55 protein-coding genes (1 of these 55 running past the window's edge) are annotated in these 57,671 nt (G+C 35.3%); 40 read left to right on the top strand and 15 right to left on the bottom strand.

Annotated elements, in window-relative coordinates:
* Positions 1 to 158: 158 nt before the first annotated feature.
* The 6 genes from DZ858_RS08235 to DZ858_RS08255 form a co-directional block, all read right to left on the bottom strand.
* Complete coding sequence (locus tag DZ858_RS08235; protein WP_013070580.1) at positions 159 to 380, bottom strand: DUF2795 domain-containing protein; 222 nt, start codon at positions 378 to 380, stop codon at positions 159 to 161.
* A 139-nt stretch (positions 381 to 519) separates the two neighbouring features.
* The gene (locus DZ858_RS08240) at positions 520 to 1,092 is read right to left on the bottom strand and encodes a cob(I)yrinic acid a,c-diamide adenosyltransferase (protein ID WP_117159082.1); all 573 of its coding nucleotides are present in this window, start codon (positions 1,090 to 1,092) and stop codon (positions 520 to 522) included.
* A 32-nt stretch (positions 1,093 to 1,124) separates the two neighbouring features.
* A complete protein-coding gene (locus DZ858_RS15165) occupies positions 1,125 to 1,298 on the bottom strand; it encodes a hypothetical protein (protein ID WP_158548359.1) in 174 nt (57 codons plus the stop codon).
* Positions 1,299 to 1,591: 293 nt separating this feature from the next.
* Entirely contained in the window at positions 1,592 to 2,293 is a 702-nt protein-coding gene (locus DZ858_RS08245; protein WP_117159083.1) for an ABC transporter ATP-binding protein, read from the bottom strand.
* A gap of 56 nt (positions 2,294 to 2,349) precedes the next feature.
* Positions 2,350 to 3,123 (bottom strand): O-methyltransferase, encoded by a 774-nt coding sequence (locus DZ858_RS08250; protein ID WP_117159084.1) that lies wholly within the window; start codon positions 3,121 to 3,123, stop codon positions 2,350 to 2,352.
* 213 nt (positions 3,124 to 3,336) lie between these two features.
* Positions 3,337 to 5,205 (bottom strand): ABC-F family ATP-binding cassette domain-containing protein, encoded by a 1,869-nt coding sequence (locus DZ858_RS08255; protein WP_117159085.1) that lies wholly within the window; start codon positions 5,203 to 5,205, stop codon positions 3,337 to 3,339.
* A 105-nt stretch (positions 5,206 to 5,310) separates the two neighbouring features.
* Here DZ858_RS08255 and DZ858_RS08260 point away from each other — a divergent pair, with 105 nt between their 5' ends.
* The 21 genes from DZ858_RS08260 (at position 5,311) to DZ858_RS08360 (ending at position 26,054) form a co-directional block, all read left to right on the top strand.
* Entirely contained in the window at positions 5,311 to 6,105 is a 795-nt protein-coding gene (locus tag DZ858_RS08260) for a polysaccharide biosynthesis/export family protein (protein WP_117159086.1), read from the top strand.
* On the top strand, positions 6,105 to 8,555 hold the full coding sequence (locus tag DZ858_RS08265) for a polysaccharide biosynthesis tyrosine autokinase (protein ID WP_117159087.1): 2,451 nt from the start codon (positions 6,105 to 6,107) through the stop codon (positions 8,553 to 8,555). Before DZ858_RS08260 ends, DZ858_RS08265 begins: the two co-directional genes overlap by 1 nt.
* Before the next feature lie 64 nt (positions 8,556 to 8,619).
* Entirely contained in the window at positions 8,620 to 9,906 is a 1,287-nt protein-coding gene (locus DZ858_RS08270; protein WP_117159088.1) for a nucleotide sugar dehydrogenase, read from the top strand.
* A 63-nt stretch (positions 9,907 to 9,969) separates the two neighbouring features.
* Positions 9,970 to 10,947 carry an SDR family oxidoreductase gene (locus tag DZ858_RS08275; protein ID WP_117159089.1) on the top strand — a complete coding sequence of 326 codons (978 nt, stop codon included), beginning with the start codon at positions 9,970 to 9,972 and terminating at the stop codon, positions 10,945 to 10,947.
* A 118-nt stretch (positions 10,948 to 11,065) separates the two neighbouring features.
* Positions 11,066 to 11,929: an ABC transporter permease gene (locus tag DZ858_RS08280; RefSeq protein WP_117159090.1), complete on the top strand. Its 864-nt coding sequence runs from the start codon at positions 11,066 to 11,068 to the stop codon at positions 11,927 to 11,929.
* Positions 11,930 to 12,076: 147 nt separating this feature from the next.
* Positions 12,077 to 13,336 carry an ABC transporter ATP-binding protein gene (locus DZ858_RS08285; protein WP_117159091.1) on the top strand — a complete coding sequence of 420 codons (1,260 nt, stop codon included), beginning with the start codon at positions 12,077 to 12,079 and terminating at the stop codon, positions 13,334 to 13,336.
* Positions 13,333 to 14,121, top strand: a complete 789-nt coding sequence (locus DZ858_RS08290; RefSeq protein ID WP_117159092.1) for a hypothetical protein — start codon at positions 13,333 to 13,335, stop codon at positions 14,119 to 14,121. The genes DZ858_RS08285 and DZ858_RS08290 overlap by 4 nt, the downstream gene beginning before the upstream one ends.
* Positions 14,122 to 14,137: 16 nt before the next feature.
* Positions 14,138 to 14,959 carry a sulfotransferase domain-containing protein gene (locus DZ858_RS08295; RefSeq protein ID WP_117159093.1) on the top strand — a complete coding sequence of 274 codons (822 nt, stop codon included), beginning with the start codon at positions 14,138 to 14,140 and terminating at the stop codon, positions 14,957 to 14,959.
* A 4-nt stretch (positions 14,960 to 14,963) separates the two neighbouring features.
* Positions 14,964 to 15,602, top strand: coding sequence for a sulfotransferase (locus tag DZ858_RS08300; RefSeq protein ID WP_117159094.1), 639 nt, complete (start codon positions 14,964 to 14,966; stop codon positions 15,600 to 15,602).
* 5 nt (positions 15,603 to 15,607) lie between these two features.
* A complete protein-coding gene (locus DZ858_RS08305; protein ID WP_117159095.1) occupies positions 15,608 to 16,675 on the top strand; it encodes a DegT/DnrJ/EryC1/StrS family aminotransferase in 1,068 nt (355 codons plus the stop codon).
* Entirely contained in the window at positions 16,672 to 17,376 is a 705-nt protein-coding gene (locus tag DZ858_RS08310; RefSeq protein WP_117159096.1) for a WbqC family protein, read from the top strand. Before DZ858_RS08305 ends, DZ858_RS08310 begins: the two co-directional genes overlap by 4 nt.
* Positions 17,373 to 18,011 (top strand): class I SAM-dependent methyltransferase, encoded by a 639-nt coding sequence (locus DZ858_RS08315; RefSeq protein ID WP_117159097.1) that lies wholly within the window; start codon positions 17,373 to 17,375, stop codon positions 18,009 to 18,011. Before DZ858_RS08310 ends, DZ858_RS08315 begins: the two co-directional genes overlap by 4 nt.
* A 22-nt stretch (positions 18,012 to 18,033) precedes the next feature.
* On the top strand, positions 18,034 to 18,987 hold the full coding sequence (locus DZ858_RS08320; RefSeq protein WP_117159098.1) for a glycosyltransferase: 954 nt from the start codon (positions 18,034 to 18,036) through the stop codon (positions 18,985 to 18,987).
* 25 nt (positions 18,988 to 19,012) lie between these two features.
* Positions 19,013 to 19,675: an acetyltransferase gene (locus DZ858_RS08325; protein ID WP_117159099.1), complete on the top strand. Its 663-nt coding sequence runs from the start codon at positions 19,013 to 19,015 to the stop codon at positions 19,673 to 19,675.
* Positions 19,675 to 20,601 carry a glycoside hydrolase family protein gene (locus DZ858_RS08330; protein WP_117159100.1) on the top strand — a complete coding sequence of 309 codons (927 nt, stop codon included), beginning with the start codon at positions 19,675 to 19,677 and terminating at the stop codon, positions 20,599 to 20,601. The genes DZ858_RS08325 and DZ858_RS08330 overlap by 1 nt, the downstream gene beginning before the upstream one ends.
* 15 nt (positions 20,602 to 20,616) lie before the next feature.
* On the top strand, positions 20,617 to 21,312 hold the full coding sequence (locus tag DZ858_RS08335) for a sulfotransferase family protein (protein WP_117159101.1): 696 nt from the start codon (positions 20,617 to 20,619) through the stop codon (positions 21,310 to 21,312).
* 269 nt (positions 21,313 to 21,581) lie between these two features.
* A complete protein-coding gene (locus tag DZ858_RS08340; protein ID WP_117159102.1) occupies positions 21,582 to 22,412 on the top strand; it encodes a phytanoyl-CoA dioxygenase family protein in 831 nt (276 codons plus the stop codon).
* A complete protein-coding gene (locus DZ858_RS08345; protein ID WP_117159103.1) occupies positions 22,409 to 23,137 on the top strand; it encodes an FkbM family methyltransferase in 729 nt (242 codons plus the stop codon). Before DZ858_RS08340 ends, DZ858_RS08345 begins: the two co-directional genes overlap by 4 nt.
* Before the next feature lie 110 nt (positions 23,138 to 23,247).
* On the top strand, positions 23,248 to 24,225 hold the full coding sequence (locus DZ858_RS08350; RefSeq protein WP_117159104.1) for a glycosyltransferase: 978 nt from the start codon (positions 23,248 to 23,250) through the stop codon (positions 24,223 to 24,225).
* Positions 24,226 to 24,244: 19 nt separating this feature from the next.
* On the top strand, positions 24,245 to 25,192 hold the full coding sequence (locus DZ858_RS08355) for a glycosyltransferase family 2 protein (protein ID WP_117159105.1): 948 nt from the start codon (positions 24,245 to 24,247) through the stop codon (positions 25,190 to 25,192).
* Between the two features lie 31 nt (positions 25,193 to 25,223).
* Positions 25,224 to 26,054, top strand: coding sequence for a sulfotransferase family 2 domain-containing protein (locus DZ858_RS08360; protein ID WP_117159106.1), 831 nt, complete (start codon positions 25,224 to 25,226; stop codon positions 26,052 to 26,054).
* Here the strand turns inward: DZ858_RS08360 and DZ858_RS08365 are convergent.
* Positions 26,051 to 27,244 (bottom strand): glycosyltransferase family 4 protein, encoded by a 1,194-nt coding sequence (locus tag DZ858_RS08365; RefSeq protein ID WP_117159107.1) that lies wholly within the window; start codon positions 27,242 to 27,244, stop codon positions 26,051 to 26,053. The genes DZ858_RS08360 and DZ858_RS08365 overlap by 4 nt on opposite strands.
* Positions 27,245 to 27,348: 104 nt before the next feature.
* Between DZ858_RS08365 and DZ858_RS08370 the strand changes: the two genes are divergently transcribed.
* The 17 genes from DZ858_RS08370 (at position 27,349) to DZ858_RS08450 (ending at position 47,256) form a co-directional block, all read left to right on the top strand.
* The gene (locus tag DZ858_RS08370) at positions 27,349 to 28,356 is read left to right on the top strand and encodes a glycosyltransferase family 2 protein (RefSeq protein WP_158548360.1); all 1,008 of its coding nucleotides are present in this window, start codon (positions 27,349 to 27,351) and stop codon (positions 28,354 to 28,356) included.
* A gap of 110 nt (positions 28,357 to 28,466) precedes the next feature.
* On the top strand, positions 28,467 to 29,849 hold the full coding sequence (locus DZ858_RS08375; protein ID WP_117159563.1) for an asparagine synthase-related protein: 1,383 nt from the start codon (positions 28,467 to 28,469) through the stop codon (positions 29,847 to 29,849).
* On the top strand, positions 29,842 to 30,900 hold the full coding sequence (locus DZ858_RS08380; RefSeq protein WP_117159109.1) for a glycosyltransferase family 4 protein: 1,059 nt from the start codon (positions 29,842 to 29,844) through the stop codon (positions 30,898 to 30,900). Before DZ858_RS08375 ends, DZ858_RS08380 begins: the two co-directional genes overlap by 8 nt.
* The gene (locus DZ858_RS08385; protein ID WP_117159110.1) at positions 30,897 to 31,748 is read left to right on the top strand and encodes a sulfotransferase domain-containing protein; all 852 of its coding nucleotides are present in this window, start codon (positions 30,897 to 30,899) and stop codon (positions 31,746 to 31,748) included. The genes DZ858_RS08380 and DZ858_RS08385 overlap by 4 nt, the downstream gene beginning before the upstream one ends.
* Before the next feature lie 20 nt (positions 31,749 to 31,768).
* Complete coding sequence (locus tag DZ858_RS08390; protein ID WP_117159111.1) at positions 31,769 to 32,767, top strand: sulfotransferase family protein; 999 nt, start codon at positions 31,769 to 31,771, stop codon at positions 32,765 to 32,767.
* Positions 32,767 to 33,945 carry a glycosyltransferase family 4 protein gene (locus tag DZ858_RS08395; protein WP_117159112.1) on the top strand — a complete coding sequence of 393 codons (1,179 nt, stop codon included), beginning with the start codon at positions 32,767 to 32,769 and terminating at the stop codon, positions 33,943 to 33,945. Before DZ858_RS08390 ends, DZ858_RS08395 begins: the two co-directional genes overlap by 1 nt.
* 77 nt (positions 33,946 to 34,022) lie before the next feature.
* Positions 34,023 to 35,450, top strand: a complete 1,428-nt coding sequence (locus DZ858_RS08400) for an MBOAT family O-acyltransferase (protein WP_117159113.1) — start codon at positions 34,023 to 34,025, stop codon at positions 35,448 to 35,450.
* Positions 35,450 to 36,346 carry a hypothetical protein gene (locus tag DZ858_RS08405; protein WP_117159114.1) on the top strand — a complete coding sequence of 299 codons (897 nt, stop codon included), beginning with the start codon at positions 35,450 to 35,452 and terminating at the stop codon, positions 36,344 to 36,346. Before DZ858_RS08400 ends, DZ858_RS08405 begins: the two co-directional genes overlap by 1 nt.
* Before the next feature lie 48 nt (positions 36,347 to 36,394).
* Positions 36,395 to 37,336, top strand: coding sequence for a sulfotransferase domain-containing protein (locus tag DZ858_RS08410; RefSeq protein WP_117159115.1), 942 nt, complete (start codon positions 36,395 to 36,397; stop codon positions 37,334 to 37,336).
* Between the two features lie 39 nt (positions 37,337 to 37,375).
* Positions 37,376 to 38,704, top strand: a complete 1,329-nt coding sequence (locus DZ858_RS08415; RefSeq protein WP_117159116.1) for a glycosyltransferase family 2 protein — start codon at positions 37,376 to 37,378, stop codon at positions 38,702 to 38,704.
* Positions 38,691 to 39,815 carry a glycosyltransferase family 4 protein gene (locus DZ858_RS08420; protein ID WP_117159117.1) on the top strand — a complete coding sequence of 375 codons (1,125 nt, stop codon included), beginning with the start codon at positions 38,691 to 38,693 and terminating at the stop codon, positions 39,813 to 39,815. The genes DZ858_RS08415 and DZ858_RS08420 overlap by 14 nt, the downstream gene beginning before the upstream one ends.
* A gap of 29 nt (positions 39,816 to 39,844) precedes the next feature.
* Positions 39,845 to 40,972: a glycosyltransferase gene (locus tag DZ858_RS08425; protein WP_117159118.1), complete on the top strand. Its 1,128-nt coding sequence runs from the start codon at positions 39,845 to 39,847 to the stop codon at positions 40,970 to 40,972.
* Positions 40,969 to 42,276 (top strand): O-antigen ligase family protein, encoded by a 1,308-nt coding sequence (locus DZ858_RS08430; protein WP_117159119.1) that lies wholly within the window; start codon positions 40,969 to 40,971, stop codon positions 42,274 to 42,276. Before DZ858_RS08425 ends, DZ858_RS08430 begins: the two co-directional genes overlap by 4 nt.
* A complete protein-coding gene (locus DZ858_RS08435) occupies positions 42,277 to 43,230 on the top strand; it encodes a glycosyltransferase family 2 protein (RefSeq protein ID WP_117159120.1) in 954 nt (317 codons plus the stop codon).
* Positions 43,223 to 44,815, top strand: a complete 1,593-nt coding sequence (locus DZ858_RS08440; protein ID WP_117159121.1) for a hypothetical protein — start codon at positions 43,223 to 43,225, stop codon at positions 44,813 to 44,815. The genes DZ858_RS08435 and DZ858_RS08440 overlap by 8 nt, the downstream gene beginning before the upstream one ends.
* Before the next feature lie 4 nt (positions 44,816 to 44,819).
* Positions 44,820 to 45,836, top strand: a complete 1,017-nt coding sequence (locus tag DZ858_RS08445) for a glycosyltransferase family 4 protein (protein WP_239990743.1) — start codon at positions 44,820 to 44,822, stop codon at positions 45,834 to 45,836.
* Positions 45,837 to 45,870: 34 nt separating this feature from the next.
* Entirely contained in the window at positions 45,871 to 47,256 is a 1,386-nt protein-coding gene (locus DZ858_RS08450) for a sugar transferase (protein ID WP_117159123.1), read from the top strand.
* 388 nt (positions 47,257 to 47,644) lie between these two features.
* Here DZ858_RS08450 and DZ858_RS08455 read toward each other — a convergent pair whose 3' ends face one another.
* Both DZ858_RS08455 and DZ858_RS08460 read right to left on the bottom strand, forming a co-directional pair.
* Entirely contained in the window at positions 47,645 to 48,799 is a 1,155-nt protein-coding gene (locus DZ858_RS08455) for a lipoprotein N-acyltransferase Lnb domain-containing protein (RefSeq protein WP_239990744.1), read from the bottom strand.
* Positions 48,800 to 48,931: 132 nt separating this feature from the next.
* Positions 48,932 to 49,999: a putative type IX sorting system protein PorV2 gene (locus DZ858_RS08460; protein WP_117159124.1), complete on the bottom strand. Its 1,068-nt coding sequence runs from the start codon at positions 49,997 to 49,999 to the stop codon at positions 48,932 to 48,934.
* Between the two features lie 126 nt (positions 50,000 to 50,125).
* Here DZ858_RS08460 and DZ858_RS08465 point away from each other — a divergent pair, with 126 nt between their 5' ends.
* Positions 50,126 to 50,866, top strand: coding sequence for a CDP-alcohol phosphatidyltransferase family protein (locus tag DZ858_RS08465; RefSeq protein WP_117159125.1), 741 nt, complete (start codon positions 50,126 to 50,128; stop codon positions 50,864 to 50,866).
* Between the two features lie 125 nt (positions 50,867 to 50,991).
* Complete coding sequence (locus tag DZ858_RS08470; RefSeq protein ID WP_117159126.1) at positions 50,992 to 52,041, top strand: NAD(P)-dependent alcohol dehydrogenase; 1,050 nt, start codon at positions 50,992 to 50,994, stop codon at positions 52,039 to 52,041.
* A gap of 137 nt (positions 52,042 to 52,178) precedes the next feature.
* Here DZ858_RS08470 and lptB read toward each other — a convergent pair whose 3' ends face one another.
* The 6 genes from lptB to DZ858_RS08500 form a co-directional block, all read right to left on the bottom strand.
* On the bottom strand, positions 52,179 to 52,922 hold the full coding sequence (lptB, locus tag DZ858_RS08475) for an LPS export ABC transporter ATP-binding protein (RefSeq protein ID WP_117159127.1): 744 nt from the start codon (positions 52,920 to 52,922) through the stop codon (positions 52,179 to 52,181).
* A gap of 949 nt (positions 52,923 to 53,871) precedes the next feature.
* The gene (gene rplS, locus DZ858_RS08480) at positions 53,872 to 54,222 is read right to left on the bottom strand and encodes a 50S ribosomal protein L19 (RefSeq protein WP_117159128.1); all 351 of its coding nucleotides are present in this window, start codon (positions 54,220 to 54,222) and stop codon (positions 53,872 to 53,874) included.
* Positions 54,223 to 54,432: 210 nt separating this feature from the next.
* On the bottom strand, positions 54,433 to 55,008 hold the full coding sequence (locus DZ858_RS08485; protein WP_117159129.1) for a Pycsar system effector family protein: 576 nt from the start codon (positions 55,006 to 55,008) through the stop codon (positions 54,433 to 54,435).
* A 67-nt stretch (positions 55,009 to 55,075) separates the two neighbouring features.
* Positions 55,076 to 56,116 carry an adenylate/guanylate cyclase domain-containing response regulator gene (locus DZ858_RS08490; RefSeq protein ID WP_117159130.1) on the bottom strand — a complete coding sequence of 347 codons (1,041 nt, stop codon included), beginning with the start codon at positions 56,114 to 56,116 and terminating at the stop codon, positions 55,076 to 55,078.
* Between the two features lie 47 nt (positions 56,117 to 56,163).
* On the bottom strand, positions 56,164 to 56,535 hold the full coding sequence (locus DZ858_RS08495) for a response regulator (RefSeq protein ID WP_117159131.1): 372 nt from the start codon (positions 56,533 to 56,535) through the stop codon (positions 56,164 to 56,166).
* A gap of 12 nt (positions 56,536 to 56,547) precedes the next feature.
* A protein-coding gene (locus DZ858_RS08500) for a GAF domain-containing sensor histidine kinase (RefSeq protein WP_117159132.1) crosses the window boundary here: on the bottom strand, positions 56,548 to 57,671 show its end. It continues 1,825 nt past the right edge of the window; only the last 1,124 of its 2,949 coding nucleotides appear in the window; its start codon lies off the right edge, out of view; the stop codon is at positions 56,548 to 56,550.

Genomic DNA, 57,671 nt, shown 5'->3' on the forward strand with positions numbered 1-57,671 from the left:
ACAAAAAAACTGCAAAAAAATAAGGTAACCAAGAAGATGGTTTGTTTTATTTATTGTCATATTTTTTTGTTTTGAGCAAAAAAAAAGCCTCTATGAGTATAGAGACTTTTTAATTAGTATTTCAGTTATTGTTGTAACGTAGCATTGATATGCCGTTATTAATATTCATCTTCATTCCACAGATAATCATCATCTGTAGGATAGTCTGGCCAAATTTCTTCAATAGAATCGTAAGAGTCGCCTTCATCTTCAATAGCCTGTAGGTTTTCCACTACTTCTAGTGGAGCTCCCGTTCTAATGGCGTAATCTATTAATTCATCTTTTGTTGCCGGCCAAGGTGCATCACTTAAATAGGATGCTAATTCTAAAGTCCAATACATAGCACTTTGTGTTTTATAATTTCTGCAAAAATAATTTTTTCGATTAAAAAGTCAAGAAAAATCGCAATTATTTATGCTATATTTTAAAGAACGTTTTTAAATCGCTGATTTATAATATATTAAATTTTATGAGAAAACCTTATATTTTCTCTGGAATCCATTTAACTTCTTCAGCTTGCAGGTCATGAGTCAATTTCCGTGCCAGCACAAATAGATAGTCAGATAGGCGGTTTAAATATTTTAAAACACGCTCATCAATAGGTTCTTCATGGTGCAATAACGTAGCTAAACGTTCCGCCCGACGACAGACACAACGGGCTATGTGACAATATGACACAGTAGGATGTCCGCCAGGGAGTACAAAGTGTGTCATAGGAGCGAGGTTATCGTTCATCGTGTCCATTTCGGTTTCTAGTCGTTCGATATCTTCTTCTTCAATTTTTGGGATGTTTAAGCGTTCTTTGCCGCTTTTTAGCATCGCCTTTTCAGGATCGGTGGCTAAAATAGCACCTAATGTAAAAAGTCGATCCTGTACGTGAATTAAAATTTCCTTGGAACGCGGATCAATTTTTTGATCACGAATAAGGCCAATATATGAGTTTAATTCGTCAACTGTTCCGTAACTATCAATGCGGATATGGTATTTAGGGACACGCGTACCGCCAAATAGAGCTGTAGTGCCTTTGTCACCGGTTTTAGTATATATTTTCATGGTATTATATTTCTGAAGGAAGCTAATACTATTTACTCCCTAGTTTCTTTTTCTTTTTTCTTTTCAAAATAATCATTTCTAAAATTTCTACGCCTTCTTTTGCTTAAGGCTTTGGTGTTTCTTTTGTTCCATAAATAGAGGAGTAGCAGTAATAAAATACCACCCACGGCGAGTACAATAGGGTTTGAAAAGAAAGATGTATCCATAGTGTGTGAAGATACAGAGGCAAGGAGCAAATTCCAAATTCCAAATAAGAAATTACAGATCGGCTGATTTTAGCTTTAAATTTTAGACAATAGACAATAGGCAGTTTGAAGGTGGTTTCGATACAAATTTGTAATTCCTGCGGACTTACACATTTACTCAACCGACAGTTGGCAGTTTTTGGTTACTGCTTTTTTCAGAAAGAAAAGAGATAAAATTTCATAGAGGATTGAGGCTTATTTTGTCATATTTAAAAAAACAATCACTTTTTTCACTACTCACTACTCACTACTCACTACTCACTACTCACTACTTCTTTTCTTGTGTCGCTCTCTATTATTCCGTCTCGAAGGCGAATAATACGATGCGCTTTTTCAGCTATATCTTCTTCGTGGGTTACTAAAATAACAGTGTTCCCAGATTTATGAATGGCATCGAAGAGGTTCATGATTTCCTCCGAGGTTTTGGAGTCTAGGTTTCCGGTAGGCTCATCGGCTAAAATAATAGACGGCTTATTAACCAAAGCACGACCCACGGCCACACGTTGACGTTGCCCTCCTGAAAGTTGATTGGGTTTGTGATCCATACGATCTACCAAACCTACATCGGTCAATACCTCTGCAGCTCGTTCTGCACGGGCAGTTTTCGATGCTCCGGCATATACCATAGGCAAGGCAACATTGTCTAAGGCAGTGGTTCTAGGTAATAAATTAAAAGTTTGAAATACAAAACCAATTTCTTTGTTTCGTATTTCGGCGAGTTCGTCATCGGTAAGGTTGCTTACATCGATGCCGTTTAATTCGTAGCTTCCAGAAGTGGGCGTATCTAAACAGCCCAATAAATTCATTAAGGTTGACTTTCCGGAGCCTGATGGTCCCATTAAGGCGACGTATTCCCCTTTATCGATATCTAGGTCTATTCCTTTTAAAACTTTTACGATTTCTTGCCCTAAAGGGAAGTCTCGCCTTATATCTCGTATTTTAATGAGTGAACCCATGCTTGTGTTTTAATTAGCTTGCTCTGTCTCCATAAGACGCAAAGGTAACACAGATGTTACAAACGAATGGAAAAATGTTGCTTTCGCTGTTCTTTTCTGAAGAAAACCAAGCCCCATTGAAAGGTGTCAACGCTTACAGTAACTTTTGGGTGTTTTAGGATTTCCTGCCACGCTTCGGTCATTTCTTTATTCCAATATATATCGTCAAATATTAAAACTGAATCATTGTTGATATGGTTCAGTAACCATTTAAAATACTTTAGCGTATTTTCTTTATTGTGGTTCCCATCTATAAATACCAAATCGAATATTTCTGAAGGATGTTTATCAAAAAAACTTTCAAAAGACTGTTGATGGGTTTTTATGGTTGAAATATTGTGGTTTGCAAAGTAGTCGGTTGCCTTTTGTAAGGTATTTGGACAGCCTTCCACCGTTTTTATGGTTGCACTGGAGTTTCCTAAAGCCATTGCGGTCGTTGCCATCCCTAAGGAAGTACCCAATTCCAAGATGTTTGTAGGTTGATAATAATGAACCAATCGAAATAATAGTTTTTGACTTTTAGAAGTGATACCCGCGTGTTTCGCAATATCAGCAACTTTTCTATTATTGGTTTTAAAAACCCTAGAACCAGCACCAAAATCAGTTACTTCTATTTTTTCTGAATCAGCTAGTAGGGATTCTCTGTGATTTTTCAATGTTTTATAGACATTGTATTTTTTCTTATCATAAAAACATTGGGTAAGCAATTGATATACAAATGGCGAGTGCACTCCATGTTGGTTGGTCGCTCGAAGCAAAAAAGAAAGGTATGAGAGTATCTGGTGTTTCACGTTTTAGATATGAGACATTAGATTTTAGATATGAGATTATAGTAATAATGGCTTTTATACAAATTTACGCAACCACCTTTTATTTTGTTGTTTTAATAGGTTGTTTCGATACAAATTTACAATCACTATCGTGCTTGCAAATTCACTCAACCACCTTAAATATATCTTTTCGGAGACGGAGTGCTCCTATGGTAGGAGGGCTATATTGAAGGTCTATGCCTTCTCCGACAACTCAAACCAACGCATTTCCTTTTCTTCAATGGCATCGATTAATTCTTGCAGCTTTAAAGATTGTTTGTCTATTTCTTCGCCGTCCCAATCTTCTGTTGCGAATTTGTTTTGTAATGCTTCTTTTTCTTTTTCTAGTTTGGCAATTTCTTTCTCTAGGTTTCTATGTTCTTTTTGTTCATGATAACTTAATTTGGCTTTGGTAGCGTCTTTCTTCGAATCGGTTTTTGGGGGTTCTACTATTTCGGTTTTAGCTTTAGGTGCTTTTTTGGGTTTACTGTCTTCATAGGTTCGGTAATCACTGTAATTGCCAGGGAAATCTTGTATTTCACCTTTTCCTTTAAAAACAAATAAGTGGTCCACAATCTTATCCATAAAATATCGGTCGTGTGATACTACGATTAAACAACCTGGGAAATCTAATAGGAAACTTTCCAAAACATTTAGGGTTACAATATCCAGATCGTTTGTAGGTTCATCAAGTATTAAAAAGTTTGGGTTCTTAATAAGCACGGTACATAAATACAATCGTTTGCGCTCGCCACCGCTCAGTTTCTCTACATAATCGTATTGCTTTTTACGATCAAACATAAACCGTTCTAATAGTTGTTGTGCCGAAATTTGTCTTCCTTTTTTAAGCGGAATGTAATCCCCAAATTCCCGAACTACATCGATTACCTTTTGTTTTTCCTTTATTTTAATTCCTTTTTGGGTGTAATAGCCAAACTTAACTGTTTCACCAATCACCACTTTACCAGTATCTGGTTCTTGTTTGCCGGTAAGGATGTTTAAAAAAGTAGATTTTCCCGTACCGTTTTTACCAATAATACCCACGCGTTCCCCACGAAGGAAGTTATACTCAAAATTGGTAAAAAGTTCTTTGTCATCATACGCTTTCGAAATATTATGCAATTCCACCACCTTCGTACCCAAGCGCTCCATGTTGAGTTCTAATTGTATTTCGTGATCGTTACGACGTTTGCTAGCACGTGATTTTATTTCGTGAAAATCTTCAATACGTGATTTGCTTTTGGTGGTTCGGGCTTTGGGCTGCCGGCGCATCCAGTCCAATTCTTTTTTGTAGAGTTGTTTGGCTTTTTCGGTTTCGGTGGCTTGGTTTTCTATTCGGGCATCCCGTTTTTCTAGGTAATAACTGTAATTTCCCTTATAGCTATAGAGGTTGCCCTGATCCAGTTCTATCATTTCATTACACACGCGTTCTAAAAAATAACGGTCGTGCGTTACCATGAATAGGGTGAAATTCTCCTTAGCAAACAACTCTTCTAGCCATTCGATCATTTCAAGGTCCAAATGGTTGGTTGGCTCATCCATCACCAATAGATCGGGACCGGTTAAAAGTGCAATCGCTAGCGCTAATCGCTTTTTTTGTCCGCCACTTAACGAAGCAACCTTTTGGTTGAGGTCGTCCAGTTTTAGCTTAGAAAGTATTTGCTTGTATTTGGTTTCAAAATCCCAAGCGTTTTGAGCGTCCATTGCATCGAAAGCTTTTTGATAAGCTTCGGTGTCTTCTGGGTTTTCCAGGGCACGTTCATACTTAGCAATTGTTTTTAAAATAGGGTTTTCTGAAGCTAAAATGGTTTCTTCAATGGTAAGCTTGGGGTCTAGATTAGGCTCTTGCGACAGAAAGGATACTTTCAAGTTTTTACGATACACCACTTCTCCGGTATCGGGAATGTCGGCTCCTGAAAGAATGTTCAACAAAGAGGTTTTTCCTGTTCCATTTTTAGCGACAAAACCAATTTTTTGGCCTTGATTGATTCCGAAGGAAATATCCGTAAAAAGAATGCGTTCTCCGTATGACTTTGATATGTTTTCTACTGAAAGGTAATTCACGTGATAGCTTTTTGCAAAATAAAGGGATTTTAATCACTTACAATGAAATATATTTTATTATTACAATCGTTGCGTTATATTTGTTGTGCAACAAGCCGGCAATCTATGAAATCTACACACCTGATCCTTTTATTGATCCTTACCATATGTGTGTCTTCCTGTGTAACTACCAAACAATTGACATATTTACAAGAAGATGGCGTAGTGGAAGACAGTTTAATCCCTATTCAAAAAGAACAAGAACCGTATCGATTGCATGTAAATGATTTATTAAGTATCCGGGTAAAAGCGATTGATCAGGAAACCGTGGGAATTTTTAACCCAATAAATGATGCTAATCCCAATGCCACGGGTGAAGAAAAATTGTATTATGATGGTTTTGTGGTGGACAGGCACGGCAACATTCGTGTACCTAGTTTAGGCGAAGTAAATGTATTGGGCCTAACGGTGGAGGAAGTTCGAGAAAAAATAGAAAAAACGTTATTGGAAGATTTCTTTAAAGCCGAGGCTAATATTTTTGTAACGGTAAAATTAGCTGGAATACGTTATACTATTAATGGTGAAATTGGAAACCCTGGATCAAATATAATTTATAGAGACGAAGTGAGCATTATGGAAGCCATTGCCAATAGTGGTGATATTGAAATTACTGGCGACCGTAAAAATGTAGTAATCATTAGGCAGTATCCATTAGGTCAAAAAGTACATCATATAGATTTAACCAGTATCAATGCCATGAATTCACCTTACTATTATGTAAAGCCAAACGACCTAATCTTGATTAACCCATTGCCTCAAAAATCATTAGGTACTGGAAAAACCGGTTTTGAAACATTTAGGACTATCATAACTGTTGTAACAGCTTTTTCAACCATTCTTCTATTATCAACCAGACTATAATGAGTGAAGAATTTGACATAAAAGAGATTAGTGCCTCTTTCGATATTAAAAGCCTGTTGTTAAAAATATTGGCTTATTGGCCGTTGTTTTTAATCTCACTTGCCATAGGTTTTACTATTGCTTACTACATAAATGTAAGAAAGTTGCCAGTATATAGTATGGATACCTTGATTTCCATAAAAGACGATCAAAACCCTTTTTTTACGAGTAATACAAGTCTCACCTTTAATTGGGGTGGAACAACAGATAAAGTTAATACCGCCATAATAAATTTAACATCCCGTTCGCACAATGAGAAAGTGGTGGAGCGACTCCAATATTATATGGATTATTTAAAAGACGGGGAATATCAACAAGTAAATGCTTATAAAAAAACACCCTTTTTGGTAGAGGTGGATACCAGTGGAGTGCAAATAGTAGGAAAGCAGTTTAAGATTGTGTTTAAAGATTCTGTTACCTATACACTATCTTCTGTCTTTGAAGGCAACAGCGAATCTCTTCAAAATTACCATACCAAAGAGAAAACAACTCAATTTATTGAAGCACAAAAATTTTCCCGTGAATATAAATTGGGTGAAAAGGTAAAACTTCCTTTCTTAAGGGTTACTCTTGTGCCTTTTGAAGAAGTTGAAGTGGTTCCTGGCGTTCCATATTATATTTCATTTTATAATTTTGATGGCATAGTGGGGCGGTATTCCAAGGTAGATGTAAGTCCTGAATCAAGAGGAGGATCCGTTTTAAAATTATTGTTAAGCGGTGCCAATAAAGCGCAATTGGTAGATTACTTAAATGCCTCGGTTGCAGTGCTGAGCGAGGATATGTTGGAGCGTAAAAATCTATTTGCTACCAAGACCATCCGTTTTATTGACAGTAGCCTAACAGAAAAATCTCGAGAATTGGGTAATGTGGAAGATGAGCTGAATGCATTCAGAAGCAAAAATGAAATATTCAACCTAGAGACTGAAGGACAAGAAATAAGCGCTAAATTAAATGCATTAGACCTTCGGAAAGAAGATATAGAAAGGGAAACAAATTATTATAATACACTTGAAGATTATTTAGTAAACCGCACCGATTACCGAAATGTGCCAGCACCTTCCGTAGCAGGTATTCAAGAGGGTAGTATTATTGGTGGGGTTGGTCGGATTGTTTCACTGGCAGAAGAACGCAACAAATTACAGTACTCTTATAGAGAAGGGGCTCCAGTATTTGCGGATATTGACCGTAGGATTGATGCTGTAAAAAGAGTATTATTAGAAAATATTCGTTCTTCAAAAGAGCTTAAAAATCAGGAGTTGTCCAGTATAAACAGTAACATCGGGCAATACGAATCTGAAATACGGGGACTACCTAAAGAACAACAAGAGTTGTTGAAGATTCAACGTCGTTACAACTTGAGCGAGGGTACCTACAACCTGTTTTTGTCAAAACGCAGTGAAGCAGGGCTGGTAAAAGCAGCGAATGTAAGTGATGTGTTGGTTATAGATTCTGCAAAAGATACAGGTGGTGGACAAATAGGCCCCAATACCCAAATGAATTACATAATAGCATTATTGCTTGGAATTCTTATTCCTTTAATGTTTATCATCTTGAGAATGTTTTTCAGTACGAAAGTAACAACTATAAAAGATGTAGAGCAAAATACAAAAATTCCTATTCTAGGCGTAATTGGCAAAAGCTATTTGGAAAACAACTTAGCGGTGGTTACCAAACCTAAATCGGCCGTTGCCGAAGGCTTCCGGGCGTTGCGTTCCAGTTTGCAATTTATGTATAAAAAACAAGGGGTCACTGGCGCCAAAACAGTATTGGTAACGTCTTCTGTAAGTGGTGAAGGGAAAACCTTTACCTCCATTAACATTGCATCGGTCTTTGCATTAAGTGAAAAGAAAACAGTGTTGCTAGGATTAGATTTACGCAGGCCAAAGATTTTTGACGATTTTGAGATAAACAATAAAGTTGGGGTTGTCAATTACTTGATTGAAGATGCTTCGATTGATGAAATCATACAAAAAACAAAAGTCGGTCACTTGGATGTTATTACGTCGGGACCGGTGCCTCCTAACCCATCAGAACTGCTTATGGGCGAAAACATGTCCCGATTAATAGATGAACTTAAAGAGCAGTATGACTATATTATCCTAGATACACCACCATTGGGTTTAGTAGCCGATGCTCTCGAGCTTCTTAAATATGCCGATGCAACCATTTATATGGTGCGGCAAAATTATACCAAAAAGGGCATGTTTGATATCGTTAATGAAAAATACCGAACAGGTGAAATAACTAACATCAGTATTGTAATGAACTTTTTTGAAGAAAAGGCAAAATATGGTTATGGCTATGGTTACGGGTATGGCGGTTATGGCTATGGTAAATATGGAAACGGCTACCATCAAAATGCCAAAAAGCCGTCCTTGCTTACGCGTATAAAAAATATATTTAAACGTTAAAGGAATATATTTACGCCAATGCTTTTTTATTTTTGCAACCCAAAATTATAATAAGAAACTTTTTATGAAAGAAAACCCTACCATAGCGATAATAGGTTTAGGCTATGTTGGCCTTCCCTTAGCTGTTGCTTTTGCTTCAAAATACAAGGTTATTGGTCTTGATATTAATGAAGAACGTATTTCAGAAATACAAAAAGGAAAAGATACTACTCAAGAGGTTTCAGAAGCCAATTTACAAGCTGTATTAAATAAAAAAGGGACTACAGGTTTATCAGTTACATCAAAACCAAAAGATATTTCTGAAGCAACTGTCTATATTGTAACGGTGCCCACCCCAACCAACAAATACAACCAACCCGTCCTTATTCCTTTGGAAAAAGCCAGTGAAACCATAGGGAAAGTCTTAAAAAATGGAGACGTGGTAATATATGAATCTACAGTGTATCCTGGTGTTACTGAAGAAATTTGCGTCCCGATTTTAGAACAAACCTCTGGACTCTGTTTCAACAGCGATTTTTATGCTGGATACTCACCCGAGCGTATCAATCCTGGAGATAAAAAACATACGGTAACCAATATTTTAAAAGTTACATCCGGTTCTACCGAAAAAGCTGCAGATTATATTGATAGTCTTTACGCCACTGTTATAACTGCTGGCACCCACAAGGCTTCTTCCATAAAAGTGGCAGAGGCGGCTAAAGTGATTGAAAACTCGCAACGGGACATTAACATTGCTTTTGTAAACGAACTGTCAAAGATTTTCAGGTTGCTTAATATTAATACGGATGAAGTATTAGAAGCAGCCGCTACCAAATGGAATTTTATAAAATACACTCCTGGCTTAGTTGGGGGGCATTGCATAGGTGTAGATCCGTATTACTTAGCACAAAAAGCAATGGAAGAGGGCTATAACCCTGAAATTATCTTGGCCGGAAGGCGTATGAACGATGGCATGGGAAATTATGTAGCGCAAGAAGTAATAAAATTGATGATTCAAAAAGATGCCAAAGTTAAAAATGGAAACGTTTTAGTATTAGGAATAACCTTTAAAGAAAACTGTCCTGATATTAGAAACAGCAAAGTAATAGACGTAATATCCGAACTTGAAAAGTATAACCTCAATATTGATGTGTATGATCCTTGGGCGAATATAGCTGAAGTTAAAAAAGAATTTAAAGTAGGGTTGCTAAACGAAGAAAATCAACTAAAAACCAACTATGATGCCGTGGTACTTGCCGTTTCGCATAACCAATTTGCTTCGTTTCCGTTAGAAAAACATACAGCAGAAAATTCAGTAATATTCGATGTAAAATCGTTTTATCCTATTGAAAAAACAGATGGTCGATTGTAGTTTTCGATACAAGACGAAGGAAGACCTTTATTTACTTCGGAAGAAATAAAAAAAACAGTTAGAATGTACAATAGTTCTTACCACACTCGAAACCTATCTAATCTTTCGTTTCTTATAACTGGAGGTGCAGGGTTTATAGGTTCTAACCTAGTGGAATATTTGTTAAAATATGGCGCAAAAAAAGTTCGGGTGTTAGATAATCTTTCAAATGGGCATATTAAAAACATTTCTGAATTTAAAACCAATCCGGACTTTGAATTTATAGAAGGTGATATTCGGAATTTGCAAACCTGTAAAGAAGTGATGGAAGGGATGGACTATGTATCCCATCAAGCAGCATTAGGCTCGGTGCCACGCTCTATTAACGACCCTATAACCTCTAATGAAGCCAATGTTACCGGGTTTTTAAATATGTTGGTAGCGTTAAAAGAAAGTAAAAAAGTACAGCGTATGGTCTATGCGGCCTCCAGTTCTACCTATGGTGATAGTAAAAAATTACCTAAAGTGGAGGATAGTATTGGAAAACCATTATCGCCTTATGCAGTAACCAAGTTGGTAAACGAGCTATATGCCGATGTATTTGGTAAAACATACCAGACTGATACTATTGGCTTGCGGTATTTTAATGTTTTTGGTCCCAAGCAGGACCCTAATGGTGCCTATGCAGCAGTTATCCCCTTGTTTATGAAAGCTGTACTAGAAAACGAGCCGCCTACTATTCATGGCGATGGAGAACAGACCCGCGATTTTACTTATGTAGAAAATGCAGTACAAGCTAATATAAGGGCCTTTTTTGCTTCAAAAGAGGCGAACAATCAGGTTGTGAACGTAGCGTATGGTGAACGTATCAGTTTAAATACATTGTGGGCAGCGTTACAGGATATTTCAGAAAAAACCATCCAACCCAACTTTGGCTCACCCAGAAAAGGCGATGTACGGGATTCCCTTGCTAATATTGACAAAGCGAAAGAATTATTAGGCTATGAGCCACTTTTTTCAGTCAGGGATGGATTAAAAGTAACCTGGGAAAAATTTAAATAGCTATGCTGATTGTATAAGTATAAAGTTCCAATCATACCCCCGTCTAATAATCCAATAATCCAATTCATCTAAGAAGCATAATTAGTATATTAGTCGCCTGAAAAAAAATAAAAATTTATTGAACTCAAAAGCAGACAACGACTGGTTATATGAAATAACCCCTCACAAAAAGCTAATATCACTTAATTTAAAGGAACTTTGGCGCTATCGCGATTTATTGGTGCTGTTTGTAAAAAGAGATATTGTTACTGTATACAAACAGACTGTTTTAGGTCCGTTATGGTTTTTTATCCAGCCATTATTTACTTCGGTGATATTTACATTGGTGTTTAACAATGTGGCTGGGGTGAGCACTGGGGCCATTCCTTCCTTCTTGTTTAACTTGGCGGGTATTACTGCCTGGAACTACTTTAAGGCGTGCTTTACGGGTACCTCAAACATTTTTAGGGGGAATGCCAGTATTTTTGGAAAAGTATATTTCCCTAGGGCTATTATGCCATTATCCATCACTATTTCCAATTTACTGAAGTTCGGCATACAATTGATGATTTTTATAGGATTCTACGTGTACTTTGTGATTACTGGTAAACCTGTGAGCCCTAATGCTTATATTTTATTGATGCCTATATATATTATCATGATGGCGTTGATGGGATTAGGCTTGGGGATGACCATTTCGGCTGTCACAACCAAATATCGCGATTTAACTGTTTTGGTAGGGTTTGCTACCTCTTTGTTAATGTATATTTCGGCCGTGCCTTTTCCACTGAGCAAAGCGTTGGAAAAATTACCCGAATACAGTTGGGTTTTTATTTATAATCCAATTACCCAAATTATCGAAGGCTTCCGCTACATAACCCTGGACTACGGGACATTTACATGGGGTGGTTTTTTATATGCGTTATTGTTTTCTATTAGCATATTCCTGATAGGGTTGATTATTTTCAACCGGACAGAGAAGAATTTTATTGACACGGTGTAGATAGAGGGTAGTCTGTAGTAAAGTTTAACATCTTACAGTATTAAAAAAGAAAAAATACATCAAAAAAAATATGTTTTTTGTACGTTTGAAATTAAATACTCAATTAGAATCACAAAACAATAAAGACCAACTACCCACTAACAACTAATGACTATTCTAAAAGCCGAAAATATAAGCAAACAATATCGCCTCGGGCTTGTTGGTACAGGGACGTTGAGCCATGACCTAAACCGTTTTTGGCATCAAATAAGAGGAAAGGGAGATCCTTATGCAAAAGTAGGTGGTGTAAACGACCGGAGTGCAAAGGCAAAGGAGGATTATGTTTGGGCATTGCGCGATATTAATTTTGAAGTAGGAAAAGGTGATATATTGGGCATTATCGGTAAAAATGGGGCAGGAAAATCTACCCTTTTAAAAATTTTATCTCGGGTAACAGGCCCCACCACTGGATGTATTAAAACAAAAGGGCGTATTGCTTCTTTGTTGGAAGTGGGAACTGGTTTTCACCCAGAACTGACTGGCCGAGAAAACATTTATTTAAACGGAGCCATTTTAGGGATGACCAAAGCCGAAATAGCAGCTAAAGAAGACGAAATTATCGATTTCTCTGGTTGTGCTATGTACGTTGATACTCCGGTAAAACGCTATAGTAGTGGGATGCGTGTACGTTTAGCGTTTGCTGTCGCAGCACATTTAGAACCTGATATCTTGGTGGTCGATGAGGTACTTGCAGTTGGTGATGCCGAATTTCAGAAAAAGGCAATAGGTAAAATGCAGGATATCAGTAAAGGAGAGGGACGCACCGTTTTGTTTGTAAGTCACAATATGGATTCAGTACAGAGCTTATGTACTTCCGGGATGGTATTAGACAATGGCTATACCACTTTTACAGGTAGTGCCACAGAAAGTGTAAACTTCTATACTAAAAAGCAGCTTCAAAAAATTTCCAGCTATAAGGAATTTGAAAATAAAGGAAATAATTTTGCGAAAATCCATTCAATAGGAGTAAACAAAGGTTCAGAGTATTCCAGTGTATCAGATGATATAATTATAGAATTAGAGTTTAGTATTTTACAGGAATCTTCAAAGAGAATTGATGCTTCTGCTGCAATTATTAACGAATCTGATTTGACTGTTTCCAATGTGGGTACAGGTTTAATGGATGAATCGCCAATAGAGATTATAAAAAATATACCTCAAAAATTAGTGTTTCATATAGAAAAACCCAATTTAAACAGTGGTGTGTATGGAATTACAATTAGGTTTATTGAAAATAGGGCAGGACGAGCAAAACTACGTATTGATGATATTATTTTCTTTCAAATAAAGAACATAATAACCGATACTATTTTTGTTAATAACAGCAGCATCATAATGCCTCGTTTTAATGTAACACATTCAAAATGATTATAACAGAAAAGTTCATAATGATAAATTTCCCTAAAACAGGGACCGCTTTTGCACGTAAAATTTTAATGGATCTGCATACCAATCCCTCATTTTGGGATAAAGCACAATTTAATTTAGGGCTTAAAAAAAAACCTTTTTTTCAAAACCTTTTACTGCCAAACATAAGAACTGCTTCTGCTAGAAAAGGATTTATGAACGAACATGGCATATGTGAACAGATACCTATAGGACATAAGAACAAACCTATAGTTTCTATAAAAAGAGATGTTTTTAAGCGGTATATTTCTATGTATAATTATGAACATTGGAAAAAATGGCCTTTTATAAATAGGACTATCATAAAAGAAAAGTATCCTAATTACCCAGAGTTGACTTTTGAAGAGTTTGTCCATTTTTTAATTGATTACAATCCACTGTCATATCATCCAAAAGTGAAAAGAGAACTGCCCATTGGTCCACTTACTGCACAGTATATATTGTTTTATTTTAAAAACCCTTTTCAGGTGCTTAAAAACATTGATAAGGAATATATAGACAGTAAAAGCTATATGCAGGACAGATATAGCATTCATTTTCTTGATCAAAACAATCTTAATCAAGATTTATATAACTACTTGCTAAAAATGGATTACGATAAAAACAAGATTGAATACATTTTATACGCACCTAAGACAAACAACTCCACGCCAAAAGGCAAGGGGGTAGAAGATTACTTTACCAAAGATTTAAAAAAACTGGTTTCTGAAAAAGAATCTTTTTTACTTGAGTTAAACAGATTATAAAGTTAAAGCGACAATCATGAATTTTGGGACGGTAAAACCATCTTTTATCATTATCGGTGTACAAAAGGGTGGAACAACTTCTTTACACAAATACCTTTTACAACACCCACAGTTAATAGCCCCAAAACCAAAGGAATTACATTGTTTTGATAACTACAATACCTTTAATGCACAGGAATACTTGGCCAAGTTCCCTAAAAAATATTTTTCTAATTGTATTTCATTTGAATCGACTCCACGGTATCTGTACCATCCCGCCTGTGCAAAAAAACTATATGATTTCAACCCGCATCTTAAATTTATAGTTGTTCTACGCCACCCAGTAGAAAGGGCATACAGTGCGTGGAACATGTATAAATTGCTTTCTCGCTCCCCTCAAAAGACAGATGCTGCCAAGTTTTTTGAAAAAGCCAATACAACCGAGAAACTTTATAGCTACTTTTATAAAAACAACTTTCCCTCTTTTCATGATTGGGTTACTTTTGAAATAAGCGGAGCCATGGATTCCACTATTTTGGAGCCATCTATTGTAAAGCGAGGCTACTATAAAGAACAAATTGAACGGTATTTTAAATTGTTCTCCAAAGAGCAGTTTTTGTTCATCGATTCAAATGAGTTAAAAAATAATACCTTGCAATCATTAGAGTTGGTTGCAGGTTTTTTAAATATAAAAAGTTTCAACAAATTAAAGCTGAACCTTAAAAAAAGCCACCAAATTAAATACGAAGAAAAAATGAAAGATGAAACTTATACGTTACTGTTGAAGCATTTTCAGAAAAAAAACGAAGGGTTAGGTTCTTTAATCGGGTTAGAATTAGATTGGTTAAAAAGTAAGTGACGCTATGGGGTTTTTAAGAAACAGCAAACCAAAAGTTTTTTGTATTGGGGCCAATAAAACTGGCACAACATCGGTTGAAAAAACCTTAAAAAACTTTGGTTATAAAATGGGAAAACAAGCTAAAGCAGAGTTGTTGATCCATGAGTATTCACAGCGCAACTTTAAACCAATATTAAAATATTGTCGTACAGCAGAGGCATTTCAAGACATCCCATTTTCACTTCCTTATACGTATGTTGTCTTGCACCATCATTTTAAAAATGCCAAATTTATACTAACAGAACGGGAAAGCGCAGAACAATGGTATCATTCCCTAGTTAAGTTTCATTCCAAATTATGGTCCGATGGTACACATGCACCAACTGCGCAGGAATTAAAAAATGCCAAATATCGATATAAAGGATATCCTTATGAGGCCCATAAATATCTTTATTCTACCCCAGATGACGACTTATATAACCAAGAGACATTAATAGCCTTTTATACAGAACATAACAAGGCTGTAAAAAATTATTTTAAAGACATTCCAAATTCTTTACTGTGTATTAATGTATCAAAAAAAGAAGATTACAAAAGATTGAGCGATTTCTTGAACGTATCTTCAAACCAAACCGATTTTCCTTGGGAGAATAAAACAAGTTAAGCAGTATGATACATGTAACCAGAACATTTTTGCCTCCTCAAGCGGAATATCAAAAGATATTGAAAAGAGCTTGGAATACTGGCTGGATGACCAACCGTGGGGTTTTAGTGCAGGAGCTAGAAGACAAATTAAAAAAGTACCTAAACGTTCCAAACATCATTGCAACCACCAATGGTACGTTACCCTTGCAAATAGCCATTAAAGCATTAGGGCTTGCAGGCGAAATTATTACGACGCCATTTAGTTATGTAGCCACAACCAGCAGTATTGTTTGGGAAGGGTGTAAACCTGTATTTGTTGATATTCACCCAGAGTATTTAACCATAGACGAAACAAAAATTGAAGCGGCCATTACTTCGCAAACAACTGCTATTTTGGCTACTCATGTATTCGGAAACCCCTGTGCTGTAGAAGAAATAGAAGTCATCGCCCAAAAACACAACCTAAAGGTGATTTACGATGCAGCTCATTGTTTTGGCGTAACCTATAAAGGTAAAAGTATTTTTGAATTTGGAGATGTAAGTACTTGTAGTTTTCATGCTACCAAATTGTTCCATACTGGAGAAGGTGGGGCGCTTTTTACAAAAAATGAAGAACTACATAATACATTATTTTACCACCATAATTTTGGACATAAAGGAAAAGAGTCGTTTCAAGGCTTGGGCATCAATGCCAAAATGAGCGAATTACAAGCAGCAATGGGATTAGCTGTTTTGCCTTATATGCAAAAAATAATATCCGATAGGGAAAAAAATATAGCTCAGTACAAAGCTGAGTTGACTGATCTCCAATTTTTAAAAATACGTCCAAATACCCATTGGAACAGTGCCTATATGCCCGTATTATTTGAAACTGAAAAAAGTTTGATAAAAACAATAAAACAATTGAACAATGAGGGGGTTTTTCCAAGACGCTACTTTTACCCTTCCTTGAATACAATACCCTATGTAGAAGGTAAAAAGCTTACTATTGCTGAATCTATTTCAAAACGGATACTTTGTGTACCCTTATATAGTGGTCTTAAAAAGAGTGAGATAGATAAAATTGTACATCTTATAAACACCTCAATATGAAGTTGTCTATAATGCAACCTTATTTTTTTCCGTATATCGGGTATTTTCAGTTAATCCATTCGGTAGATAAATTTATTTTCTATGATGATGTCAACTTTATAAAAAAAGGGTGGATACACCGAAACAATATCCTTATAAACGACCAATCCTTTCTGTTTTCGGTGCCTTGCAAAAAAATAAGCCAGAATAAAAAAATCAATGAAACAGAAGTAAATTTCAATGAAGACGAAAAGAATAAATTTCTAAAACGAATTGAACTGGCATACAAAAAAGCACCTTGTTTTCAAACTTTTTTCCCAAAGCTTGAAACGTTTATAATGAATGAGCATAGTAAGCTTATTTCAACCTTGGCTTGGAACAGTATTATGTTTGTTACAGAATATTTAGGTATCCATTCTCAATTTGAATATAGCTCAGCAAAACATGGAAGCTCGGTTGGTATGGAAAAGCAACAAAGGCTTCAACATATTGCAAAAAAAGAAGGTGCCAAAACGTATATAAATGCCATGGGTGGCAAAGAGTTGTACAGTAAAGAAAGTTTTAAAATGGAAGGAATAACCTTAAAATTCTTAAAAACCGAACCTATTGAATATCCACAGGGAAATTCAAGTTTTGTACCTTGGCTGTCCATTATTGATGTTTTAATGTACAATACCAAAACCGAAGCAAACAAACTCATCCTTCAATATAAACTGGAATGACAAAAAAGAGCGACTATAAAAATATTGTCCGACATTACGAAAGTTGTCTGGAAAGACACGGTGATACTCATAAGGGTGTGGATTGGCCTAATGAAAAGGATGCCTATACCCGCTATAAAGTGATGCTCGATGTTATTAAGGAGGAAAATGAGAAAACCAACTTGTTGGATTTTGGTTGTGGTGCGGCCCACATGCTTAGTTATATGCAGAAAAACCCAGAGCTTTATAAAAACATAAACTATTCTGGTGCGGATCTCTCATCAAAATTTATTGATTTAAGCCGAAAGAAATTTCCGAAAACAGACTTTTATTGTATAGATCTTTTAGAAGACGAACTTTCTGAGGTTCCTAATTTTGATTATGCCATATTAAACGGAGTATTCACAGAAAAACAGGATCTTACTTTTGATGAAATGTGGTTATTTTTTAAAAAAATGATACTAGCTATTTTTGAAAAAGTCGACAAAGGGATAGCCTTCAATGTTATGTCCAAAGACGTAGATTGGGAGCGGGACGACCTTTTTCATTTATCTCTAGACCTGTTGACAGATTTCCTTACTCAAGAACTTTCTAGGGATTTTATAATCCGGAATGATTATGGACTCTATGAATATACTGTGTATTTGTATAAATAATAAAAAAAGGTAAATTACAAGTATGCAAAAGCACCAAAACATAGCATCTGTTGCGGTCTGGATGGTAACTTATAACCATCAGGATTTTATTGAAAAAGCGGTGGAATCTGTTATGATGCAACAAACCAATTTCCCTTTCCAGTTAATTATAGGTGAAGATTGCTCTACCGATGCTACCCAGGCTATTTGCAAAAGATTAAAAAGTAAATATCCAGAAAAAATAACACTTTTTTTGAATGAGACTAATCTTGGATCGTTTAAAAATGCCCAAAACATCTATAAAACCTGCTATAAAAGCAAGGCAAAATACGTGTCGATTCTTGAAGGCGATGATTATTGGACAGACCCAGAAAAACTTCAAAAACAAGTAGATTTTTTAGAAGGACACTCAGCATATTCCATGGCTTTTCATGATGCATTTGTTATAGATGCCAATGAAAATAGGATACAGGACTCGAAATTAAAAAAAAACAGGAAATGCGACCAGAGCTCACAACAATTAAAAAGAGGGGCTGTGTTACCGGTTGGTTCATTGGTTTTCCGAAATATTTTCCCGGGCTTTCCTCCAGAAATCGAAAATGTTTTAAATGCAGATACCTTTTTGCTCAGCTTTTTAGGTCAGCACGGAAAAGGAAAATATATGCTAGAAATAAAACCATCAGCATACCGTTTGCATAGTGGCGGAATTTGGAGTGCCATTTCGAGATTAAACAAAATAAAAAATAAACTAAGCTTCCTTGGCCACATGAATAATTATTACAAGGCCTTGAACGACCATGAAACAAGCGTGGTCTATCGAAGAAAAGAAAAAAAGTTGAGTCAAATTTATTTGCGGGAAACTGCAAAAACTTCCTATATATCACATTTTAAAACAGCATCGGTTGCTTATTTAAAGGGGGCAGATTCCTTTAAAGATGGATTCTATTTTGTAAAACAGCTTGGCAAATTCGTTATAACCTTTATCTTTAAGCCTTAGAGTATAACATTCATAAAATATATAGATGAATAAAGTAGTTATTTTTGGAATACAGGATTTTGCCGAATTGGCACATTACTATCTTGAAAATGATTCAGCTTATAAAGTTGCCGCATTCTGTGTAGACCAAAAATACCTTCCTGAAACCAAAAAGTTTAAAGGACTTCCGGTAATCGCTTTTGAAGAAGTAGATACAGAATACCCTCCAGACCAGTATAATTTTTTTGCACCTTTGTCTCCAACCAAAATGAACGGATTGAGGGAAGCTGTTTATAAAAAAATTAAAGAAAAAGGGTATCAAATGATAAGTTACGTAAGTTCAAAGGCAACCGTTTTTGATAACGAAATAGGCGATAACTGTTTTATATTGGAAGATAACACTTTACAGCCTTTTACAAAAATTGGTAATAATGTGGTGCTATGGAGTGGGAACCATATTGGCCACCACTGTGAGATAAAGGATAATGTATTATTTACCTCGCACGTAGTTTTATCGGGTCATTGTGTGGTGGAAGCCAATTGCTTTTTTGGTGTAAATGCAACCATACGGGATGGTATTACACTGGCAGAAGGAACTTTGGTTGCTATGGCTGCTTCTATAACAAAAGATACTGATGCCTGGAGTGTTTATGTAGGCAATCCCGCAAAAAAATTAGAGGGTAAAAACAGTTTAGATATCAAAATTTAATGTGGCAAAAAAAAGGCTTAGTTTTTAATGTAAATGGACAAGATGCTTGGAACAAAAGCCATGCGCAGTGCCCTGTTGTAGATGTATTAAATGATGAGGTTTGGCGTATTTATTATGCTACAAGAAATGAAAAAGGCCAAAGCCAAATAAGTTATATTGAAGTAGAAGCAGGAAACCCAAAAAACATTCTTTATAAACATACCAATTATTTATTCGATTTTGGAAAAAAAGGAACCTTTGACGATAGTGGGTTAATGCCATCTTGCATAGTTAATAAAGGAAGGTTAAAATATCTTTATTATATAGGTTGGACATTAAAAAAAACAGTACCCTATCACAATTCTGTTGGGCTTGCCGTAAGCAAGGATGATGGTAAAACCTTTAATAGGCTTTTTGAAGGATCTATAATGCCTTCAACGCATAAAGAACCTTATTTTACGGGAACATCTTATGTGCTAGTTGAAAATAGTGTTTGGCGTATGTGGTATCTCTCTTGTGTAAAGTGGGAGATGATAGCCGGTAAAGCCGAACCATTTTATCATATTAAATATGCCGAATCTACAGATGGGATAAATTGGGAACGTAAAGGTATTGTAGCACTGGATTTTAAATCGCCTAGCGAAGGTGGAATTGTTAGCGCTTCGGTTTTAAAGGAAAGTGGCCTGTATAAAATGTGGTATGCGTACCGAAATGCATTAAATTACCGAACCGATGAAAGTAGTTCGTATAAAATAGGGTACGCCCAATCTAACGACGGTATAACCTGGAAGCGTTTAGATGCCTCTGCAGGCATTGGGCTTTCTCCCAATGGTTGGGATTCTGAGATGATCTGCTATCCAAACGTTGTTAAAAACAAAGGGATTAAATATATGTTTTATAATGGCAATGGGTTTGGAAAAACGGGTTTTGGGTATGCTGAAAAATAACTATTAAATTAACTTATGGAAAAAGTATTTTGTATTGGGTTTCCTAAAACAGGGACGACATCGTTGGAAAGAGCCTTGACGTTATTAGACTATAATGTCTGTAAGGGGCATTATAGCAACAGCCATTCAAACTACTTAATTAGCCTGTTCGTGAACAAAGATTTTAAAGAAATTGATAGGATAATTAGCTATTATGATGCCTTTGTAGATCTTCCTTGGGGCGGAACAGATTTTTACCTGTACCTGTCCAAAACATATCCTGACGCTAAATTTATACATACCGTACGCGATCCCGAAAAATGGTATGTATCTTTAGAAAACATGTTGACGAAACTAGATAAAGATAAAGACAAAGACCAAGCCATGGAAGTATTTCATAAAAATGGACGATATGGTCTTATCTATTATCTTGAAAGAGTATTGAAAATACAAAAACTTTCTAATGAAAAAGGAAATATAATTAATCAATATATCCAATTGAATAAGGAAATCAACACCTTTTTTGAGGGGTCAAATTATTCTTATTTAAACTTGAGTATCACAGAAGGGGACAGTTGGGATGTTTTGTGCTCTTTTTTAAACAAAGAAATACCGACTTTGCCTTTTCCATCTGGTAACAAAGGTGTTGTTGCTAATTCTGATGCCCAAAAAAAACGTTTAAAGACAAAAGAATTCAAGAGAAATTTTTTTTTCCTTTTTAAAAAGAAATGACAAATAAAAGTTTACTTGTTGCAGTATGGATGGTAGCCTACAACCTTAAAGATTATATTGAACAAGCTGTTAAATTCATTATGGTAAAACAAACTAATTTTGCGTTTTAATTATTGATAAATGATAAATGTTCAACAGATGCCACCCGTAAACCTTCCAATTTTTAAAAGAATAAGATCTTTTTTACATTGGAAATGGATTTTACAGAAGTGGTTTTAAGTATGCGATAATACAATCACTTTAGTATATTAATTTATTATAATCTAACTATGAAATACGATATAGATTTTTTTAATAAAAATGGCTATTTACTTTTGGAAGACTTCTTCCCTAAGAATGAGGTTAATCTTATTTTGAATGATGCCAAAAATGTTTTTTTGAAACAATTTATAGAAAAGGGATATACAGTTAAATCTAAATTGGAAGATATTACTGAGAGTTCATTTAATTCTTTTATGTACCGATTATTTGAGGAAGATTTTGAGTGTCTTTCAAATTGTGGAAAGCAAGTACAGCACTTAATTAGCTTACACCTTCTATCACTCAATAAAAAAATAATAGAATTATTACACGAAGTTGGAATTTCAAGTCCAGTGGTGAGTACAAGACCTGTTCTTTTTTTTAATCATCCTAAGCTTGCCAAAAAAAAAGTATTTCATAAAGTAGCTGCACATCAAGATTGGAGAAGTATGCAAGGGTCGCTTAACTCTGTAGTTATATGGATTCCTTTATTAGATATTAATAAAGATTTAGGAGCTTTAGAAGTATTGCCTGGAAGCCATTTGCAGGGTTTAAGAACAGATCATCTTGAAAATGGTTTCGGTATGGTAAAATTAGATAATGAAGAGGAAGATGCTTTAGCTTCAATTGAAGTTAAAGCTGGAGATATTTTATTGTTTTCTTCTTTTTTAATACACCAGAGTGGCAATAATATTACCGATAAACCAAGATGGAGTTGTCATTTCAGGTATAATGATTTAGATGATTCATCTTTTTTAAAAAGAAAGTATGCCCACCCATATATATATAAACCTATTGAAGAACTTATTACTAAAAACTTTCCTTCAAGTAACGACATAGCTAAAATTTATTCACGATGAAAAAAGAAAAATTAAAATCTACTGATGTTGAGGTTCGCGATATAAGGCTTAAACTAATGACATATACAAGATCTCTCGAACTTTGTGCTAGAATGAATTATGAAACTGAGAATTTAGATTTTATTGATACAATGAAACCTGCTGATGTGTTATATGATTTGGGTGCTTGTGAAGGACGTTTTTCAATATATGCAGCGCTAAAAGGAATTAAAGTTATATCGTTTGAGCCTGAGACAAGAAATTTTTTGGTTTTTTCGCAAAATATTGAGATTAATAAGCTTGACAAAGACAGTCTTAAAGCGATAAATGCTGGAGTGGGTGCTAAAAATGGAAATGCTACTATAAAAATTGGACAGCCTTGGGAAGGTGGTCATCAAAAAATAGTTGAGCATGGAGAGACTCGAAATGACCTAGACTTTAATTTTGTTGAAAGTCAAGAAATAAAGATAGTCTCATTAGATTCTTTTCTTACCGACAGTAACCATCCGTTTCCTGATTATCTTAAAATTGATATTGATGGATCAGAAATGCCTTTTTTATTAGGGGCTACTAAGACTTTGAATTCAAAATCCCTTAAAGGAATTATTTTTGAATTAAATGAACAAGATCCAAATTTCAAAAACATTATTCTTTTTTTGAATAAAGCTGGACTTATTGAAAATAAAAGATTTGAGGTACCCAATGAGCCTTATCTTTATAATATTGTTTTTGAGAGAGAAAGTTGATTGAATTTATTTTTGGGATTTAAAATTATTAAATAATTAGACTTTTATAATTTTTAAATTTTATAGGAAAAAATGTTATAGACCTTTTGTCTATTTTATCAAATATAGAGATGTCAAAATTATTTAAAAGCCCAAAATTAGTGATATGGATGGTAACCTACAACCATGAAAAATACATTGAACAAGCTGTTGAATCCATTATGGCGCAACAGACCAATTTTGATTTTCAATTGTTTATAGGGGAAGACTGTTCAACTGATAACACCCGCAATATCTGTTTGGAGTTAAAAAACAAATATCCTGACGCCATTAAATTGGTATTGAACAACAAAAACATCGGTAGTAATAAAAATGGAATGAGTATGTATGATTTGTGTTATAAAAGTAACGCAAAATATATAGCGCTCTGTGAAGGTGATGACTATTGGACGGATTCCTTTAAGCTACAAAAACAAGTAGATTTTCTTGAAGCTAATCCTGATTATGAAGTTTGTTTTACCAATATTAATATTATAAACGATAAAGGAGAAGAAACAAAAGAGCAGTTGATAACCACCTCCCCAAAAACTACATATACGCAAAAAGATTTACCCCTAAGGGTGCCTACTTTAACTCGAGTTTTCAAAAACAGGGATTTTAGCAATTTACAAATAGCACCGGGGATGGACACGATTATATTATTGTATCAAGCACAATTTGGAAAAATAAAATACATAGATGAAATAACGGGTACATATAGACAACACGATAGCGGAGCATATACTTCAAAGTCTAAAGCCAAACGAAAAGAACATAATTTTTTAACCCTTTTTGGATGCCTACAACTTTTGAAACCACCGTTATTATATAAATACTATGGTATGTTGTTTAAAAAACTGGTCGAGTTAAAACGGTTAAACAGTGCACTCTTTAAGAAACGTCAATCTCAACTTAAAAAGGAATATAAAAGTAAAAAGTCCAGTTTTTCAAAAAAGGAGCAACGGAACATAGCGATTGGCTTTCTATTATTAAAGACTCCTTTTTTTGAGCATTCTAAGCTTCTTTCCAAAGTAATTTTAATACTATTGAACAGAAAGTTCATTTACTAAATATTTTATAAAAATCAATATGCAGCCTTTGGTTTCCATTGTCATCCCGTATTACAACCGCCCCTTAAAAATGGAGCGGTGCCTGGATGCAATAGCAAACCAAACCTATACCCATTATGAAATAATAATAGTGGACGATTGTTCAGAAAAACCATGTCCTGTTAAAAACGAAAAGATCACCTATATAAAAAATAAAACCAATTTAGGGCCTGGCTTATCAAGAAACGCAGGAATGAAAAAGGCCAAAGGAAGGTATATTGTCTTTTTGGATAGTGACGATTATTGGCATGTTGATTTTTTAGATAAAACGGTCACCGCGTTACAAAACACCCCAAATACAGTCATGGCTTATGCTAGTGGTTTTAATATTGATGTTAAAGGAGATTTTGTAAATAAAAGACGTAAAAAGCCATCAACTCCCACCACAATCCTCCCAAATATTTTATATAGAGGAAGACAGTGGGGCACCGGAGGTTGTTTATGGAATAGGAAGATTGTTCAAGATATTCGTTGGGCATCATCGAGAAACTGGGAAGATTATGTGTTTGATGTTTCTGTGGCAACGCTCAATAACCAAGTGGTTCCCGTTAAAGAAAATTTAGTGTATTACGATATTTCGGGCACTGACAAGCTTTCTAATCAAGATAAAGGTAAAACGTTGCTTGAAAAAAACAAGTCCCTTTCACTTATTTCAGACGTATTAATAGAAAGCAAAAAGTTTAAAACCCATGCCATTAAAAAACAGATTACGGTTCTTACCTTAATTAATTTAGCCATACTTATTGAACTTGGCGTTTGTGATGGCCCAAGCTTAAAACGGAGTGTAAAAAATGTAAGGTCTTGGCGAAACCCAGTATTTTCTAACTATGTATATTTGGTAGGTCAAATGCCCCAAAAAATTGCAGTTAAATTAATTGTTCGATTAAAAAGAAGTGTAAACCGAGAACGGTTTACATTTATAGGATAGAGCCAATTTTAAAACTTTAAAAAATGTATTAATGCTGATCACAAAAAACTTTGTCATGCTCAACGTTCCTAAAACAGGGACTACCTTTAGCCGTACCGTTATAAAAAAAGTTTATAACAATAAGTATGGTGCCATTTTAAATAAAATAGGGTACAAGTTAAAAATATTAAAGAGAGAAATAATAGAGCTAAAGCTCCCAAATATTAAGATGCCAACCAAAAGTTTGGATCAACATGGGGTTTACTCACAAATCCCCACAAAATACAGAAATAGGCCTATAGTATCGGTAGTAAGGAATCCATATAGCCGGTTTTTATCCTCTTACAAATTTCGTTCCTGGGCCAATCCAACCCAACTGACTGTAAGCAAGGAAATAATAAAAAATAAATTTCCATCTTTCCCAAACTTAAACCTTGACACTTATGTAGATTTATCTTTAGAAGCCGAAAAGACTAGGCTTGAATGGATAAAAGAAGGTGTGGAAAACATTCATGATTTAGGACCGCAGACTATTCAGTTTGTACAGTTCTTCTTTAAAAATCCTGAAGAAGCAATCCTTAAAATAAACGAAGAATACATTACTTCTGGAGCTTATAGAAAGGATATGGCAGATATTCGTTTTTTACAAGTAGAAAATTTAAAAGACGATTTATATAATTTATTAAGTGAGTGCGGCTTTACTAAAAAAGAGCTCGCTTTTGTCAAGGAGCATAAAAAAATGAATGTTACAAAGTCTAAAACAAAAGCTACAAACAAAGAATGGACAGAAAAAGCCTTGCAATATGTAACCTACAGAGAACGGTTTTTATTTTTGATATTAAAGGATTTTGGGATTGAATATCAAAAACCAAACCTTGATTAATTACTTTTCATTGAACTTTCATAAAGCGCCAAAAATTCATCCACCCCTTTAGTAGATAGGAATTCTCTTTTTATAAAATTATGTGCTTGTTGGGTAAGTGCTTGCACTTCGGTTTCTTTCATAGTGTCCAGTTGTATAACTGCTTTAGCAATCGCTTTAGGATTACGTATCGGCACTAAAAATCCAGTGGTATCAGTAACAACTTCTTTCATGCCTCCACAATCACTGCTGATGACAGGGACACCCATAGCCATAGCCTCCAAAACTACATTAGCAATACCTTCTTTTAAGCTTGGTAGTAAAAGGGCATCGTAATTTGGCAATTCCATTATTAATTTTGATTGAGGTAGAGAAGGCAGTAAGCGTACGTTTTTTTCCAACCCCAAATCATTTATTTGATATAAAAGCCCCTCATCGACTTCATCAATCCCAATTATGGTATAGGTGCAGTCAAAACCTTGTTCAAGTAGCAGACGTATAGCTTGGATAGCATAACTATATCCTTTTATCCAATGCGGTCGCCCAATGGAAACTAAGTTAAAAGGACCAGACTTTCTTTTTTTGTACGAGGTAAAAGCTTTAAAAAATTGCTCAGGAACCATAGAATGAATAACCTGTATGCGATTGGTAGGAGCATTGTATTTTTGGGCTTCACTTGAAATAGCTTTTGAAACGGCGTGAAAACCAGCTACGTTAGGAAATTGCTCTTTATAACTATCTGTCAATTTTTGTGAAGCAATAGGTGAATAATTAATATGTGCTCCTCGTAAACTCAATACAATGGGGATATTGAATTCGGTCTTTAAAAAGAAAAAAGAATCTAAACTTTTAGCCCATTGAATATGAAAAACATCCGGTCTATACAAAACAATGGGTAATGCTTTGGTAAACCACATCCAGCGTTTATACAGTCCTTTTCGTTTTTTGGTTTGTCGTAAAAGTACAAAAAGACCTTTAGGTTTTTTCAACAATAAAAAAGATAAGCGATATAAGCTGTAAATAAAATTTAGAAAATGGGAATTAGGAGTAGCATGTACCGTAATGTTTTTAGAGGTATAGGAAATAGGCTTAGTGATTCTTCCAAACAATAAAACTCGTTGATGGGCGGCAACCCCTTTTATCAATTGTTCCACAAAAGTGGTGCTGGGGATGGCACCGGAATAGATAGCTATGGTACGGCGTTTTTTCAACTTAATTGTGACGGTTTCTTAAAAAGGGAAAGGTACTGTTTTTTCTTTGGAATTTAGGTGCTCCCATGCTTGCCACAATGACATTTACTTATATATTTGAAGCTATGGACTTTTCTGTAATTATCCCAGTGTACAATGGTGCTGATTTTATTGTAAAGGCATATGAATCGATTGTAAAGCAAAATATAGAAGATTTTGAGATTTTATTTGTGGATAATAATTCCACAGATAATTCCATGGAAAAAATAAAGGAAGTACAAGAAACAGATACACGGGTGAAACTTTTCGAACAAAAAGTTCAAGGAGCCGCCGCTGCCAGAAATAAAGGACTAGAACATGCCAAAGGGGAGTATGTGTATATGTTTGATGTGGATGATCAAATATTTCCCAATGCCTTAAAAAAATTAAAAAGTATATTGGATGAGCATCCAAAGATTGATGCGGTTTTTGGGAAAATGAAAAAATTACATAAAAATACAGCAGCGCTTGAAAAACCGGAGGACGATACAAGGGAAATTATAATAAAAGAGAAGCCATATTGGGGTCTGCAATGGCTTTCCGATCTACGGACCGTGGTGGGGCCGCCTGCTTTTCTGTACCGCAGGAGGGTCTTTGATACAATAGGGTCTTACAACATTTCCTTGCAGACAGGCGAAGATACTGCGTTAGATATAAAACTGGGAATGCTTTGTAACGTAGCTTTTATTGATTTGTATATTTACGTGTACTACAAACACGAGCAGTCATCTATTCAAGTGGTTAAAAAGAATAAAGACAGGGTCTTTATGCAATGGCCACGATATGTAAAATCGCACCTTCCTTTTTATAGAAACCACGAAGTGCCGTACGAATTTAAACGGATACTTTTTAAAACTATTTTTGTTTCCATAGGAAGGATGCTCAACCTGACAAACGGTATACAAGAACGTCGAAAACTGAAAAAACAATTATTTCAGGATATAAAAACAGTAAAAACCTCTTTTTTGATACGGTTGTACTTAGAAATTTTAGTTCTTTTTAATTTCAGCTATGTTTTTAAGTTTTATATTTATTATTGGGTTCCAGCCTTGCTGCCTTCTATAATTAAGAAAAATGATAGATCATTAAAATAAATAAATTTTAAAGGTGTTTTGGGTGTTCTGAAAGCTTTCCTGTGTCAATTTAAAAGAAAAACATATCTTGCTTTCAGAATGAAATGAAGGCATCCTTAATAACACTATTCTTGAGAAAAATAAAAACCCCCATAATACCCATACAACCAACCTTTGCAAAGGTTAAAGGGGATCATGAATTAAACAAAGAAGCCATCTGCATATTTGCAGCTACTGGTTTTTTTTTAGATAGGGATACGTATTGGAAAGATGTAGTGGCGTTACCTCCGGCTTCTATAAACCAACTAGATGCTGATGGGTTTTTGGTGAAATGCACACCTTGGTTTCAATGGCATTACACACCGCGCACTATTTCATTTAATGAGGCATTGCAAGAGTTCACAACCTTATTTGAAACAATTGTTGAGGAACAAATAGGAAACAAAAAAACAATCCTGCCGCTTTCCGGCGGATTGGATAGCCGCAGCCAAGCGGTTGTTTTAAAAAAACTGGGTAAGGAAGTTAGTTCCTACAGTTATGATTTTGACGGCGGATATCCCGAAACGCAACTAGCCCAAAAAATAGCCACAGCTTGTGACTTTGATTTTAAACCCTTCCAAATTGAAAAAGGGTATGTATGGAATGTTATTGAAGAACTCGCAAAAATAAACCAATGCAATAGTGATTTTACGCACCCACGGCAAATGGCCATCATTGATAAATTTGAAGCTATGGGCGATGTTTTTTCCTTGGGACATTGGGGTGATGTATTGTTTGACAGCGGAACAGATAAAACAGTTTCAGAAAATCAATTGACCGAAATTATTCTGAAAAAACTAATTAAAAAAGGTGGTATGGAACTCGGAAACGCGCTGTGGCACCAGTGGAAATTGGAAGGTACTTTTGAACACTATCTGCACAAACGCATCAATACGTTATTAGATACTATCAAGATTAAAAATGTAAGTGCAAAAGTGCGGGCTTTTAAATCGCTGTATTGGGCGCCACGCTGGACCTCGGTCAATTTATCTGTGTTTATAGAAAAACGCCCTGTAACGTTACCGTATTACGATGACCGTATGTGCGAATTTATCTGCACGATTCCTGAAGAATTTTTAGCAGATAGAAAATTACAGATAGCCTATATAAAAGCCCAAAGCCCGAAATTGGCAAAGATAACCTGGCAGGACCACCGGCCTTTTAACTTATACAATTACGGAAAAAACCGTATTCCTTATAACCTTCCATATCGTATTATTAAAAAAGCACAACGGGAAAGCAATGCCCTAGTGGGTAAAAAATACATACAACGTAATTGGGAATTGCAATTTTTAGGAAAGGAAAATGCAACCCAATTAGAGAGCTATTTATTCTCAAACCCATTAAAAGAATGGGTTTCTGAAGAAGTGATTCAAGCTTTTTACAACGCATTTAAAGAAAAAGATGCTGTTACCTATTCGCATCCGGTTAGTATGTTGCTTACTTTAGCACTTTGGAAGAAAAACAATGGATAAAAAAATTAAAGTCCTTTTCACCATCCCTAATTTTAAAAATGCAGGAAGCCGGTATGTATTAGTGTCTATTATAAAGAAAATAGACACCACACGTTTTGAAGTATTTATTGGAGTTGAAAAGTATCCTGAACACATACCAAACATAATTTCCAAGGACCGTCAAATTTTAATTCCGCGGACAGGTAAAATATTAAAAGACATTTCAACTTTTTCGAAAATTTTAAAAAAACATAAAATTGAGATCGTCCATTCTTGGGATTATAAGTCAAATTTTATTAAAGCTTTAGCGTGTAAGCGATCTTCTGTAGCATATTTATATACTAAAAAAAACGATAGTTGGTCTAAACGTTGGTTTGTAAAAAGCCTATTGGCCAAACATATTGCGTATGATAACCCAGAGATGAAAAACAAGTTTTTTTCAGGTCTCTTACTTCGGAATAAGATTACATTCATTCCTCATGGGGTGGATATAAATACATTTAAACCTAAAAAGCTTAAAGAGGTCGCCACAGAAAATTTTAATATATGTACGGTAGGGAATATCAATAAAAACAAAAACCAGCTGTTCACAGTTAAGACACTAATTGATTTGCCAGATTTTGTTCATTTGAGGTTATATGGGAAGCCAGAACCAAATTATTTAAAAAAATTAAAAGAAGTAATAAAGAAAAATAATTTAGAAGATAGGGTACACATAAAAGGCGTCGTTCCGAATGATGAGTTACCATTGATTTTACAAAACCAAGATTTATTTGTGTTGGCTTCGAAAAATGAAGGACTGCCTGTTTCAGTTTTAGAAGCTTTGGCTTGCGGTGTTCCGGTGCTTTGTTCAGACTCTGGAGGTGGATCACGTTTTATATTTAAGGATAAGTTAGGTGGAAAAGTCTTTAATTTAAAAAATTCAGAAGTGTTTATAAAGGAAGTGCTGAAATACGTTCACGATAAAGAATTTTACAAAACAAAAACCAAAGAGGCTGTTCAATTAGCTCATCAATTTGATATTTGTAAGGAAGTAACATCGTATGAGAAGTTATATGAAAAAATAATATGAGTAGGTATTCTAAACATATTATCATTGTAGGTTCCGCCCGTAGCGGGACCAGCTGGTTAAGCGAGACCATAGCGCAACAAAATCGCTATAGGATGCTGTTTGAACCTGAACACGAAACCCAAACGGAAAAAGGACATTTGTTGTGCGACAAATGGTTAGAAGAGACTTCCGAAGCAAAAAAAGCAAACCGCTATTTAAAACAAGTGTTTGCCAACCGTGTTGATAACGACTGGATAGCACAAAACAGCAACCGGAAATGGAAGCGACATTTGTGGCCTTTTATCCCAAAAAAATACATTATCAAATTTGTTCGGGCGAACCTTGCGGCAAAGTATATGAACGAAACCTTTGAAATACCGCTTATTCATTTGCTTAGAAATCCTTATGATACTTTATATTCTCAACAACGGAATAATTTTCCATGGTTAATAGATTTATCTCACTTTCAAGAACAGGAAAAATTGGTTGAGTTAATTAAAAATAGATTTGATTTTAATATAACTGATGTAAAAGCACTTTCAAAACTGGAGACTTTAACTGTGCGATGGTGTATTGAAAATGTACTGCCGTTAGAAGTGTTACAACCCTATCAGGGCCGTTCCAAAGTAATACGATATGAAGCCTTACGCAAAGATATTGCTGTTTTTCATGAAATTTGTAATTATTTTGTAATTGAACCCATAAAAAATATAGAAGAAGTTTACACGAAACCTTCTTCAAAAACACATCATAAAAGTAGTATAGTTACCAAAGAAAAAAAGGAAGTTACCTTTACATCGAATGAATTGCAACAGATAAATAGTATTTTAGACATTTTTAAAACAAAATTATATCCTAGAATTCATTAATTGAGCAATGTAAAAAAACCATGAGCGGGACAACAGACACAAATTGGATTTCAAAACAACCAGAAAAGTTACCCGACTTTATTATTGGTGGTGCTATGAAATCAGGCACAACCACACTACACACCATTTTAGATCGGCACCCCTCCATCAACTTGGCTCATAATGAATTAGGTTTTTTTGATATTGACAATATTATAAACCACCCCGATTTCAATTTTTTCAATAATAAAACAAAAGAATGGACGGTTCAATCCATGCAGGAACATCCAGAAAGACTATGGAACTGGTATTACTCAAATTTTGATTCCATAAAAAAAGAGGGAAGCATAGTAGGGGAGGACTCCACAACGTATTTAGCTGCTCCAAAAGCTGCTGAGCGAATTGTGCTGCAACAAAAACCCATTAAAATGATTTTTATACTTCGGCACCCTACCAAGCGGGCTATTTCCAATTACCTTCATCTATTAAAGTCGGGTAGGGCGGTTTATAATCTAGAAGATACTTTACGCTACGATCCAAACAGTATTATTAACCGGAGTAGGTACAAACAACAACTGGGAGCGTATTATAAACACCTTCCTTTTGAACGTATTAAAATAATTTTGTTTGAAGATTTAACAGTCAATACCAAAACGTGTATCGCCGATATTTGTGAATTCCTAAATGTTGATTTCAGTGATTTTAAAGAAAATGATTGGCAAGCCCATTCCAATAAAACAAAAACACCAAAAAGACTACGGTTACAATTGATGCGAAACCGATTGTTACGAAATTATGGTAATCGCCGTTATGCTTCGTTTTTACCTTTGCAAGCGGAATTTCAAAAAAAGAATCCTTTTGGTCAAAAAGTGTTTAATAAAATTCATAAACGGCTCAATCCCTTACAAACTGAAGTGAAATTTAAGCCAAACCCTTCAACAGTCAATTATTTAGATAATTTTTTTAAAATAGAATTGGAAGGGTTAGATGAGCTGGTGCAAAAAGATGTACTTTCAAAATGGTTTAACCAAAATAAATAATGCGAATAGGCTTAGTACTTTCAAAAACCCCGGGATATTCCGAAACCTTTTTTACTTCAAAAATAAAAGGACTGCAAGCGCATGGATTAGAGCCCATTCTTTTTGTTCAGTATAAAGAAACTGATTTTAATCTGTGTTCGGTACAGGTTTCTCCAAAAGTGTACCGCAATAGTTTTGTACAGTTGTTGGCTATGGTGGTTGTGTTTGTAAAGTTGATTTCCGCAATGAGAACTGTTTACCGTTTTATACAGTTGGAAAGGGAACAAGGCACCAATACGTCAAGTATTATTAAAAGAACATACCTCAATGCACATATACTTTCCAAACGGCTGGATTGGCTGCATTTCGGCTTTGCCACCATGGCTCTGGAAAAAGAAAACCTTGCTAAGGCCATAGGGGCAAAAATGGCGGTTAGTTTTCGGGGGTTCGATATTGCCATCTATCCGTTGAAGCATCCTAGCTGTTATACTAAATTATGGAAACATGTGGATAAGGTGCATACCATTTCAAATGATTTGTTGGAAAAAGCCTATAAACTCGGTCTTTCCAAAAATGTTCCCGTGCAAAAAATAACTCCAGCTATTGATGCCAACTTTTTTTCGTCGGAAGAAAATAACGCTCCAAAAGTTAACGGCCCTATAAAACTCCTAACTGTAGGACGTTTGCACTGGAAAAAAGGATACGTACAAATGCTGGAAGCGTTGGCAATCCTTAAAAAAAATGGGATTCCGTTTGTTTATACGATAGTGGGCAGTGGAACCAAAAAAGAAGAAGAAGAGATTATCTTTGCCGCACACCAATTGAATATAAAGGATGAGATAGTGTTTGCGGGAAAGAAGAATAGAGAAGAGGTGAAAATGTATTATAAAAATGCTGAAATATACTTACAGTACAGTATTTCTGAAGGTTTTTGTAATGCTGTTTTAGAGGCACAAAGTATGAAAAAGCTGTGCATCGTTTCAAATGCCGAGGGGCTTGCGGAAAATGTACTGCACAAAAAAACTGGTTGGGTAGTACCCAAATTTAAACCCGAATTATTAGCAACACAAATAGAGCAGATAATTAAGCTCTCAGAAACAGAAAAAACTCAACTTACAGATTATGCAGCAGATCGGGTAATGAAAGAATTTACTGTTGAAAAACAACAAAAAGAGTTTGTGAAATTTTACGACCTATAAAGTCCCCTCAAGGCGGTGTGCTGAGTTTATCGAAGCGGGACAATAAAAATGATTTACCAAGAATACCAAAAAAATAGATGCTTTTTAATTCCCTTTCTTTTTTAATTTTTTTACCAATAGTCTTTATTGTCTATTGGTTTGTGGTAAAAAAATCCCTGTCCCTTCAAAATCTCTTTATCTTGGTAGCCAGTTATGTATTTTATGGTTGGTGGGATTATCGGTTTTTGGCGTTGATAGCAGCGAGTACATTGGTGGATTATTCGCTCGCGCTCGCTATTAAAAAACAGAATAAAAAAGCAACAAAAAAAATGCTCTTGTTGGGCAGTTTACTATTTAACTTAGGCTTGTTGTGCTTTTTTAAATACTTCAACTTTTTTATAGAAAGCTGGGTCAATGCTTTTCAAGCCTTTGGAATACAGCAAAACATTACAACTTTGAACATTATTTTACCGGTAGGTATTTCATTTTACACCTTCCAGACATTAAGTTACACCATCGATGTATATCGGGAAAAGTTACAGCCTACCCAAAACCTCATTCAATTTGCGGCTTATGTTTCCTTTTTTCCACAATTGGTAGCCGGGCCTATTGAACGGGCTACTCGCTTATTGCCACAGTTTACTATAAAACGGGTCTTTAATTCAAAATTTGCCATTAGTGGTATATCTCTTATTGTTTGGGGACTCTTTAAAAAAGTAGTAGTGGCAGACAACTGTGCCTTTTTTGTAGATCAAATTTTTAATAGTCCGGGCGGATATTCATCAAGCGAGCTGTTTACGGGTGTTGTGTTGTTTGGCTTTCAGATATATGGTGATTTTTCAGGCTATTCTGATATTGCCATTGGCGTGGCACGTTTGTTTGGCTTTTCATTGATGACTAATTTTACCTTCCCCTATTTTTCAAGGGATATAGCCGAGTTTTGGCGCCGCTGGCATATTTCGCTTTCCACTTGGTTTCGGGATTATGTGTATATCCCGCTCGGTGGATCAAGAGGTGGTAAGCTACAACAAATACGGAATGTGAGCATTGTTTTTTTGGTCAGTGGTTTCTGGCATGGCGCCAATTGGACCTTTATAATATGGGGTGCTATTCATGCTTTATTGTTTTTACCCTTGTTGCTGGCCAATAAAAACCGGACTTACAGTGGCTCTTTTTATATTTCCGTAAAGCAGATACCATCTATTTTACTTACTTTTTTATTGGTTATGGTCGCATGGGTATTTTTTAGAGCAGATACGGTGCAAAGCGCTTTTTCAATACTAATAGATATTTTCAGTTTTCAAGATTTGTCATTTACAACCTTTTTTAAATCGTCTAAAGCGCTGTTGTTTAGCTGTATTATTGCATTTGGGATTGCAGTAATGTTGATTTATGAATTTAAAACCGTTCAAAAAAACAAACAAGAAGTAAGCTTGTCGGTTGGTAGTACGTTGTTTATTTTGCTTTTAATTGTGTTTATGGGCGTGTTTAAAAACCCGGCCGACTTTATTTATTTTCAGTTTTAATGAAAACATTCTTTAAACATATTGCAGTTTTGGTTTTGGCTTTTTTGGCCTTGGCAAATGTAGTGTCCATGGTAAGCCTTTGGAGTTTACGGAACGGCTCTTTTTACAAACCCTCTTTTTTGGCAAACCAAGTGCCTGAAACCCAATTTGACTATATTGTCTTAGGTGCCAGTACGGGATTGACCACTTTAAACACCACTATGATTGATAGCATTGCCAATATAAAAGGAATCAACCTGGCTATGGATGATACCGGCTTGGGTGCTCAATACCTTATGCTGCAACATTTTTTAGCTGAAGGGAAACAAACAACATATTGTGTGTTGGCACCGGGTGTTTTAAGTTATGACAACATGGAAGAAGCGGTAAGCGACAACGACTACCGGTTTTTAATGTACATAAACAGGCCGTACGTAAATAATCATTTTTCTGAAATTAAAAAGAGAGACCAACGTGTTAAAATGTTACAAGCTACTAAATGGTTTCCTATGAGCGGGGTTTCTTATTTTAATGCCGAGTTGTTTTGGCCTTCATTGGTAAGCATTTTAAAGCCTAATAGACATAACCGTTTTGATGCCTTCGGAAACTATACCTATCCCAAAAAGAATAGGAAGTTTTCTGATTCTGAAAAAAAAGAACGTACTATTCGGTTTGTAAATCCGTATTTGAAAAAAATCAAATCCCTCTGTAAGGCCAATAATATTCAACTGATTTATTATCTTTCGCCTCTTCGGAATACAGCAGTGCGTTTTTCTGAAAAAGAAGTTCCGGTAATCGACCATACAGGTTTAATACAGGACGACACCTTTTTTTATGACGATATTCATGTAAACACGCCAGGAAGGGAAATAACAAGCCGTGCCTTTGCTGAAGCATTTAAAAAAGTAGAAAAATAGAAGTTAACGATTGTATTTTTAAAATTTCAAACTGAACAAATACGTAGGATGAAAAACCGGATAAAAAGTTTTATAAAATATACAATTCAACAATACCATAGTTTAAAACCGGTAAAAAGTGAAACAAAAGCGGTTGATGATACGAAGCTATTTTTTTTAACCGGATATGATAAATCTGGTACAACTTGGATAAAGAATACAATTAATGATATTAATAATTTTAGTTGTATAGGCTCCAACCAATATTTCGATTTTTTGAACACAGGAACACCAGAGAGCAACATCCTTAAAACTATAAAAGAGAATAAAGCACGGGAGTCCATGCTAAATATATCGTCAAGTTTTTATAAAGAAGAATTTATAAGTCGGTATACAGCTAAAATAGCACAACTTTCAAAAACAACTTCAGTTTATTTTGGAGAAAAGTCAACCGCCCAAGACCCTGAATTGATCAACTATTATTTTCCAAATTCAAAAACAATCATTTTGGTTCGGGATATGCGCGACATAATCGTTTCGTTTGCCTTTCATTTTGATAGAAGGTATAAAAACAGACTTCAAAACTGGACGCAGGAGAAGAGTAAATTTAATGAAGACGGTACAATTAAAGACGATTTTATCAAGCGGGAAGTAACGAAGTTAAAAAGCTATTTTCATCATGTTTTAAATTTAAATAAAGGTATTCAAGAAACGGTCAAATTCGTTAAATATGAGAACTTGATTTCTGAGAACGGTTTTGATTCATTTTTAGAAATTCTTGATTTTATTGATGAGAATTCAACCATAAAGTCAACTGAAGATTTTTTGGCGGCCTGGGAAAATAATTCATTTGAAAAACTATCTAAAGGAAGAAAGCCGGGGGAAAAAGACGACACTAGCTTTTTTAGAAACGGTTTAGCCGGAGATTATGTAAACCATTTAACGCCAGAGCAAATCCGCTTTATTGAAAATGAATTGAAAGAGCCAATCTCCAAATTCAACTATTTGTAATGTTTTTTTTTAACTTGTTATTAAAAACGGACTAAATTAATGCTCTTCAAGTTTTTAAAATATTTACAGCCCACTAGCTATTTTCAATTGTATAGAAAAGACGGCACCTCCATATTCCCGATAGTTTCAAAACTACCTGTTGAAATAACACAAAAACTAACCCCAAATCCTGAATTTAAAAGCGAATTAGCAAAAGAGTATGACTTGTCATGGCAAGCTATTAAGAAGGGGTATTTTGGTAATGCATCTACTTACAAAACTTTTGAAAAAGTACCTGTAATAGATGAGTACCGGTTCATCAGGTTGTATTTTCATCCCGTTTGGGCTTTGTACGTCTTTTTAATTCGCTTATTTACTTTTAAAAATCCCGTTACAGAATGGAAAGGGTGGAACAGTACTAAAAAAGTAAAAAGAAAAAATAATTCAGAAAAAATAATTATCTATCCTGACTGGGATAAAAATCCTTCGAAATTAATCAATGAAGGTACCTTAGTAAGCGTGGTAATCCCCACCTTGAACCGCTATTCCTATTTAAAAGATGTACTTCAGGATTTTGAAAAACAAACCTATTCCAATTTTGAAATACTGATTGTTGATCAATCGCAACCTTTTCAAAAAGAATTTTATAGGCAATTTAATTTGAACATAAATTTAATACGGCAAGAAGAACCTGCTTTGTGGTTGGCCCGGAATACAGCTATAGAAAAGGCTAAAGGGACTGTAATAGCACTTTCTGAAGACGATGTACGCGTACCCGATATTTGGATTGAGAATCACTTACGTTGTTTAGATTATTTTGATGCAGATGTTTCGGCTGGGGTCTTTTATCCCGAGGGAAGTAGTATTCCTAAAGACCGTTCCTTTTTTAGCGTAGCCTCCCAATTTGCAACAGGTAACGCTGCACTATATAGAAATATATTTAAAAAAACGGGACTTTTTGATCGCCAATTTGAAAAACAACGGATGGGTGATAGCGAATTTGGATTGCGGGTTTTTTTGGAAGGGATGAAAAGCGTTTCTAACCCCTACGCCTCTTGTATCGATGTAAAAGCAGGTACGGGTGGTTTACGACAACTGGGAAGCTGGGATGCTTTCCGACCTAAAAAATGGTTTGCACCGCGCCCCATACCAAGTGTACTGTATTTATACAGAAAGTATTACGGTTCAAAAAGAGCTATCTATTCCTTGTTAAAAACAGTACCACCTTCCGTAATGCCGTATCGTTTTAAGAAAAACAGGAAACTATTGTTGGTTGGTGTGCTTATCTCGTTATTTTTGTTCCCAATCATATTAATTCAGGTATTGATTTCCTGGCAAAAAGCGAGTAAAAAATTAACCCAAGGTGCTAAAATAAGTGAGCTTTCATAAGGTACTTTTATTGACTTCGGAATTTCCTCCTCAACCTGGTGGCATAGGCAATCATGCCTTTCATCTTGCAAAAGGACTGCAGGGACATGAACACTCGGTTACCGTTATTTGTGATGACCGTTCCAAAACAGGGAAAGAAGAAGAAGTTTTTGATGCAGCAGCCGATTTTAATGTGATTAGAACCTCTAGGAAAACTCTAGCTCTCATTAAATATTTTAAGCGCATACAGATAGCTGTTTCAAATGCTCATAAAAATGATACCATTATAGCTTCTGGTAAGTTTTCACTTTGGTTGGCAGCGTTTTTAAGTCTTTTTTTTCAGAAAAAATATATAGCTGTAATCCATGGAAGCGAAGTACAATTATCCAATAGTTTATTAAAATGGATAACAAATGGTTCTCTAAAACGATTTCATAAAGTTATTGCTGTAAGTCATTATACTAAATCATTGGTTTCAGAATTAAACTTAAAAAATATCCAAGTAATCCCAAATGGTTTTTCTTTAGAACACACTTTTCCTGTTGAAGAAGAAAAATCACCCGTACCAGTATTGATTACAGTTGGGAATGTTACACAACGCAAAGGGCAGCATAATGTTATAAAAGCCTTACCAATACTATTAGAAAACTATCCAGACCTAAAATACCATATTGTTGGAATCCCTACGGAAAAAGAAAAATTACAACAATTGCTATTGCGGCTAGGTGTTGAAAAATCGGTGGTCTTTCATGGGAAGGTAACCGAGACTAAAAAAATAAAAATGTTGCAGGATGCTGATGTGTTTATCATGCTTAGTGAAATTACAAAAACAGGAGATGCCGAAGGTTTTGGGATTGCCATACTAGAAGCCAATTCATTGGGAATACCAGCTATTGGAGCCAAAGGCTGTGGGATTGAAGATGCAATAAAAAATGGTTATTCAGGAAAACTAATTGAAAATGATAACCCGCAACAATGTAAAGAAGCCTTACAGGAAATCCTCAGTAACTATGAAGTATATTCAGAGGGAGCGAAAAATTGGTCCCAAAATTTTACATGGGACAAAATAATACAATCATATTTAACTATTTTAGAGAGGAATGACGAAAAGATTACTGAGCCCTTCGATTAAAACTCAGGATAAACAAAGCCGAAGTCAAAATGAAACTCGCAATTATTTCACATACCGCTCATTATAAAAAACCAGATGGCACCATTGTAGGCTGGGGACCTACAGTTACGGAAATTAACCACCTTGCTAATCAATTTGAAGTAATTTATCATGTTGCGGTCTTACATCCCGGTATACCGCCAGAAAGCGCATTATCTTACACAACAGATAGAGTTACGTTTATTCCTTTAAAACCAACAGGGGGGAGCACCTTATTCAGTAAGGTAGATGTGTTGTTGAATATGCCAAGTACTATTACGACTGTAAGTAAGATATTAAAAAAAACAGATATATTCCAAGTTCGTACTCCTATGGGAATAGCAATGTATTTAATACCTTGGATTACCTTATTCAGTAATAAAAAAGGATGGTATAAATATGCCGGTAATTGGGTGCAAAAAAAACCATCGTTAAGTTATGCTTTCCAAAGATGGGTTTTAAAAAAACAATCGAGAAGAGTGACAGTAAATGGACAATGGGAAGAAGACCCAGCCCATGTTATTCCTTTTGAGAATCCGTGTCTTACAAAAATTGATAGAGAGTTAGGAAAACAGATAGTGGGAAACAAAGTTTTAGAGACTAAAAAAGCATATTGTTTTGTAGGCGGCTTACAAGCTCATAAAGGAATAGACATGCTTTTTGAAGCATTGCAAAATAATAGAACAAACGGGATAAAGGAAATACACATTGTAGGTTCTGGAATACTGGAACAATCATTAAAATCGGTAGCTGAAAAGAGTGCAATTCCTATAATTTTTCACGGTTCATTGCCAAGAGAGCAGGTTTTTGAAGTCTATAAACTAGCTCATTTCATACTATTGCCTTCCAAGAATGAAGGGTTTCCAAAAGTAGTTAGTGAAGCCATGAATTTTGGTTGTATCCCCATTGTTTCAGATGTTTCGTGTATAAATCAATACATTGAAGACTGGGAAAATGGGTTTTTAATCGAACCTCTTTCGGTTACAGGAATAAACAAATCAATTGATAAAAGCTTAGCTGTTTCAAAACAGGAGTTTACTAAAATAATTGATTATAATTATAACTTGGCTGAGCGTTTTACATATTCTCATTATATCAAAAAAATAGCTTCTGAAATTTTAGACAATCAAAGCAAGTGAACATAACTAACCGTGAAATACTGGAAAAAATAACCAACGACCATTTATTGAAAGTGGTGCTTTGGCTGTTGATATTCAGTTATTTTTATAATCTACCGGTACTGTATTATTCTATTAAAGGGGAAAACGAACTCCGGTTGTACGATTTTTTAGGGGTGGTACTGTTTTTAAGGTACTTTCAATATTTTAAATATGTCAATTTAGGGATTAACAAGGTGGTATTTTTAAAACGTTTCCGTGACTTTGCGGTGTATTGCTCCATATCGATAATTTTGACATTGATTTTTATGTTATTTAAAAATAACTTTGTCAAGTTTGTACAAAGTTTTCTGTACCTCTATCATATGTGGGTATTCTTTTTGGGGGCTGTGTTTCTCTATTTTTACCTTTCAAATACTAAACGATATACCAATATATTTACGTTTATAACCGTTTTGGTACTAGCCGAAAGTATTGTGGTGATAGGTCAAAATGTGGGTGTTATCCCTTTTCTTTGGTCTGACGATTATTATATAGGCTATCACGGTTTTCTCTCTGGTACGGTAGGTCCTAATAAAATTGTGATAGGCATGACAATGCTTATTTCACTTATTTTACTGTTGGGTATTTTATATGAAAAGAAACTTAAAGTACCAAAATACTTAATCTATGCAGCTATCACAGGAGCTGTTATCACCATTTTATTGAGTGGCTCTAGAACCACGTATTTGGGAGTAGGGGTGTTTTTAGTATATTTCATGGTAAAACGGACCGCCCGGTTTATGCAATTTGCTGTGATGGGGAGTTTTTTTTTAGTGGCGATTTTATTTTACAACCCCACCATTTTAGACCGTATAAGTGATACGCTAAATGGAAGGATAATAGACAGGATTGACAGCCCGGACGATATTAAATCGGCAGATGATTTTACAGGCCTGTATGAAAATTTGGGTGCGGGACGTATGGAGTTGCACGAAAATTATGTCCATTTTTTATTAAACAACCCCATTCTGTGGCCTGTTGGACAGGGCTTTAACAATAGATCTGGAATTGGCTATTCTGCTCATAATATGTACCTTACTTTAATTGCTGAATTAGGGATTTTTGGACTTGTACTTTACTTCAGGTGGTTGTTTTCTTACCTTGTAATAGTAAAACGAAAACTACCTAATTTGCAGATGGCAGTAAACGGAATCGTTTTTGCTATGATGGTGACCTTGTACTTTGGAGAACATTTATATGTATATAGGCCATTATTTGGTATTTTAGGATTTTTTATGATAGCTTGCGTGCTATTATTGGCACCGTTGCGCAACACATCTTAAATGGAAAATTTTAAAAACAAAATAGGGATTGTCATACCATATTATAACGCTAGCGCTCACATTGAAACGGTGGTGCAAAAAGCATTACAGTATAGTGACCATATAGTAATTGTGGATGACAAAAGCCCAGAATCGCTACCCGAAAGTTTGGATATGCTTTCTGATCGCTTGATAATATTAAATCTACCTGAAAATTTAGGGGTTGGCGGTGCCACCAAAAAAGGGCTTTCTTATTTTGAAAACCAACCAAATATTGAAGTGATACTCAAACTTGATGCCGATGACCAAATGGATACTGATTATGTACCACAATTGGTAACACCTATTCTTAATGGAACGCATGACTTTGTAAAAGGAAACCGTTTCAGGGATTTCAAAGCCTTAAAAAACATGCCTTGGACGCGGCGCTTCGGAAATCTATTTCTCTCTTTTTTAAGTAAAGTGGCAACCGGGTATTGGAATTGCTTTGACTTTAATAATGGCTTTTTCGCAATATCCAAAAGAAGTTTAAAATTGATGGACAAAAACCCCATCGCCAATAATTATTTTTTTGAGACTTCGCTAATTTCAGAGTTATACTATCAAAGAGCTAATATCAAGGAAATAGCTATGCCGGCAATCTATGGCGATGAAAAATCAAATATGAAAGTTTTTAAGATGCCCCTTTTGTTTAGCATCAATCTCTTTAAAAAATTCATATCCCGTATTTGGAAGGCTTATTTTGTGTACGATTTTAATATTGGCACTTTATATATAATTTTTGGACACCTTTTATTTGTTGCAGGTGTTATATACGGAGGCATTAATTGGTATGAATATGCAAGTAAGGGAGTTTTAACGCCTTTTGGTACTATTATGATAAGCGCCCTACTTATCATTTTAGGTTTTCAATTGATTTTACAAGCGATTCAATTTGATATTATAAACACCCCAAAAGAAAAAAGGGATGACTAAAAAAGCAGTTATAGCTGTACTAGTATTCAATCTTTTTATTGCAGCCTCTTTTTTTATAATGAATTATGGGGTAGGGTATTCCCGGTTATCGTCAGATCAGCACAATATTGTGCCCATGTGCCAAAAGCTCGATGACCCAGCATTATTTAAAAACGATTTGTATCTATCATCGGTAGATAATTTTAAATACTACACCCCTTTCTTTGTTCAGCCATTGCGGTTTATGGCAAAGTTAACCAATGGCGATTATATGCTGGCCATCAATATACTCCATACAGCAACGCATATTTTGTATGGATTAAGTTGGTTTGTTTTGTTTTATTTTGTGTTTAAGAGAAACTTTTGGATTGCTTTTTTACTATCCATTTTAATACGGGGAATTGTATGGCTTCCCGGAATGGAGATATGGGGTATGTCTGACCTGTGGACCTTTGTTCCAAGACAGTTATACAGTGCCTTATTACCCATTCCTTTTATTATTTTATTGGCAAAGTCCAGTTACAGGTATAGGCTGTTTTTTTCTGCTTTTTTAATAGGATTGATATTTAACTTTCATCCAATAACCGGTTTGGGAGGAATTTTAATCTATTTGTTCACTTTATTTTTTATAGGGTTAAAATCTAATAGTATCCTAAAACTATCTTTTATAAGGGTTTTATCATCTGTTGTTTTTATAATACTAGGGATGCTGCCTTTTATTATAACGTACTTTGGAAAAACAGAAACTACCGCTACTTATAATGTAGAACTTTACCAAAAGGCGTTTGATGCACGTATTCCTAGTTACTTTAAAGATGTAGTTAAATATGCTTCTCAATGGATCCACATAAAAACGTTGTTTTTTCTTGTACCCACCGCCATCCTATTTGCTTTATCCTTATTCTATAAGAGCCTTAAAAAACAAAGCTTTTTTGTGCTTACCTTAGGTGCTGTATTGTTTATAGTACCTTTATTGAGTATCCCTATTGAAAATTGGGTTAATTCAGCATTTAATATCAACTTGCGTATGTCTTTTCAGATAGTACGAGTGCAAAAACTTGCTATTTTGCCAGGTTATTTGGCTATGGGATTTCTTCTGGTATGGTGTATGGAAAGAAAGTTTATTTCAAAAAAGCTTCTTGCAGGTCTAACTGCTCTTTATATATTTTTAATTATACTGGCAACGCCCAATAGGTTCAAACCTATTCCTTTTATCTCAGATGATATTACAACCAGTATTTATTGCAACGGACCTGTTTTTGCTTCCATTGAAGAAAAGCAACGTGATTTTGACAAGATGGCTGCATATATTAAAAAAGAAACCCCTGTTAATGCTGTTTTCTATAAAGAATATCGCTTGCGCTCTGCAGCATTACGTTCGGTGAAATTTGATCACAAAGGAGCGTCGATTTTAATTGAAGGAAATCCTGAAGAGTTAATCGAATGGTATAAAGCGAAAAGAAAACTAAGAAAGGCATCTGAACTAGAAAAAGAATTTTTTTTAAATGAGCATGACGTTACGCATATACTTTCAGAAGAAAATTTTGAAAGCTATCAAATGATTAAGCAAATAGGAATGTTAAAACTATATGCTATAAAAAATTAGTAGCTTGAAAAAAATACTCTACATAGGGAACAAATTGTCAAAAAAAGGAGCCACTGTTACTTCTATTGAAACCTTAGGGCTTTTTTTACAACAAGAAGGTTATGAAGTAGTGACTGTCTCTTCAAAAAAAAATAAAATTTTACGAATGTTGGATATGATGTGGAATACAATCTACCATTCCAAAAACACATCCTTTGTTTTAATTGACACCTACAGTACTATAAATTTTCAATATGCTGTCATTATTGGTGTTATGTGCAGAACCTTTGGCTTACCATATATCCCGATTTTAAGAGGTGGAAATCTACCTTCCCGACTAAAAAAAAACAAAAAACAAAGTCGGAAATTATTTGGTAATGCAATCACCAATGTCGCGCCTTCCCGTTATTTATTAGAGGCTTTTAAAAAAGGAGGTTATACCAAGCTTACTTATATTCCTAATACCATACAAATAGATAACTATCCTTTTTTACTTCGAAAGGATATACAGCCCAAACTACTATGGGTGCGTTCCTTTTCAAAAATATACAATCCCATGCTTGCCCTGCATATTTTGGAAGCGCTATTGAAAGCAGGTTATAAAAATTCCGAACTTTGTATGATTGGCCCGGAAAAAGATGATACTTACAGAGCGTGTAAGGCGTATTCAGATAAGAAGAAATTACCGGTAACATTCACAGGGGGATTACCTAAAGCAGAATGGATAAGGCGCTCAGAGGATTATGACATATTTATTAACACCACCAATGTGGACAATACCCCCGTTAGCGTGATAGAGGCTATGGCGTTGGGCTTACCGGTCGTATCTACAAATGCAGGTGGCGTTCCTTTTTTAATCGAGGATGATGTGGACGGGCTTTTGGTAGTTCCAGATAATGCAGAAATATTTTCAGACAAGATTCAAAAAATCCTTAATAAAGACTTGGACTATAGGACAATATCCTTGAATGCAAGAAAAAAAGCCGAACGTTTTGACTGGAACGTAGTGAAAGAAAAATGGAAAACGCTCTTAAATTCTTAATTTTTTCTAAATTTATGCCTTCAACAACGAATCCATGACCCAAAAAGGAAGCATTCATTTTGAAATTTCCGAGCGGAAGATTCTACTACGTATTTTCGATATTGTAAGCGTACTCCTCTTACTTTACGGAATAGGGCAGGTGTTCAATTTTGATTATTTTAAAATAAACTCCGAGCATTGGGTTTGGTCCATTGTATTGGCGCTATATCTCACTATTTTTGCCACTATTTTTGAATTGTACAACCTACAAAAAGCCAGTAAGTTGGAAACGGTAATACAGAACATTGTGTTTACTGCTTCGGTAACGGTACTGTTTTATTTATTGACCCCTTTTTACACCCCAACATTACCAGCAAACAGATTACAGATTGTTTACTTCTTTCTCGCAATCAACGTTGCTTTATTTATTTGGCGGTATGCTTATATCACTTTTATTTCTGCTCCTCGGTTCTTTAAAAGAGTTATGCTTATAGGCAGTTCTGAAACCATAGAGCAAGTAGCGTGTTCTTTGGAAACTTCAGATCCCAATTATCGGGTGATTGGTTATGTAAATACAGCGAACACACCCTATCAAACTCAAAAACTAATTGAATTTGAGAATGACTCAATTTCTGAAACGGTTGATAAGCATAGTATTTCTGAAATAGTAGTCGCGCTGTCAAAAACTGAAGAAATGACCATTCCTTTAAACAATCAGCTTATTAGGGTGTTGGAAAAAGGAATGCCTATTAAGGAATACACTCATGTTTATGAAGAATTAAATCGTAAAGTTCCAGTTCAATTTATTGCAGAAGACTTTTACCGTTATTTTCCCTTCAGTCGGAGCAATCAAAATAAATTGTACCTATTTTTTCATCGTTTAATGGATCTTTTGTTTTCAATTATTGGGTTACTATTCGGTGTTTTAATATCTCCTCTTATCATTATCGGAAATTTATTAGGAAATAGAGGTCCTCTTTTCTATAAACAGGAGCGTGTGGGTACAAATGGTAATACTTTCAAAATATATAAATTACGAAGTATGGTGATTGATGCAGAAAAAGATGGAGCGCAATATGCCAAAAAGAAAGATACGCGTATTACATACTTCGGAAAATTTTTAAGACGTACCCGAATTGATGAAATACCACAATTTATAAATGTTATTAAAGGTGACATGAGTGTGATTGGCCCCAGACCAGAACGCCCCATGTTTGTAAAAACTTTATCACAGCAAATTCCATTTTATGAAATACGGCATTTAGTAAAGCCCGGTGTTACTGGGTGGGCTCAAGTAAATGCCAAATACGGAATGACTCAAGAAGATGCACTTGAAAAGCTACAATACGACCTATACTACATTAAACGTCGTAGTTTTTTCTTAGATAGCAAAATTATATTGAAAACCCTAAGTACCATAATCTTTTTTAGAGGACAATAGTTCAGCCCTTCGGTTCACTTCGACTTCACTCAGTGCAGGCCGCTCAGGACAAGTATGCAGTTAGCAGTATTCAGTAAATAGTGAATAGTGAATAGTAAAATTATTATATTTTTTTAAAAACAATATTAAAATAGAGGTGGCTGAGTGGTTTTCGTTTTTTTACAATGCTAAAATGATAGCCAAAATAACATAAAACGAAAAGTGTATCGAAGCCACCGTGTTCAGTATTGGTTTCGTTACTAATTCGTAATCCTTACCAGTCTTCCTAACTCACTCAACCACCGTAAGTAGATATTCAGCTAAATAGACTAATATAAGGTTGCTGAGTGTTTTGCATTAGCAAAACGCTATGTGCTGAGCCTGTCGAAGTATATTGAAGCATCCGGCTTTATTCCCTCTTCAAATACCCAATCAAGAAAATATACCGAATAGCCAAAGCAACCAATAAAGGAAGTAGCGCAGTTGCAAAAACCTGTACTCCCGTTATCCAATGGATTGTTAACAAACCTAATAACACGATTAAAAAGAACACATATTTTCGTGCCCATTGTTTAGGAAACCGCTTCACAATAACGCCTATTAGCAACAAGCTTAATGGAAAAGCCCACAATAAATTATAATTATTGGCCGTAGCGGTATGGTCGGTTGCTACCCAAAGTAACAGTAAAAACACACCAATTAAGCCCGTGATTAAAAAAGTAGTAGCATCCAAGAAACGACTTCTGGTGTTATTTTTTCGGTCTTTAAAGGTTATAAATACAATCAATAACCCAATCAATCCAAAAATAAACAACGGACTCGTAAAAAAGAAAGGATTTCCTTCAGTAGGCTTGTTTTTGAATAGGGTAGAGGTGTCTTGTACCAATGGTTCTTTGTTGCCATTTCGGGTGATTACGGCCGTTTCAGCAGCTTTAAAAATATAATTGGGTAGAAATTGATACTCCCAAGCAGTGGCTTGTTTATCGATTACGGCTCCCAATGCAACATCAATCCCTAAACTTCCCCAAGTGTTCCAGTATAAGTTTTTCTGAATTAATTCTCGGAAGGTCTGTTCTTCCTTCACAAAATCGGCGTTATATTGGAGCTGCTCGCCCAAAACTTCTTTAAGCACATCGCGAATTTTTGTAGCGCAATTGTCGTAAAAGAAATCATATTTGTACTTTCGGTTTTCGGGTTTGGCATTATTCTGAAGAAAATTAAAGACCGCTTGCTTTTCAGAATAGGTTAAATTAAGTGTTTGCTGTTTTACCCATCGATTTTGTGCTACATAACTTTTATAAAACGGCTCATAATAACTAACTCCGAGTTGGTATAACAATTTTCCTCTTGCAAATTTGGTGTAGAAATTAGGCGTATTAAAGTCATATACACCATAATTAAATACAATGTCTAGATTCTTATTTTTATCTTCTACACGGAAAGCACTATGACCAAATTTATCATATAATTGACCGCCAGGTCCAATAGTTAAAATACTTACTTCGGCACTTTCAGACAAGGACGTATATTGTGCTTTTACTGGAGTATTCAGAAAAAAGAACAATACGGTTATAAAAAGATATAACGGTTTGGAAAAGAAAAGTTTTGCGTTCAGAACAGTAGGTTTTAAATTGCTACTTCAAAAATAAGCTTTCTTTGTATACTTCGGAAAATTTCAGAAATAAGAAAGTGTAAATTATCTAAAAACGCTCCAATCCAGCTTCAACGAAAAGACGTTCGAATACAGTGCGGCACTTTGGTCACCAATATCGGTTAAAGCGTAATCTACTTGAATACCTTTGTATTTAAAACCAACGCCAATATTGGGCTGAAAGCCTACAGAATCACTTCCGTCTAGTTGCTGGATGTTTTGAAAATTACCGACTCCGGCGCGTATAAATACCAAATCGATGTACCCAAACTGAAGTCCGGCAGCGGGTGTCATACTCGTAAAAGACGTAGAAAAAATATCATTGGTTTGGGCAAAACGGAAATTAAAATCCACTTCGGCCAACAATGAAAAGTCATAATGGAATACAAACTTTCTAGAAACTCCTAATTGTAGTTTAGGAATTGTAATTTCAGTAGTTTCAGGCAATTCCTGATTTTGCCCTTCCACAGCACCTTGTATGGTAGCAAATTCATCTTCATCAATACTCCAGGCATTAAAGGTAGTAGTGATATCACGCGCCATTAAACCAAACTTCCAATCTCCTGTATTAAATTGAAGTCCGGCATCAAAGCCGAAACCCCAAGAGGAAGCAAAATCACCTATGATTCTTCTAATTACTTTTGCATTCACACCGACATTTAGACCATCTAATGGCAACGCTCGGGCATAGGAAAAAGTAACCCCATAATCGGCTGTAGAGAACAAACTAATACGGTTGTAATCAATATTTCCTTGATCATCTATAAGTTGTGTCGTGTTTAAAATGTCATCTACACCAAAACGGATTACTGATAAAGCGACAACACTCCGGTCATCCAGCGGCATAGCAAAAGCTCCATAATCGTAGTTAGCAATGTTGGCAAAGTAGGAGGCGTGCATTAAAGAAAGTTGATTGTCTTCCAGCGCTACCAAACCTGCAGGGTTCCAGTAGCCTGAATTTACATCTCCAGAAGAAGCAGTAACCGCATTCGCCATACCAAACGCAGCAGCATCCACCCCAATATTCATAAACTCATTCGAGTATTTTCTCGTGGTTTGTGATTGGGCGGCTACACCGATTATTAAAAAAAGTAAAAATAGTTTCTTCTTCAAGCTTAAAATTTTGCGCAAATATCTTACAATTTTACACAATAGTAAACTATAATTTTAGCTACATATTGTATTTATACATGGTTAGACGAAAATACTTTGCTATTTTTACAAACAGACACCCATAATATGATAAAACAGATACCTAACATCATCACGTCGTTAAATTTACTTTGCGGAAGTGTTGCCGTACTTTTTGCCGTTTCGGGCGATTTGATAACTGCTTCATTTTTTGTGTTCTTCGGAATCTTCTTCGATTTTTTTGATGGTCTCGCCGCACGCGTCTTTAATGCACAAAGTGATGTTGGCTTAGAACTGGACTCTTTAGCCGATATGATAACAAGTGGATTGGCACCGGCAATTGTGATGGTTCAGCTGTTATCGGAAGCTACCTTAGGCCACCCCTTAATTATTACAGATATTTTTACTGAAGATAGTTGGAACAGTGGTTTAAATACCTATATCCCTTTTATCGGGTTGCTTATTGCAGTGGCTTCGGCATATCGCTTGGCAAAATTTAATGTGGATACCAGACAGACTAGTAGTTTTATAGGGCTTCCTACTCCTGCAAATGCACTATTAATATTGAGTTTACCACTAATACTACACTTTCAGTATTTTGAAGGAATAGAAGCGGTTATATTAAATCCGTGGGTTTTAATTGGATTAACCGTATTCAGTTGTGTTCTATTAAATGCGGAAATCCCACTTTTTGCATTAAAATTTAAAACCTGGGATGTTAAAAGTAATTTGTTGCGGTATGTTTTTATTGCAATTTGCTTAATCGCCGTATTGGTTTTAAAGTTTATTGCTATTCCGGTTATTATCGGAATTTATATTATACTCTCTCTCTTATCTAACAATAAATAATTACGTTTTTCTTTCTTCGGAACTATTATTTATAAATCGCTAGATGATAAAGTTAGGTTAAACACGTGGAAATCGATGTGTTTACACAGTAGTTTTAGTATTTTTCAATAAAAGAAAAATAAACTATGAGTGAAGTAAAAGCATATGCAGCACACGCTGAAAAAGAAAATTTAAAACCTTTAGATATTGAAAGGCGAAATGTAAAGGCAACCGACGTAGAAATTGATATTTTATACTGTGGCGTTTGCCATAGTGATATCCATACGGTAAATGATGATTGGGGTGGAGCCAAATACCCAGTTGTTCCTGGACACGAAATCGTGGGCCGTGTTTTAAATGTGGGCGATAAAGTAAAAAACTTTAAAGAAGGCGATTTAGTAGGAGTAGGGTGTATGGTAGATTCTTGTCAAACATGTGATTCTTGTAAAGAAGGATTGGAACAATATTGCGAAAACGGAGCCATTATGACTTATGATGGTAAAGACGAACATTTGGGCGGTCATACCTTTGGAGGGTACTCCGAAAAAATAGTAGTGGATAAAGAATTTGTTTTATCCATTCCTGAAAACATCGACATTAAAGCAACCGCACCTTTATTGTGTGCAGGAATAACAACCTGGTCACCACTACAACACTGGAATGTTAAAAAAGGTGATAAAGTAGGTGTAATTGGTTTAGGTGGTTTAGGCCATATGGGCGTAAAATTTGCTAGCGCTATGGGAGCCCATGTAGTTATGATTACTACGTCACCGTCTAAAAGTGATGATGCCAAAAGTTTAGGGGCTGATTCCGTTTTGATTTCGAAAGATGAAAAACAAATGGAAGAGCATGCCAACTCGTTCGATTTTCTACTGAATACCGTACCGGTTGGGCACGATACCAATCCATATATAGCCTTGTTAAAAAGAGATGCAACTATGGTGATGGTTGGAGCCATTGAGCCGTTAGACCCAATTCACGGTGGAGGCTTGATTATAGGTAGAAAAAGCGTTGCAGGATCTGTAATTGGCGGAATAAAAGAAACCCAAGAAATGTTAGATTTCTGTGGTGAGCACAACATTACTTGCGATGTAGAAATGATTGATATTCAAAACATCAACGATGCATACGAACGAGTTGTAAACTCTGATGTGAAATACCGATTTGTAATTGATATGAAATCGTTAAAAAACTAAATAACAAGTAGAAAAAAAGGAAAACCCTGAAACAGCTTGTTGTTTTGGGGTTTTTATATTGTTACTTATAAGTTTAATCAAATATCTATCATCTAAAAGCGGAGCGGTCTCATGTCTTAGTCGGACACGACTAATTATTAATCTTGAAACAACTTTTTCTTCCGAAGTTCAAAGTTTTGGCCTAAATATACTTTACGAACCATTTCGTCATTGGCAAGGTCTTCCGGCTCGCCGTGTTTTAAAATACTACCTTCAAACATTAGGTAGGTTCTGTCAGTAATGGCTAAGGTTTCCTGTACGTTGTGATCGGTAATAAGAATACCAATGTTTTTGTCTTTTAATTGGGCTACAATGCGCTGAATGTCTTCTACCGCAACAGGATCAACCCCGGCAAAAGGTTCGTCCAATAAAATAAAATGAGGATCCGTTGCTAAGGCACGAGCAATTTCGGTACGGCGACGTTCACCACCACTTAATAAATCGCCACGACTTTTTCGAATATGACCTAACCCAAATTCTTCAATAAGTGACTCCATTTTCATGTACTGCTCTTTTTTGGAGAGCTTAGTCAACTGTAGCACACTTAAAATATTATCTTCAATGCTCAACTTTCTAAAAACAGAAGCTTCTTGTGCCAAATAGCCAATTCCGTTTTGCGCCCTTTTGTACATAGGGAATTTGGTAATATTGGTTCCTTCCAAAAAAATTTGCCCGCCATTTGGTTTTATCAATCCCACAATCATATAAAAAGAGGTAGTTTTTCCGGCACCATTGGGACCTAATAAACCAACAATTTCTCCCTGGTTTACTTCAACGGTAATTCCTTTTACTACTTTACGTCCTTTATATGATTTAACTAGACTATCGGCTCTTAGCTTCATAAGCTGCTATGTGATTTCAATTTTTTGTAAAGATACTTAAAATTAAAGTGAAAAGGATAACGTGTTTTCTTTCAGAAAAAAGGAAAGGTCCGGTCATTAGTTACTTCTGTTTGAATATTATACTTGTTCATTTTTTCCATTGATGAAAAAACGAACCAAAAAAATCTAGGCTTACGAAACTTTATCTAAATTTATTATTCGGTGTCTAAATTTTAGGAACTCGCTTTGAAAATTAGGGTCACTTTGTGAATTTTGCATGCTCACACAGCCTAAAATTGTAACAACACTCTCATTTCAAATTTTACGATAAATTTTCGATAGGCCGAAATAAGAACTTTTAAAAATTTAAATTTAATAATTCAAAATTTATTAGAAATCAACAATAATAGTAGGTTGGATTGATAGTTTAAGAAAGTTTAGGACGCTATTAATCTTTAGTGTTAATTGTCATTTAGTCTTACGTCTCAAATCTAATATCTCCTATCTAAAAACAAGAAAAGCCATATCATCGTATTGCTACCTTGATATGGCTCCTTGTGAAACATGTCGTTGCCAGCTCATTTTTTACAATGTAAAGCAAGTTTATTAAACCCCTGCAGCTGTGACGCGATTTCAACAGTCGAGAACAAATTTTTTAGAACGGTTTTGTACTATATAAATAGACAGTAAACCTAAAATTTGCCTCTACTTTTTTTAATCTCAAAACTAACTTTCGTGAGATTGTTAGCTTCTCGAACAATTAAAAAAAGATGTATAAAGAACGTTACTTTATGTTTTCGCAATGACTGTTACATCATTTTGATAGTGTAAATATAAAACCCTTTTTCAATTATACAAATAATGTAATCGGTTTAATATAAACAGTTTGCAAACATTGGTTATTAACATTTGTTCATAAAAAAAGCGACCTGAAATAGATCGCTTTTTTGTTCTTCTATAAAAAGAGAGTTTAGCTACGCTTTTCTCTAATTCTGGCTTTTTTACCAGTAAGACCTCTAAAGTAGTAAATACGTTTTCTACGTACGCTACCTGTTTTGTTGATCTCAATTTTTTGTAATGCAGGTAAGTTCATTGGGAAGATACGCTCTACACCAACTGTACCAGACATTTTTCTAATGGTGAATGTTTGGGAAGTACCTGTACCTTTAATTTGGATAACAACTCCTCTAAAAAACTGAGTTCTTGTTTTATCACCTTCACGAATTTCATAATACACAGTGATCGTATCACCAGCACCGAATTTTGGAAATTCTTTTTTAGTTACAAATTCGTCCTGAACAAATTTAATTAACGATTCCATTGTTTTGTTTATCTATAGTTCTTGTTTAAAACAACATACACGGTTTTCGCCAGAGGTTGGATTAAATCGCGTGCAAAGATAGCTTTTTTAAGGAAGTAAGCAAATAGAAATGAAGCAATTTTTAACAATACCAGAAAGTGCTATTTATTATTACCTAATAGGGTTGACAACTATAATTGATCTATTTTATTTTTAGTATTCGAATAATCACTAAAGTTCAATTAACAAAGTATACACCACAACAATCAATAAAAAGAGAAGACCTAACGCCAATAACCGCAGCGATCTGTTTACATTCCTGAATTTATAGGTTGCAATTTTTGAAATGATAAATATCTGTTGTCCCAACTGGTCAAATAACTCTTCTTCGTCCAAGCTTGTTTTATAAAAAATCCTTGAAAACTCCTTGATGTTTCCAAACTTGGTGACTACATCTCCAAAAAAGAACATATTTTTATCGTATTTAGCCTCAATTCTGGGCATAAAACAACGAATACTGAAATAAATGGAGGTTACCGTACAAGCAAACCACAATCCCAGGAGTACATACAACGGTATATCTTTTGACGCTTGAATCAACATAACGCCTATATTCTGGTAAATAAAATTCAGCAAGATTCCGTAAAACGAAAGGATAAGTCCCGCTTTTATTTCGGAAGCTTTTATGAGTCCAAATACATAATTGATGCTACCCCAATAATGATCTACCAATTCTTCGGTGTGCGAAGGTTTTTTGATCTGTGCTTCTATTTTCTGTGTTTTTTTTTGTGGGTCGTTTGTTTCCATTGATAATACATTTTAAATAGGTTGATCAATTCTTCTTATATCTAATGTCTCAAACCTCAGGTTGATTTTACTCCAAGACTTGATAAATAGTCATTGGGTTTGCTTTGTTTTTTAGTGAAATATTGCCCACTTTTTCACATCTAAAGGATTCTTTCACTTTGTTATAACAGGCTTCACTAATGATAATTTGGTTTTCTTCGGCGGCTCCTTGAAGTCTTGCAGCGGTGTTGACCGTATCGCCAATAACAGTGTAATCTAAGCGTTTTAAGCTTTCGGAACCGATATTGCCGGTAATCATATCTCCGCTTTTTATCCCAATGGACACCTTGGGTTTAAATTGTAGCTGTCTTCCAAAGGCTGGCAAACTATTTATCTTTCCACATACGGCCAAGGCAGCGTCTATAGACCGGTCTAAATGGTACTCGCCAGTAAAGACAGCCATAATTGCATCGCCAATAAATTTATCGATGTATCCTTTTTGTTCCATAATTTCTTTCACCATTACATCAAAATACGAGTTGATTAAAGTCACCACTGTATCGGCCGAAGCTGTTTCACTTATAGATGTAAAGCCACAAATATCGACGAACATAACCGAAGCTTCTATGGTTTCGTTGGCCATAATGATAGATTCAAACTCTTTCTTGCCCATAAAATTGAGCACATTTTCGTCCACATACATTTTTAAGATGTTATTTTCTTTTACGGCTTGCAATGTTTCTTTTAATAGCTTAGCGTGCTTTAAAGTTTTCTCCATCGTGAGGGTTAGGTCTTCAAAGTTGATGGGTTTGGTGATAAAATCGAAAGCCCCACGGTTCATGGCTGTACGGATATTTTCCATATCTCCGTATGCCGAAACGATAACCGATTTTATAAGCGGACTCAGTTCGTTGAGTTTGGTCAATAGGGTAAGTCCGTCCATTTCAGGCATATTAATGTCGCTCAACACAATGTCCATCTCAGGTTCGGTCCCCAATTTTTCTAGAGCGACTCTTCCGTTTTTGGCAAAATAAAACTCATATTCGCCTCCACGTATCTGTTTTCGGAACTTCTGCTTAATAAGCATTTCCAAATCTGCTTCGTCGTCAACTACTAATATCTTTGCCATGATTTCTATTATTTAAAAAAGTATTCGTTCACTGATTTTTCTCTCAATTAGATGAGCGTTCCTATTTCTTTTCGTAAGGATTCAAAATCAATTGGTTTAGTAAAAAACTCTTTAGCACCTGAATCCATTGCCTTGGTATAATTTTCGGTGTCGCCATAGGCAGAAATCATCGATACACTAATCGTTGGAAATTTCTTTTTAATGTGCTCTAACAATACCAAGCCTGTCATTCCTGGCATATTGATATCTGAAAAGACATAAACTACTTCCGGCGGATCTTGCTCTTGTAAAATATCTAAGGCCTCTTGACCAGAGAAGGCAAAAGTTAATTCCAGTTTGTTGTTCCTAATTTCTTTTCTAAATTTTTGACGGAACAAGGTCTCCACATCCCGCTCGTCATCTACTATTAAAATTTTCATGTTTATATATTTTTAGATTGGTAATTTAATTATGAATTTCGTAAACGAATCATCTCCTTTTTTCGATTCAACTTGTAAACTGCCACCGTGGGCTTTTATAATATCGTTTGTAATAGAAAGCCCTAATCCGGTGCCTTCAGTACCTCTTTTTGTTGTAAAAAAGGGCATTAATATTTTATCTTGAAGCTCTATAGGGATACCAAAACCATTGTCTCGAATCGCAATCATTACAGCATGGTTTTTTTCGAAGCTCTTGATGGTTAGTTTAGGCTGGTAGGTGCCTTCTGTGCTTTCTTTTTTGAGTCGTTCGTACATGGCATCAAAAGCATTATTACAAAGATTGAGGATAACCCGACTAATATCTTCGATGATAACTGGCACTTTACGGATCGAGGCATCTAACTGAAAATCTAAGGACACATTCATCGGCTTTTTTCCAGCACGCATACCGTGGAATGCAAGATTAACATATTCTTTAAGCATATCGTTTATCTGCGAAGCTTCCTTAATACCATTGCCACCACGACTATGTAACAGCATAGACTTGACAATACTGTCAGCCCTTGAGCCATGTTGATGTATCTTCTTTTGGTTTGCAACTACATCTTCTAGAATAGATTTAATCTCTTCCTTTTCATCACTTTTAGCGGTTTTTTTAAGTTCATCTAATACTTCATCAATAAGTTCTAAATTCAATTCAGAAAAATTATTGACAAAATTCAGGGGGTTCTTAATCTCATGAGCGATACCTGCAGAAAGTTGGCCTAAGGAGGCAAGCTTTTCTTGCTGAATTAATTGTTCTTGTGCAGATTCTAATTCTTTTAAAGCAATTTGAAGTTTCTTGTAGGCTTCGGCATTTTGCATAGCAACACCAACATTGGCAGCAATTGTTTTCAATAATCGCAAATCGTATTCATTAAAACGATTCTGCCTTTCTGTACTTTGAACACTAATAACACCTGTAGCAGTATCGCCAATAACGATGGGAACTCCAAGATATGATTGCACCCATTTTCCTTTTTTTTCGGCTTTGATTTCCTCATAGGCTCGTTCCATATCTTCATTGATGAGCAGTGGTTCTTTACTGATTATTATTTTTTCGGTAATTCCGTTGCCGAATTCCCTTGAATTTGCAT

The organism is Marixanthomonas ophiurae (assembly GCF_003413745.1).
Classification (GTDB): Bacteria; Bacteroidota; Bacteroidia; order Flavobacteriales; family Flavobacteriaceae; genus Marixanthomonas; species Marixanthomonas ophiurae.

Excerpts from the sequence above, each read along its gene's own strand:
- DZ858_RS08235 (WP_013070580.1), bottom strand. The coding sequence starts at position 380 with ATGTATTGGACTTTAGAATTAGCATCCTATTTAAGTGATGCACCTTGG.
- DZ858_RS08240 (WP_117159082.1), bottom strand. The coding sequence starts at position 1,092 with ATGAAAATATATACTAAAACCGGTGACAAAGGCACTACAGCTCTATTT.
- DZ858_RS15165 (WP_158548359.1), bottom strand. The coding sequence starts at position 1,298 with ATGGATACATCTTTCTTTTCAAACCCTATTGTACTCGCCGTGGGTGGT.
- DZ858_RS08245 (WP_117159083.1), bottom strand. The coding sequence starts at position 2,293 with ATGGGTTCACTCATTAAAATACGAGATATAAGGCGAGACTTCCCTTTA.
- DZ858_RS08260 (WP_117159086.1), top strand. The coding sequence starts at position 5,311 with ATGAAATCTACACACCTGATCCTTTTATTGATCCTTACCATATGTGTG.
- DZ858_RS08265 (WP_117159087.1), top strand. The coding sequence starts at position 6,105 with ATGAGTGAAGAATTTGACATAAAAGAGATTAGTGCCTCTTTCGATATT.
- DZ858_RS08270 (WP_117159088.1), top strand. The coding sequence starts at position 8,620 with ATGAAAGAAAACCCTACCATAGCGATAATAGGTTTAGGCTATGTTGGC.
- DZ858_RS08275 (WP_117159089.1), top strand. The coding sequence starts at position 9,970 with ATGTACAATAGTTCTTACCACACTCGAAACCTATCTAATCTTTCGTTT.
- DZ858_RS08285 (WP_117159091.1), top strand. The coding sequence starts at position 12,077 with ATGACTATTCTAAAAGCCGAAAATATAAGCAAACAATATCGCCTCGGG.
- DZ858_RS08290 (WP_117159092.1), top strand. The coding sequence starts at position 13,333 with ATGATTATAACAGAAAAGTTCATAATGATAAATTTCCCTAAAACAGGG.
- DZ858_RS08295 (WP_117159093.1), top strand. The coding sequence starts at position 14,138 with ATGAATTTTGGGACGGTAAAACCATCTTTTATCATTATCGGTGTACAA.
- DZ858_RS08300 (WP_117159094.1), top strand. The coding sequence starts at position 14,964 with ATGGGGTTTTTAAGAAACAGCAAACCAAAAGTTTTTTGTATTGGGGCC.
- DZ858_RS08305 (WP_117159095.1), top strand. The coding sequence starts at position 15,608 with ATGATACATGTAACCAGAACATTTTTGCCTCCTCAAGCGGAATATCAA.
- DZ858_RS08310 (WP_117159096.1), top strand. The coding sequence starts at position 16,672 with ATGAAGTTGTCTATAATGCAACCTTATTTTTTTCCGTATATCGGGTAT.
- DZ858_RS08315 (WP_117159097.1), top strand. The coding sequence starts at position 17,373 with ATGACAAAAAAGAGCGACTATAAAAATATTGTCCGACATTACGAAAGT.
- DZ858_RS08320 (WP_117159098.1), top strand. The coding sequence starts at position 18,034 with ATGCAAAAGCACCAAAACATAGCATCTGTTGCGGTCTGGATGGTAACT.
- DZ858_RS08325 (WP_117159099.1), top strand. The coding sequence starts at position 19,013 with ATGAATAAAGTAGTTATTTTTGGAATACAGGATTTTGCCGAATTGGCA.
- DZ858_RS08330 (WP_117159100.1), top strand. The coding sequence starts at position 19,675 with ATGTGGCAAAAAAAAGGCTTAGTTTTTAATGTAAATGGACAAGATGCT.
- DZ858_RS08335 (WP_117159101.1), top strand. The coding sequence starts at position 20,617 with ATGGAAAAAGTATTTTGTATTGGGTTTCCTAAAACAGGGACGACATCG.
- DZ858_RS08340 (WP_117159102.1), top strand. The coding sequence starts at position 21,582 with ATGAAATACGATATAGATTTTTTTAATAAAAATGGCTATTTACTTTTG.
- DZ858_RS08345 (WP_117159103.1), top strand. The coding sequence starts at position 22,409 with ATGAAAAAAGAAAAATTAAAATCTACTGATGTTGAGGTTCGCGATATA.
- DZ858_RS08350 (WP_117159104.1), top strand. The coding sequence starts at position 23,248 with ATGTCAAAATTATTTAAAAGCCCAAAATTAGTGATATGGATGGTAACC.
- DZ858_RS08355 (WP_117159105.1), top strand. The coding sequence starts at position 24,245 with ATGCAGCCTTTGGTTTCCATTGTCATCCCGTATTACAACCGCCCCTTA.
- DZ858_RS08360 (WP_117159106.1), top strand. The coding sequence starts at position 25,224 with ATGCTGATCACAAAAAACTTTGTCATGCTCAACGTTCCTAAAACAGGG.
- DZ858_RS08370 (WP_158548360.1), top strand. The coding sequence starts at position 27,349 with ATGGACTTTTCTGTAATTATCCCAGTGTACAATGGTGCTGATTTTATT.
- DZ858_RS08380 (WP_117159109.1), top strand. The coding sequence starts at position 29,842 with ATGGATAAAAAAATTAAAGTCCTTTTCACCATCCCTAATTTTAAAAAT.
- DZ858_RS08385 (WP_117159110.1), top strand. The coding sequence starts at position 30,897 with ATGAGTAGGTATTCTAAACATATTATCATTGTAGGTTCCGCCCGTAGC.
- DZ858_RS08390 (WP_117159111.1), top strand. The coding sequence starts at position 31,769 with ATGAGCGGGACAACAGACACAAATTGGATTTCAAAACAACCAGAAAAG.
- DZ858_RS08395 (WP_117159112.1), top strand. The coding sequence starts at position 32,767 with ATGCGAATAGGCTTAGTACTTTCAAAAACCCCGGGATATTCCGAAACC.
- DZ858_RS08400 (WP_117159113.1), top strand. The coding sequence starts at position 34,023 with ATGCTTTTTAATTCCCTTTCTTTTTTAATTTTTTTACCAATAGTCTTT.
- DZ858_RS08405 (WP_117159114.1), top strand. The coding sequence starts at position 35,450 with ATGAAAACATTCTTTAAACATATTGCAGTTTTGGTTTTGGCTTTTTTG.
- DZ858_RS08410 (WP_117159115.1), top strand. The coding sequence starts at position 36,395 with ATGAAAAACCGGATAAAAAGTTTTATAAAATATACAATTCAACAATAC.
- DZ858_RS08415 (WP_117159116.1), top strand. The coding sequence starts at position 37,376 with ATGCTCTTCAAGTTTTTAAAATATTTACAGCCCACTAGCTATTTTCAA.
- DZ858_RS08425 (WP_117159118.1), top strand. The coding sequence starts at position 39,845 with ATGAAACTCGCAATTATTTCACATACCGCTCATTATAAAAAACCAGAT.
- DZ858_RS08435 (WP_117159120.1), top strand. The coding sequence starts at position 42,277 with ATGGAAAATTTTAAAAACAAAATAGGGATTGTCATACCATATTATAAC.
- DZ858_RS08440 (WP_117159121.1), top strand. The coding sequence starts at position 43,223 with ATGACTAAAAAAGCAGTTATAGCTGTACTAGTATTCAATCTTTTTATT.
- DZ858_RS08450 (WP_117159123.1), top strand. The coding sequence starts at position 45,871 with ATGACCCAAAAAGGAAGCATTCATTTTGAAATTTCCGAGCGGAAGATT.
- DZ858_RS08465 (WP_117159125.1), top strand. The coding sequence starts at position 50,126 with ATGATAAAACAGATACCTAACATCATCACGTCGTTAAATTTACTTTGC.
- DZ858_RS08470 (WP_117159126.1), top strand. The coding sequence starts at position 50,992 with ATGAGTGAAGTAAAAGCATATGCAGCACACGCTGAAAAAGAAAATTTA.
- lptB (WP_117159127.1), bottom strand. The coding sequence starts at position 52,922 with ATGAAGCTAAGAGCCGATAGTCTAGTTAAATCATATAAAGGACGTAAA.
- rplS (WP_117159128.1), bottom strand. The coding sequence starts at position 54,222 with ATGGAATCGTTAATTAAATTTGTTCAGGACGAATTTGTAACTAAAAAA.
- DZ858_RS08485 (WP_117159129.1), bottom strand. The coding sequence starts at position 55,008 with ATGGAAACAAACGACCCACAAAAAAAAACACAGAAAATAGAAGCACAG.
- DZ858_RS08490 (WP_117159130.1), bottom strand. The coding sequence starts at position 56,116 with ATGGCAAAGATATTAGTAGTTGACGACGAAGCAGATTTGGAAATGCTT.
- DZ858_RS08495 (WP_117159131.1), bottom strand. The coding sequence starts at position 56,535 with ATGAAAATTTTAATAGTAGATGACGAGCGGGATGTGGAGACCTTGTTC.